Genomic DNA, 57,364 nt, shown 5'->3' with positions numbered 1-57,364 from the left:
GACCGTGACCGATCCGCTCGATTGGGACACGGACGACGGCGGCGCGGCGGACGGGGCCGAGGACAAGGACAAGGACGGCGTCATCGATCCCGGCGAGACGAACCCGACGACGGGCAACGGCGCCGACGATCCGCCGGACAGCGACGGCGACGGGATCTTCGACGCGGACGAGCTCGTGATCGGCACCGATCCGAACGACGCCGACACGGACGACGACGGCGTGCGCGACGGCGACGAGCCGAGCTTCGACGAGGACACGGACGGCGACGGGCTGATCAACGCGCTCGATCCGGACAGCGACAACGACGGGCTCTTCGACGGCACGGAGCTCGGCCTCGATTGCACGGATCCGGCCACGGACGTGACGAAGGACCATTGCGTGGCCGACGCGGACGCGGGGCTCACGACGACGGATCCGCTCGACTGGGACACGGACGACGGCACGGCGAGCGACGGGTCGGAGGACTGGAACCTCGACGGCAAGATCGATCCGGGCGAGACGAACCCGACGGCCGGCAACGGCGCCGACGACGTGGGCGTGATCGACACGGACGGCGACGGGCTCAGCGACGAGGTCGAGGATTTCATCGGCACCGATCCGAACGACGCCGACAGCGACGACGACGGCGTGATCGACGGAGAGGAGCCGAACCCGACCGACGACGCGGACAACGACGGCACGATCAACGCGCTCGATCCGGACAGCGACGGCGACGGGTTGTTCGACGGCACCGAGATGGGCAAGGATTGCAGCGGGCCGGCCACGGATCCCGCGGCGGGCACCTGCGTCGCGGACGCCGACATGGGCGCGACGACGACGTCGCCGCTCGATACGGACACGGACGACGGCGGCGTCTCCGACGGCGACGAGGACACGAACGGCAATGGCGTGGTCGATCCGGGCGAGATCGATCCAAACGACGGCAGCGACGACGCGACGAAGCTCGACACGGACGGCGACGGGCTGACGGACGCGGAGGAGACGCAGATCGGCACGGATCCGCTCGACGCCGACAGCGACGACGACGGCGTGTCGGATGGAGCGGAGCCGGACGTCGGCGTGGACACGGACGGGGACGGGCTCATCAACGGGCTCGACCCGGACAGCGACGGCGACGGGCTCTTCGACGGGACCGAGCTCGGCCTCGATTGCTCGGGCACGGGGACGAACCCCATGGCCGGCAATTGTATCCCCGACGGCGACGAGGGCGCGACGAAGACGGACCCGCTCGATCCGGACACGGACGACGGCGGGGTGAGCGACGGCGACGAGGACACGGACAAGGACGGCGTCGTGGATACGGGCGAGACGAACCCGCTCGATCCAGCGGACGACGTGCCGCCTCCTTGCACGACGGACGAGCAATGCGGCGGCCCGAACAGCGGTCAGATCTGCGTGGAGGGAGGCTGCACGGAGGGCTGCCGCGGCGAGGGTGGTAATGGTTGCCCCACGGACGAGGTGTGCACCTCGAACAGCACGGCGCCGGGCATGTGCGTGTCGCCGGAGGAGGCCATTCGCCTGGCAGGCGGCGGCTGCGCTTGCGCCACCGGGCAAACCGAAGGCGCGCCGGGCGGCGCGGCGCTGGTGATGGTGGCGCTCGGGGCGCTCGTTCTACGGAGGAAGCGGCGGTAACCTCAGACCGGAGCGAGCTCCAGCAGCGAGTGGTAGATCCCGAGCCGCTCGTGGGTCGTCTGGAGCTCGAGCCCCTCTTCGCGGGCGAGCGCGAGGATGTCTTCGGCGCGGTACATGCGGCTGTTGCCGTTGGCGATCGTGGTGAAGTAGGGCGACGTGTTGATGAGGCAATACGCGGCCGCGTCGAAGCGCTGCCGGTCCCAGAACGTATCGAGGATCCAGAGCCGCCCGCCCGGGCGCACGGCGCGGCCGGCGCGGCGCAGGATCGTCCTCACCTCGTCCTCCGAGAAACACACGAGGAACTGGCTCATCCAGACGGCGTCGAAGCCCGAGGGCAGCTCGGCCTGCGGATCGAGCACGTCGACGGGGCAGGGGACGGCGCGGCTGTCGAGCCCTTTTTCGCGCAGGTTCTGCATGGCCATTTCGAGCTGGCCGGGCAGGTCGACCAGCGAGGCGCGCAGCTCGGGCGAGCGGGAGAGGCAAAGCGACGCCCATTTGCCGGTGTTGCAGCCGATGTCGAGCAGGCTCCGCGGCTGCTTTTCGAGCACGATCCGGCTCGCCGCGGGGAAGGCGGCGTCCGAGTAGAAATGGTCGAAGCGCAGCCAGGCGCTCTTCGCGGGCTCGGGCAGGTGGGCGAGCGCCTCGTAGACCGTCTTCCATTCGCCGAAGACGCGTAACCCCGCGGGCTCGCCGAGCCGCAGGGCGTCCTCGAGCTTGTGCATGCCGAGGTAACAGACCTCGTGGATGAACTCCATGTTCACGGCCGTCATCTCGTCGCGGCGGATGAAGGCGCCGAGCGTGGTGATGACGAACCTCCCCTGGTCGTAGGCCACGAGGTCGGCCGAGAGCCCGCATTCGAGCAGGACCGTCGCCGCGTATATCGAGAGCCCCGTCTTCGCGGCGGCCTCGGCTGCCGTGATCCCCTCGGCGCCGCGGTCCTCCGCCGCTTCCAGGAGGCCCGTCGATCGCAGGAGGCGCGTGGCCTGGAAGACGATCGGCGCGAAGGCGATCCGTTGGGCGTCGAAGCGTGTTTCGAGGCCGGGCTTGTCGGTACCGAAGCGTTTTTGTTGCACCATCACCTCCGCGGGGGGATCGACATCATGCCCGGGACGGAGCAAAAGTCCATCGCGGGCGCCGACGTGTGGAGGTGAGGGAGGTTGCTGGGAGGGATCCGCCTTCGCGGCGGATTACAGGCACTTGTTCGAGATGCAGTCCTTGCCGGCGGGGCAGGGCTTGTCGAGGCTGCACTCGGGGTTGACCTCTTCGTTCGTCTTGCAGATGCCCTGATCGCAGGCGACGAAGCGGTTGTCGATGAGCTTGCAGGCGGTGAGGTCGGCGCAGGGGTAATGGCAGTAGCCGTCCGCGCCGCACTGGGCCGCGCCGGGGCAGGGGGCCTGGCCGGGGCCGCAGCCGGGCACGGGGGAAGGGTCGGGGATGCAGCCGCCGGCCGTGCTGTCGCAGATCTCGCCGCTCGGGCACTCGGCGTTCGTCTTGCAGCCGGGTTCGCAGATGCCGTCGACGCAGGCCTCGCCGCTCGCGCAGGGCTTTTGTGGGCAGGCGGTCGCGGGGTCGGCGACGCAGATGCCCTTGTCGCAGATGTAGCCGGATTGGCAGGGGCTGTTCGCGTCGCAGCCGACCTCGCACTGCCCGTTCGCGCAGACCTTGCCGGGGCCGCATTCGAAGGTGTGGTTGCAGCCGACGAGGCAGAGGCCGTCCAGGCAGAGCGTGCCGGAGGGGCAATCCGTGGTGGTGGTGCAGGCGCAGGTGGTCACGTTCGGGTCACACGCGGGATTGCCGCCGCCCTGGCCGCCGCTGCCGCCCTGGCCGCCGCCGCCCTGGCCCACGTTGGGATTGGCGGGGTGACAGCCGTAGGCGTCACAGATCACGCAGTTTTCCCCGTTCGCGTCGCACGTGACGGTGGCGTCGCCGCCGCCGGAGCAACCGGCGTAGCCGCTGCCGGCCGCGGCGAGGGCGAGGAACAGGGCGCTCGGGCCGAGAAGCTTGGCGAAGGATGGACGCAAGAACATGAAACCCTCCAGCGCGGGGACGCGCCGCAACGAGCGCGCGGGCGCCTGCGTATTCGTACCACGCGGGTGCTTAACACGCACCGTGCCACCGTCTCACGTTGCTTGGGGTGCGGCTTCGCGCCCGCGTGTGAACACCGGGCTACGCGCCCTGGTGCGCGAGCGTTCACGTCCCCGAGGAGACAGCAGCCACATCCTGGGGTAGTCCCGAACGTAGCGAAGCGGAGTGAGGGACGTAGGGGGCGGGCCATCGAGCCCGCCCCCTCTACAAAACACCGAATTTTTTGCCGACTTTCTCGAATGCTTCGAGGGCGCGGTCGAGGTGGTGGCGCTCGTGGGTCGCCATGTAGCTCGTGCGGAGCACCTGCTGCTTCGGGGGGACGCCGGGCGTGATGAATGGGTTCACGTAGATCGAGTGCTCGTCGAGCAGCGTCTTCCACATCATCACGGTCCGGAGATCGTCGCGGATGTAAATCGGGATCACCGCGGTCTCGGTCTTTCCGAGCTCGAAGCCCAGGCGGCGCAGCTCGTTGCGCATGTAGGTGAAGTTCTCGCGCAGCTTCTCTTGCCGCTCGGGCTCCTCCTGCATCACGTCGAGCGCCGCCATCGCGGCGGCCACGCTCGGGGGCGCGGCGCTCGCGGCGAACAGGAAGCTGTAGGCGAAGTGCTGGATGTAATCGAGCACCTTCCGCTCGCCGACGAGCCAGCCGCCGATCGACGCGAGGGATTTCGAGAACGTCCCGCCGATGAGGTCCACCTGATCCGCGACGCCGAAATGGGCCGCGGTGCCGCGCCCGCCCGGGCCGATCACGCCGAGCGCGTGGGCGTCGTCGACGAGCAGCCGCGCCTTGTGTTTTTTCACCACCGAGACGATGCCGGGCAGGTTCGCGATTTCGCCCTGCGCGCTGAAGACGCCGTCCGTGATGACGAGCGCGCCTTCGCTCGTGTCGAGCTCGGAGAGGGCCTGGTCGAGGGCGTCGGGGTCGTTGTGCCGGTAGCGCACCATACGCGCGCCGGCGGCCTGTCCGAGGCGGACGCCGTCGTAGATCGATGCGTGGTCGTCCTTGTCGATGACCGCCACGCTCTTCTTGTTGGAGAGCAGCGCGCTGATCGTGGCGATGTTGACCTGGTAGCCCGTCGTGAAGACGAGCCCCGCTTCCTTGCCGTGGTAGGCCGCGAGCTTCTGTTCGAGCTCGTTGTGCAGCCGCATCGACCCGTTCACCAGGCGCGAGCCCGTCATGCTCGTGCCGTACTTGTCGATCGCGTTCTTCGCGGCCTCGCGGACCTTCGGGTGCGTGGTCAGCCCGAGGTAGTTGTTCGAGCCGAGCATGATGACCTTGCGGCCTTCGAGCTGCGCCTCGGGTCCGTTGTTGAAGTCGAGCGGGCGGAAGAACGGGTAGACGCCCATGGCGCGGGCGTTGTCCGCGGTCATGAACTTGTAACACTTCTCGAACACGTCCCGACCGCCGATGCGCGAGAGCGACGTGCGCGAGGCCATCTGCTGGGCGAGTTTTTCCTCCGCCGCGCTCCCGGGGCCCGCGGGCTTCGGCGCTTCGGTGGTCGTGGCCTCGACGCTCGCGGCGCCGTTCGTCGCGGCGCCGTTCGTCGTGGCGTGCGCGGCGGCTCCGTTCGTCGCGGCGCCGTTCGTCGCGACGTGCGCGGCGGGCGCGGGGCTCTTCGGGGCGGCCTTGCTCACGACGTCGTCGCCGCCTTCGAGGGCCGGGTCGATCGTGGGGAGCGCGTGACCGTGCAGGAGGATGCTCCAGGCTTCGGAGGCGCGTTCGGCGGCGGCTTCGAACCGGCCTCGCGCGTCCATGATGCCCGTTGCCACCTGCATCACGCGGTCGTTGCTGATGAGGCGCATCACGGCGCTGGAGGACGAGAGCTTCTTTCCCAGTCGATCGATCACGCTCATGAAAGGATCCTCGGCCCCCGCCGCATGAAGGACCCGGGGATACGGCGCATGAAAGCCCCTGTCAATCGTGGCCCAGGTGCAACCGTTGCAGGGTAGCTTCGATCCGTGTAGAAAAGTTTGCGAGGATCCATGCGCCGAGTCCTGGTCGTCGACGACGAAGAGAACTTGCGGGTCGTCGTTCGTTCGTTTCTGAAGCGAGACGGCTACGAGGTGGAGGTCGCGCCGGGGGTCGAGGAGGCGCTCGCGCTGCTCGAGTCCTTCGGGCCGGACTTCATCCTCACGGACGTGCGGATGCCGCGGCTCGGGGGGCTCGATCTGCTCGCGACCCTGAAGGCCAAGGGGGATCCGGCGACGGTCATCGTGATGAGCGCCTACGGCAACGTCGACCTCGCGCTCGAGGCGATGAAGGCGGGCGCGTACGACTACATCCAGAAGCCCTTCAAGGCCGAGGAGCTCCTGCTCACGCTGCGCAAGGCCGAGGAGCGGGAGGCGCTGCGCCGCGAGAACCGCGCGCTCAAGCAGGAGATCCTCCGCGAGAGCACGTTCGAGGAGATCCTCGCGAAGAGCGCGAGCATGCAGGCGATCTTCAAGACGATCGCCAAGATCGCCGACTACAAGACCACGGTGCTCGTGACCGGCGAGAGCGGCGTGGGCAAGGAGCTCGTGGCGCGGGCCCTCCACAAGCGCAGCGCGCGGCGCGGCGGGCCGTTCGTCGCGGTGAACTGCGGGGCGATCCCCGAGAGCCTGCTCGAGAGTGAGCTCTTCGGGTATCGGCGCGGCGCCTTCACGGACGCGACCACCGACCGCGTCGGGCTCTTCGAACAGGCGAACCACGGCACGCTCCTGCTCGACGAGATCGGCGAGCTGCCGCTCTCCTTGCAGGTGAAGCTGCTCCGCGTGCTCCAGGAGGAGACGATCCGCAGGCTCGGCGACTCGAAGGACATCAAGGTCGACGTCCGGATCATCGCCGCGACGCACCGCGACCTGCACGCCGAGACGCAGGCCGGCAGGTTCCGGGAGGACCTGTTCTACCGGATCAACGTCCTGCCGATCGGCATCCCGCCGCTCCGGGAGCGTCGCGAGGACGTGCCGCTGCTCGTCGAGCACTTCATGAACCGCAACAACGCGCGCTTCGGGACGAACATCCGCCAGCTCTCGCCCGAGGCGCGGCGGCTGCTCCTCGAGTACGCCTGGCCCGGCAACGTGCGCGAGCTCGAGAACACCATCGAGCGGGCCATGGTCCTCGCCGAGAAGGACAGCATCGAGGCGGACGATCTGCCCGAGCGTATCCGCGAGGCGCGGGATCCGATCCAGCTTCACCTGACGAGCGGCGAGCTCTCGATCAAGAAGACCGCGCGCGTCATCGAGGAGATCCTCATCCGCCGGGCGCTCACGAAGACGAAAGGCAACCGCACGCGGGCCGCGGAGGTGCTGGAGATCAGCCACCGCGCCTTGCTCTACAAGATCAAAGACTACCGCATCGACCTCTGATCCCCGGGCGAGGGGGCGAGGGCGCGAAGGAGGCTACGCAGAAAACCCACGATGTGGTTTTGTGCCGTGGGATTGGAAGCGTCAGCGCACCGACACGGCCCCTGACACGTGTCGGAAAATTGGGTAGCTTCTCGAGGGTGACGACCATGAAGGGTCCGCCCGGCGCATCGGGACCGACGCCTCCTTCGCCGGGGCGCGGGTCGTCGCGGCGTGTTTTCTCCGAGCTCCCCGCGAACGCAGAGCCGAAGCCCACGCGGGAATTTGGGGCCTCGCCGACGAACCCGGAAGACAAACCCATCTCGACGCTCGGCGCGAGGCGGCTCCTGTCGCCGCCCCCGCAGCGGATGCCGACGCCGACGCCGCCCCCGCCGGCTCCGACGTTTTCCCGCGGGATCACCCCGCCGCCGCCCTCGGTCACGCCCCGCTCGTGGGCGCCGGCCCCGTCGACGCAGCGGAGGACACCGCTGCCGCCGCCGGTGCAAGCTCCGCGCACGATCTCGACGATCCCGCCGCCGCCGACGTCGCCGCCGCCCTCGTCGCTCGCGCACTCGACGTCGCGACCGCCGGGCGCGCCGCGCTCGGGTGGGCTCGCGTCCGCGGCGCGGGTGGCGATCGATCCGGGGCTCGCCACGCCGGCGGCGCGTGTGCTCGACGAGCTGGTCGCTCTGGAGACCAACGAGCGGCTGCTCATCGTGCACGACCGGCAGAACGACTCGGTGGCGCGCGCCTTCGAGCAGGTGGGGCTCGAGCGGCGGGCGCGCGTGGAGCGGATCGACGCGGAGGCGCTCGCGCCGCGGCCGTGGGGGCGCTTTCCGCCGGAGGTGCTCGCGGCGCTGCCGGGCGCCGACGTGACCTTGTTCGCCGCGACGTACGAGGAGGGCGAGTACGACGCGCGGCACACGTTCGTCACGCTCGCCACGGCGAACCGCGCGCGGCACGTGCACATCGTGGGGACGAGCCGGCGCGCCTTCGTGAACAGCATGCTGGCGAGCTCGACGCGTGTCTTCGACCTGATCGCGGCGCTGCGCGGCGCGATGAGGCCACACGCGAGGCTCCAGGTGCGCTCGCAGGCGGGGACGTCGCTCGAGGTGGAGATGGCGCCGAACCTGCGGTGGTTCGCGAACGGCAGCACGATCCGCTCGGGCCAGTGGCTCAACGTGCCGTACGGCGCGCTCGTCACGTCGCCGGCGCAGGTGACGGGCACGTACGTGGTCGACGCGTCGATGGGCGGCGGCTACGGCTCGCGCCTCGGCTCGCTCTCGAGCCGGCCGATCCGGCTCACGTTCGAGGGCGGGCGGGTGCAACGCGTGGAGTGCCGGGACGCGTCGGTGAAGGCGTACGTCGAGAAGTTCATCGGCGACGCGATGGGCCACGATCGGGTGGGGCTGCTCTCGCTGGGGGCGAACATCGGGATCGCGGCGCCGCTCGGCGAGCTCATCCACGACGAGAACATGCCGGGCGTGCACCTCTCGCTGGGGGAGAACTTCGCGTCGCGGACGGGGGCGCTCTGGACGTCTCACGGCCAGCTCTCGTTCGCGGCGGCCGACACGGACGTCGACCTGGACGGCGAGCCGCTGATTCGCCACGGGCGGTACGTGCGCCTGGTCTAAGCTTGCGCACTTCCCTGACCGCGGCTACCCCGCGGGGCCGTCATCCAATTTGCAACGGGCCGACTCAGCCATGAGGAAAAACTACGTCCTCGACGCCAACGTCCTCCTCCACGACCCGCACGCGATCTTCAAGTTCGAGGACAATGACCTGATCATCCCGATCTACGCGATCGAGGAGATCGATCAGTTCAAGCGGGAAGGCAGCGAGCGCGGGCGCAACGCGCGTACGATCGCGCGGCTGCTCGACGGGCTGCGCAGCCCCTCGAACCAGCTCTCGGTGGGCGTGCCGCTCGAGCGCGGAGGCACGCTGCGGATCGCGATCCCGCAGAGGCGCCCGAACGCGCTCGTGGGGCTCGACTCGAAGTCGCAGGACCTCGCGATCTTGCAGGTCGCGATCGACGTCCGCGACAAGGACAAGGACAAGCCGACGATCTTCGTCACGATGGACACGAACCTGCGCATCCGGGCGGACGCGCTGGGGGTGACGTCGGAGACGTACGAGAGCGAGGCCGCGCCCGATCCCGAGAACGAGCTGTCGGTGCTCGAGGTCGAGGTGCCGGGGTCCGACGTGGACCTGTTTTTCCAGCACGGGTTCGTCGCGGCGCCGCACCGCACGGTGCTCCACCCGAACGTCGGCGTGCTGCTGCGTGACGAGGCGAGCGCGGCGCACACGGCGCTCGGTCGGTTCGACGCTTCGAAGGGGCAGGTCGTCGCGCTTCGCACGCCACGCGACGGGGTGATGGGCGTGCGGCCTCGCAACAAGGAGCAAGCGTACGCGCTGGATTTGCTGCTCGACGACGAGATCCGGCTGGTGACGTTGATCGGCAAGGCGGGCACGGGCAAGACGCTGCTCGCGCTCGCGGCCGGGCTCCGGCGGACGGTGGAGGACGGCGTCTATTCGCGGCTGCTCGTGAGCCGACCGGTGATGCCGCTCGGCAGGGATCTCGGGTTCTTGCCGGGGGACGTCGACGAGAAGCTGAACCCGTGGATGCAGCCGATCTACGACAACCTCGAGTTCCTGTTCTCGAGCGGCGCGGCGCGGGGCAAGGGCACGGAGGCGCGTGGGTTCGTGCAGCTCCTCGAGAGCGGCGTCGTGCAGGTCGAGCCGCTCACGTACATCCGCGGCCGCAGCTTGCCGCATCAATACCTCATCGTGGACGAGGCGCAGAACCTCACGCCGCACGAGGTGAAGACGATCATCACGCGCGCGGGCGAGGGGACGAAGATCATCCTCACGGGTGACCCGCACCAGATCGACAACCCGTACGTGGATCACGCGTCGAACGGGCTCAGCGTGGTGGCGGACCGCTTCAAGCAAGAGGCGATCGCCGGGCACGTCGTGCTGGCGAAGGGCGAGCGCAGCGAGCTCGCGGAGCTCGCGGCGAACTTGCTGTAGGGGCGCGTGTCGCGCGTGGGGGACCTTCGCTCGATGCCATGGCTCACGGACGCGGGGCACGCGCTCGTGCAGGCGGCCTCGCGGGTGCGTCTGATCCTGTGCACGACGCCGACGAACCTGCGGGCGGAGCTCGACCGGCTCGGCCACGTGTGGGCGCGGGGCGCGCACGAGGCGCCGCGGTTCTCGTACGAGCCGGCGCCCGATCACGAGGGCCTCGTGCGCGCGCTCGGCGAGCTCGCGGCGTTCCTCGAGGGCGAGGGGCCGCTCGGCGTCGTGTACGCCGGTCGGGCGCGGGAGATCGCGGCGGAGGCGCTGATCTGCTCGGCGGTCGGGACGAGTGGGCTCTGGGCGGCGGCGCGGCGGAGGTTTGGCCGGCGTGATCCTCACGATGACGCGGCGGATCACCTGGCCGCGCGATGGCTCGAGGCGCCTCCGCGGGGCGGGGCCGAGGACGAGCCGCTCATTCGCAGTGACGACGAGGGGGCGGAGGGGTCGCTCCTCGTGCGGATGCGGGCGGAGATCGGGGCGCGGCGGCTGCCATTTCGGGTCGTGGTGGTGCGGGATCTCTCGTCGCTCGCGGCGACGGGCGAGGGGGTCGTGCAGGTCGCGGCGGGCCGGCTCATGACGCGTGCGGACGTGGAGCGGACGGTGCTGCACGAGATCGAGGGGCACGTCTTGCCGCGGTGCCGGGCGGCGGAGATGGGGCTCGGGATCTTCGTGATCGGCACGCAATCGGGCGCGGATGATCAGGAGGGGCGGGCGCTTCATCTGGAGCGGCGCGCGGGGGCGCTCGTGGGGGGGCGGCGGCGAGAGCTCGCGCTCCGGCATGTGGCGGCGCGGCGAATGGAGGCGGGGGCAGATTTCGTGGAGGCGGCGCGGCTCTTGTTATCCCACGGGGCGAGTATCCCGGACGCGCTTCGGATCACGGCGCGGGTGTATCGCGCGGGTGGGCTCGGGCGCGAGGTGGTGTATTTGCCGGCGCTGCTCCGCGTGGAGGCGGCGCTCGCGGTGGATCCTTCGCTCGACGTGGTGCTCGGCGCGGGGCGGGTGTCGGTGGACGCCGCGGCCGTGCTCCGGCCCTGGGTCGAGCGCGCCGCGACGTGACCTCGGCGCGGCACATCTGCTAGCGTCACGGAGAGGCTTTTCTTTTCGTGAAACGAGGTGAACCGTGTCCTTCCTTCGCCTGCTGGGGCTCGTGGGTTTGTCGGCGTTCTTCGTGGGTTGTGGCGACGACGAGAGCCTGTTTGATTCGGGTTCGACGTTGTGGGGGCGCCGGTTCGGGCGCGGCAGCTCGGTCGAGCCGGTGGGGCTCGCCGGGGTCGAATCGGGCGGCGTGATCGTGGCGGGGCGGTATCACGGGGAGGTCGATCTCGGCGGGGGCGCATTGCCGAGCCCGGGGAACAATTACCAGGCGTACGTCGCGCGGTACGACGGCGAAGGCAGACACGTCTACAGCCGCTCGTTCGGCGCTGAATTCGCCGAGATGTCGAATGACGTCGCGACCTCGCCGGACGGGACGGCGCTCGTGGCGGGGACGTTTGGCTGGGAGATGGAGCTCGACGGCGTGGTGCTCCCGTGGACCGGCAGTGACGATGCATTCGTGGCGAAGCTCGATCCGGCGGGGAAGGTGGTCTGGGCGCGCGCGCTCGGGGGCGCGGGGCGGCAGCGGGGATTCGCGGTCGCGGCGATGCCGGACGGCGGGGCGATCGTCGCGGGGACGACGTCGGGCGCTCTGGATCTCGGCGTCGGCGAGCCGCAAACCGATTCGAAGGGCGCATTCCTCGTGCGCCTCGACGCTTCGGGCGCGCCCGTGTGGTCGCGGCTGCTCTCCAGCAGCGATGGATTCACGGTCGTGAACGACGTGGCGGCGCGGGGCGATACCATCGCCGTGGTCGGGCGATTCGCGTTCGAGCTCGACCTGGGCCTCGACGTCGACCTCGTCGCGGGCGGTTACAATGACGGGTTCGTCGTGACGTACGATCTCGACGGCGCCCCCCTCTGGAGCCGGAAGGTGGGCGAAGCGGGGTACAACGACGTGGTGAGCGCCGTGGCGTTCGCGCCGGATGGCGGGCTCGTGCTGACGGGGAAGGTCGAGGGAGGCGTCGACCTCGGCGGGGGTTTTCACCAGGCGGCGGATGAATACGACGCGAATACGTTTTTGCTGGAGCTCGACGCCGCTGGAAACCATCGGCGGAGCAACGTGTACGGGGGGGAGGGCTATGATATCGGGCAGGGGCTCGCGTTATCGAGCGACGGGGGCGTGATCCTCACGGGGGACATGCTGGGGCGCATGTCGTTCGGGGCAGGCGCGCTCGTGACGCCCGAGGGCGAGAACGGGAAGGACGCGTTCGTCGCGGTGCTCGACGCCGACCGGAACCCGGTGTTCCTGCGGCACATCGGCGGCGTGGACGTGCAATCGGGGCAGCGGGCCGCGGTGGACGGGCAGGGGCGCGTATTCATCGCGGGGTCCGTGATGGGCGCCGTGGACCTCGGGCTCGGGATGACGCCGTCGTCGGGGTATTACGAGACGTTTCTGGTCGCGCTCGGGCCGTGAGACGTTCGCGTTCCTCTATCTGCTACTTCGCGGGCGCTAGGGACACGGCGTCCAGCGCGTCTCGACCGTCCGGCTGTGGAGCGTGACTTTGCCGAGTGGTCCTCCCTGGTTACCCTGAGCCTCACGCCGAACGACGAGGCCAGTCACGCGGCACCGCGCGGGGTACGCGTCGTCCGACTTGCGATGGATCACGTTGACCGCGGTGCTCGCCGCGACGATTTGATGATTCCTGGCTTCGTTCAGCCAGACGCCGGTACGATACGCGATCCGTACAATCTGAGCGCCACGGAAATGCGGTCCAGTTCGTACGAGCTTGTCTATGTCACGCAGGAGCGCGGCGTCTCCATCCGCGGCCTTCTCGGTGTTCGACGCCAGGTCCGCCTTCAGTGCACCTTCGCTCGGGACCTTGATCGTCACCGATCCTTCGGCGAACGTCTCGGTCCGCTTGGCGTTTGCCAGCGTGAGCTTCAGCGTGTTGTCACCCACGTGCAGCATCGGCACGATGCGCGAGTGAAACTCTTGCCAGATCCGCGCCCAGTGTGGAGCGCGGTCTGCCCAGACCCCGGCGTCGTACGTCGACGGTCCGCCGATGTTGACACCCCTCGCCTGCGGACCGAGGGCGCCTTGCACCGGGTACCTCGTGCCGCCGCCGTCGAGGTGAACCTCGCCGAGCGCCCCGAACTTCGCCCCCGCGACGATCTCGGCGCCGGCCCCGAGCGCAGGCTCGCCGTTGACCTCCGCATACAGCACGACGGACTTCGGAGACGGCCCATAAGCATGGATGTACAGCGGATCTCCGAGCGTCCAGACGTCGATCGCGGTCGAGGCATTGCTCGCATCCGCCTTGAACGGTTGATTCCCGAAAACAATCCGGTGCTGATAGGGGGCGGCGACGACCGGTTCTTTCGGTTCTTTCGGAGCAGGCGTGGGCTCCGCGTGCGCAGGAGCTTCGAGCGGCAGCGCCTGCTCGAGCAAGCCACCGCATGCCGATACGGCCACGAAACAACCGGCGAACAGAACTCGCGGCAAGAATTGCAAAAAGGAACTCATCACTGGCACCTCGAACAGCCCATGGACTCTGTGTAGCAGATCAAGATCGCGCCGATCACGACGCGTGATGCTCGAACGAGAAAGGATGGTCACGCGATCAGACCACCCTTCCTCGGAAAACCACGGCTCCGGGCTCACGCCCGCGCGTCGGCCCGAACGTTCTGCCGCCTTCGCCGCAGCAGCACCAGCAAGAGCCCGAGGCCCATCCACGGCGCCCCGGTCGACGAGCCGCGACCGACCACGCACGCGCCACACCCGCTGTCCGTCGAGGGGCTTCCTCCTGCGCTCCCGCCGCTCCCGCCGCTCCCGCCGCTCCCTCCGGTCCCGGTCGCGCTGCTGCCGCCAGCACCGCTTCCTGTCGCGCTGCCGCCGCCGGCGCCGCTCGCGCTGCTGCTGCTGCTGCTGCCACCCCCACCCCCGCTCCCGCTCCCGCTCGCCGCCGCCCCTTCGATCTGGCACACGCCGCCGAAGCACACTCCACCCGTGCAAGGCGTGTTGTCCGGCTTCGGGCTCGGCGCGCACGCGCCATTCGCAGGGTCGCAGATTGCCACGTCGCACTCGCCCACCGGAGCACAGATCACCACGTCACCACCGGTGCAGGTGCCCGACTGGCACGTATCGGCCTGCGTGCACGTATTGTTGTCGTTGCAGGCCGTCCCGTCGGCCACGGGGACGGCGAGGCAAGCCCCCGTCCCCGTGTCGCACGCCAGCACGGAGCTGCATCCCGAAGCGAGGCTGAGTCCGTTTTGCGCCGGCGCAGGTCGATTGGTGGTCGTGCCGTCCCCGAGCTGGCCGTAATCGTTTCGCCCCCAGGCCCAGACCGCGCCGTCCGACTTCAGCGCCACGGTGTTCCCGACCCCCGCCGCCACCGCGGTGACGCCGCTCAGGCCGTTCACCGGGACGGGCGTTGTTCGGGTAATGGTCGTGCCGTCCCCGAGCTGGCCGTAGCTGTTCGCCCCCCAGCCCCAGACCGAGCCGTTCGACGTGAACGCAGCGCTGCGGGAGTCGCCCGCCATCACGGCGGTGATCCCGCTCAAGCCGCTTACTTGCGCGGGCGTGGAGCGGCTGATCTTCGTGCCGTCCCCGAGCTGGCCGGAGGCGTTGTACCCCCAGGCCCACACCGTGCCGTCCGACTTCAGCGCCACGGTGTGATTATCGGCCGCCACAACGGCGGTGACGCCGCTCAAGCCAGTCACGTTCACGGGGGTGACTCGGCTGGTCGTCGTGCCGTCTCCGAGCTGGCCGGAGGCGTTGTACCCCCAGGCCCACACCGTGCCGTCCGACTTCAGCGCCACGGTGTGGCTGTTGCCTGCCGCGACCGCGGTGACGCCGCTCACTCCGCTCATCTCGACGGGCGTGTGCCGCTCGGTGGTCGTGCCGTCCCCGAGCTGGCCGGAGGCGTTGGACCCCCACGCCCAGACCGAGCCGTCCGACTTCAGCGCCACGGTGTGATAGAAACCGGCCGTCACGGCGGTGATCCCGCTCAGCCCGATCACCTGGACTGGCATGTGTCGGTCGGTGCCCGTGCCGTCCCCGAGCTGGCCATGGTTATTGTACCCCCAGGCCCAGACCGAGCCGTCCGACTTCAGCGCCACGGTGTGGTAATAGCCCGCGGTCACGGCGGCGACCCCGCTCAGGCCGGTCACCTCGAAGGGCGTGTGTCGGTCGGTGCCCGTGCCGTCCCCGAGCTGGCCGTAGCTGTTCTGCCCCCAGGCCCAGACCGAGCCGTCCGACTTCAGCGCCACGGTGTGGAAAACGCCCGCGGCGAGGCTCACCGCCGCGCAGCGCGCCGGATTCCCGTTGCAGTCCCCCAGGCTGCCCGCCCCCGCCGTCAACGCCGCCCGCGCCTCGGCCGTCGCTTCCTGCGCCGGGCTCGCGGTCTGCCCGCCCCCGTCTCCGCCCGGCCCCGAAGAATCGACGCCACAGGCGCCCGCCAGCGCCACGAGAAGCCCGAGCCACACGGACCCAGGAAGAGGAAGTCGATGATTCATCACAGCGATTCTTTCCCCGCAAGCGGAGGGCTGCATATACGCAGACGTCCACGCGAAGAGTCGTATCCGCTGGCTCGTCGCGTGAGCAAAATGGAGCGTCGAATCACGCCCAGGTGTTTTCTCTCTGGCAGCGCGCGAGCGACGACGCAATCGCTCGAATCGGACAGCGTCCGGTCAGCGCGCGATCGACGGGTTCGCCCTGCCGCACATCAACCTGCTCTGAGCGTCGAGCCGCGGTATGCTACCGCATCATCGATGGTGCGCCCCAAGGACGCCTGCTCCGAAGAGACCTGGAACCGTATCGTCTCCGCGGCGCGACACGAGCTGGTCGAGACGGACGACGGCGAGGTCGACGTGTCGGTCCGGCAGGTCGCGACGCGCGCGGGCGTGAGCCTGGGCACGATCCACTACTACTTCCCGACCAAGGAGAACCTGCTGGAGGCCTGCCTCGACGTGTACTACACGCGGCTCGGCGCGCTGGCCTTCGAGCTCGCCCCGCTCCTGATGCAAACGGACACACGCGCCGTGATCGAGCAGGTGACGCGGCGGTTCTATTGTTTTGCGGTCGCGGAGCGGCGAAGCCTCAAGCTGCGCGCGAAGCTCAATGCGCAGCTCGGATACCTCGAGCCGCAGCGGGCCAGGCAGGTGCGCGGGCCCATGCTCGACGCATTCGCGTCGCAGATCGGGAGCATGGGCGGCCTCGACGTCGCCGAGGCGCGGCTGACGATCCAGACGATGACCGGCTTGATCATGCACCTCGCGTTGCTCGCGGACGCGGACCTCGAACAGATCGCGGGTGCGGGAGGTGAACCTGGGCGACAGATCGTGGAAGATCACGTCGCCCGGGTCGCTTTGCGGCTGGTGTTCCCGCGTTGAGCCCGAGCGCGTGGGCGCTCAGAAATCCGAGCAGGTGACCGAGGTCTTGCGCGGATCGGTGACGTTGCAGTTCGCGAGCCCGCCGGTCGCTCCGTCACAGATGCCGGCGCTCATCGCGTCCGGCTCGAGACAATCGCACCATTGCTGGCCGCTCGTCGGAGGTGTACACCCGGTGGGAATGGGTCGGCACTCGGTCTGCCGCGGCTCCGCGCCGGCGCGAATCACGCAATAGGTGTCGGGGGCGCAGGTCTGCCGGCCGTCGCAGTCGAACGACGTGGACGTGGTCGCCTCCCATTGATCTTGAATGCAGAGCCTGTCTCCGATGACCGGGCCACCCTCGCCACAGGTCGCCCAGCGGTCGTCGTCGCTCGGGCCGACACACGTCGCCTCGCCGCATGTGAGCTCTCGCGTGTCCTCGCCGATCGTCACGGAGCAGGTACAGTCGCCGGAGCCGCCCGGGTCATTGCCATTCGGATTCGAATCATCCCCACAGGCGGCCAGGCCCGAGGCGAGAGAGAAAAAGACGAGCGATCGAAGCCAGAAGCGCATGATTCCTCCAGGAAGGCCGCGAACCTAGCGCGGCCTACGGCGCGCGCTACACCACGAATCGGACCGCGTCCGAATCCCACGCCGATCCCGTCTCCTTCGCCTGCTCGGGCGTCCGAGGAGGTCTATTCTGGTTCGAGGAGCGGGGCTCGGGCGTCCGAGGAGGCGATCCTGCCATCCGGATCGGGCGCTCGGCTCGCCGATGGAGCGATCTTGGGCACAGTTTCGGCGTTTCGGTGAGCCGAGTTGCCCTTGTTCGTCTTCGGGACGTGTCTTCGGGCGTCTGAAGTGTCGATTTTTGTGCCAAGATCGCCAAATCGGCACGGAGCTTGCCTTGCCGTGTTGGTGAGGGAGGCGTGGCTCAAGGGGTCGGGGCGACCGGGGGCTCGTCGATTTCGTTCGCGCCGGGCTCCTCCGAGACGGGGACGCGGGCGGCGCGCCGCGCGGCATAAGCGGCGTCGCGCGCGAGCACGAATTGACCGATTTCGTCTTTTCGGCCGCTCCGCGCGAGGAGCGATTCGACGAAGAGGGCGTGTGCGGACGCGGCGCGATCGAAGGCGTCACGCGCGGCGCGGAGGCCGAGCATGGCCTGCGTGTCCTCGTCGGCCTCGCGATTGAGCTCCTTGGCGGCGTCCCTGGCGGCGGCGTGGGCAATGGCGAGGCCCTCCGCGAGGCCGAGCTGCGCGAGATCCGGTTCCTTTGCGAGGGCGTCCGCGACGCCGCCGGCGACCTCGACGATGTTGCCCTGGCTCATTCGACCGAGGTCGGACGGCGTGGTGCCGAAGACGCGGTCGAAGAGGCGCTGCCGGCGCTCCCTTTCGCTTGCGGGCAAGGGCATGTCCGGGTCGACGTTGAGCAAAACGTCCTGGACCTTGCCGCGGACGAAAGCATACCGACGAACACAAGCGAGGACGGCCTCTTCGAGCCTGGCGCGCTCGGTATCCGTCTCGGTGCGCTCGCGGCTGACGAGGCCCGTCGCCGATTGAATGCCCACGCGCGCGGAGGCGAGCTCGTCGCGAGATTCGAGGACGGCCGATTGAAAGGTGGGCTTCGGGGTGAGGAGGGCGGGATTGTCGCAGGCGGAGATGTCGTGGCGAGATTCGAGGAGGCGGCGGCGGTCTTCGTCGGTGTACATGGGGCGGAAGGAGAGAGGACGAGGGCAAGGAGTGTCAAGAGGGATGTGGGGGGGCTCGGGTCGTCCGGGCGGAACCTTGAAGGAGGAGGGCGAGCGCTGTGGGAGGCTGCGAGGTCGTGGTAGGATCGGGTCATGTCGACGCTGATGGGCGACACGTCCCCCGAGGCTGACGCGCGCTACCACGAGCTGCTCCGCCGGATGACGCCGGAGCGCCGGCTGGAAGCGGCGATGCGGCTGAGCCAAGCCGTCCGGGAGCTCGCGCTCGTCGGGATCCAAACGCGGCATCCGGATGCGGGCGAGGAGGAGCTACGGGTGCGGTTGACGGTGAGGCTGTACGGTCGCGCCTGCGCGGAGAGGTTGTTCGGCGACGTGCCGGAGGATGCGGTGTGAGGGTATGGCGAGCTCAGGCGACGCGGTGAACGCGCTGGACGTGGCGCTCCGGGTGGCGGCTGCGCTCGAAGCGGTGGGGTGCGAGTACTTTCTCGGAGGCAGCGTCGCGAGCTCCCTCCAGGGCGAGCCACGCGCGACGAACGACATCGATTTCGTCGTCGCGATGATGCCGCATCGGGTGCGCTCTTTCGCGGAGAAGCTGGGGCCGGATTTCGAGGTGGACGAGGACATGCTTCGCGACGCCCTTCGGAGAGGAAGCTGCGCGAACATCTTTTATCTACCGATGGTCACCAAGGTGGATTTGTTTGCCCTCGGGTCGACCCCCTACGACGAAGTCGAATTCAATCGACGCAGGAAGGTGCGAGTGCGCTCGACGGGAGAGGAGCTTTTCGTGAAGGCGGCGGAAGATACGGTGCTGCGGAAGCTGCTCTGGTACCGGGATGGCGGAGAGGTGGCGTCCAAGCAGTGGCGTGATGTCGTCGAGGTCCTCCGCGTGAGCGCCGCCGAGATTGACGAGCAGTACTTGCAGACGTGGGCCGAGAGGCTCGGGATCGACGAGCTTCTGTCTCGGGCACGTGCGGCGGCTGTAGTGAAGCTAGCGTAGCCTGCATTCTGTCGGACAAAGCCTCGACGAACATCAAGGACATGCGGGAGTCATCTGCCGCCGCCTTCGCGGCGTTTCCCCCTGGACAACCGTCCAGCCCATGCATAAAGCCACCCGTCTCATGACCGCCACGACCGACCCCACCACGGTGTCCTCACCCACGCTCACGCTGCCTGCTTTTGACCCCGTCCCGACCCTCTCGGACGAGCTCTCGCTCCCGAGGTCCGGCGTCTCTGCGGTGGTCAAGCTGCTCGCCGAGGGCGCGACGGTGCCGTTCATCGCGCGGTACCGCAAGGAGGCGACGGGCGGGCTCGACGAGGTGCAGATCCGCGCCATCGAGGAGCGCCGCACGTACCTCGTGGAGCTCGACGAGCGGCGACGGCAGGTGCTCGACGAGATCGGCAAGCAGGGAAAGCTCACGGACGAGCTGAAGAAGAAGATCCTCGGCTGCGCCACGAAGGCCGAGCTCGAGGACCTCTACCTGCCGTTCAAGCCGAAGCGCAGGACACGCGCGATCATCGCGAAGGAGCGCGGGCTCGAGCCGCTCGCCGACCGGATCTGGTCGCAAGCGAAGGAAGGCAACCCCGAGGAGGAGGCGAAGGCCTTCGTCGACGCAGCCAAGGAGGTGCCCGACGTCGCGGCGGCGCTCGCAGGCGCGCGCGACATCTGCGCCGAGCGGATCGCCGAGAACGCCGACGTGCGCAAGCTCGTGCGCGAGGCGTACATGCAAGACGGCGTGATCCGCGTGAAGAAAAACGAGGAGCACGAGGGCAAGGCCACGAAGTTCGACACGTACGCGACGTTCGAAGGGCCCGTCGCAGGGATGCCGTCGCATAGGTACCTCGCGATCCGCCGCGGCGAGGCGGAGGGGGTCTTGCGCGCGTCCGTGGATCTCGAGGGCGAGAGGTTGTTCGCGCCGATCGGGAAGATGAGCGGGCTCGATGGAGGCTCGCCGTGGGCCGGCGAGCTCGGCAAGGCGGTGAGCGACGCGTACAAGCGGCTGCTCGCGCCGAGCGTGCAGATCGACGTGCGCGTGGAGCTGAAGCAGCAGTCGGATCGCGCGGCGGTCGAGGTGTTCGCGCAGAACCTCCGGGAGCTCTTGCTCGCGGCGCCCTTCGGGACACACGCGGTGCTCGGGATCGATCCGGGCCAGCGCACGGGCTGCAAGTGCGCGGTCGTCGACGACACGGGCAAGCTGCTCGCGAACGAGACGATCTACCTCGTGCAAGGCGCGGACGCGGAGGAGCGCGGCAAGCGCGCGATCCGCGATCTGTGCCGGAAGTACGGCGTGCGCGCGGTGGCCGTGGGCAACGGGACGCACGGGCGCGAGACCGAGCAGTTCGTGCGCGACGTGCTCGCGGCCGAGGGGCTGAAGGAGATCTTCTGCGTGCCCGTGAGCGAGGCCGGCGCGAGCGTGTACTCGGCGAGCGACGTGGCGCGCGAGGAGTTCCCGGACCTCGACCTGACGGTGCGCGGCGCGATCAGCATCGCGCGTCGCCTGCAGGATCCGCTCGCCGAGCTCGTGAAGGTCGATCCGAAGAGCATCGGCGTGGGGCAGTACCAGCACGACGTCTACCAGTCGCTGCTCGCGCGCAAGCTCGACGAGGTCGTCGAGAGCTGCGTGAACATGGTCGGCGTCGAGCTCAACACGGCGAGCGCGCCCCTGCTCTCGCGCGTGGCGGGCATCGGGCCTTCGCTCGCGAAGAAGATCGTGTCGCACCGCGATCAGAACGGCGCGTTTGGGAGCCGCAAGAAGCTGCTCGACGTGGCGGGCATGGGGCCGAAGACGTTCGAGCAATGCGCGGGCTTCTTGCGCATCCGCGGGGGCGAACACCCGCTCGACGGGAGCGCAGTGCACCCGGAGCGTTACGCGCTCGTCGAGAAGATCGCGGAGGACCTCGGCGTGCCCGTGGCGTCGCTCGTGGGCGACACGAAGCTCCTCGGGCGCATCGACCCGAAGAAGTACATCGGCGGCGACGTCGGCGAGTACACGATGAACGACATCCTGGCGGAGCTGAAGAAGCCGGGGCGCGACCCGCGCGCGAGCTTCGAGCCGCCGAAGTTCCGCGACGACGTGCGGACGATGGAGGACCTCAAGCCGGGGATGGAGCTCGAAGGGGTGGTCACGAACGTGACCGCGTTCGGCGCGTTCGTGGACGTGGGCGTGCACCAGGACGGGCTCGTGCACGTGTCGCAGCTCGCGGACCGGTTCGTGAAGGATCCGAGCGAGGTGGTGAAGGTCGGCGACAAGCTGAAGGTGCGCGTGCTCGAGGTGGACATGGTGCGCAAGCGGATCTCGCTGACGGCGCGGAAGGGCGAGCGCCCGCAGCCGGGCCAGCAGGCGCAAGGCGCGCCGCAAGGTCGCGGCGGGCAAGGTCCGCAGCAAGGTCGCGGCGGTCCGCAAGGCAAGGGCGGTCCCCAGGGCAAACCCCAGCCGCAGGGGAAGTTCACGAACAACCCGTTCGCGACGCTCCTGAAGCGGTAGGTGTCGGCGGCGGCGCGGGGGCGCTCGTCCGTGCTATTTTCGCAGGCATGGGCGACCCCGCGCGAAAGATCCCCACGTTCGAGGAGCTGCTCGCCGAGATCGATCGGCTGCCGGAGTACCTGAGCGGAGAAATCATCGAGCCGGGCGTGATCCGCACGATGTCCCGGCCGGATGCGCCGCATCGGCGCGCGGCGCGCGAGTGCCAGTGGGCGCTCCGCGGCGCGAGCGCGGATGTCACGGGCTCCGGGTGGTGGATCGAGCAGGAGCCCGCAGTTCGCTTCGGGGAGCGGCTCTTCAACCCCGACCTCGCCGGATGGCGCGTGGAGCGCTGCCCCGACCCGCCCCACGGGTACCCCATCACGCTGACACCCGATTGGGTCTGCGAGGTGCTCTCGCCCTCGACCGCGCGCGACGATCGAAAGATCAAGCTGCCGCACTACGCGCGCTCCGGCGTGGAATGGGTCTGGTTGATCGATCCGGAGATCCACCTCGTCGAGGTGTTCCGAGCCGAGCGCCAGCAACTCTGGCTCGTCACGTCCGCAGGGGAGGAGGAGACTCCACGCCTGCCGCCCTTCGACCTCGAGATCAACCTCGTGTCCTTCTGGATCCCGCGTAAGCCCGCCGAGCCCCCTTCTCCCTGATCCCGCCTCTCGGTACGCTGCGCGGTATGTCCGACAAGACGGCCGAAGCCGCGATCGCTGGTCTCTCCCCCGACGCGCGGCGCCTGCTCTGGATCGTCACGCGAGCCCTGCCGCCCGTGCCCGAGGCGCTGGTCGAGAAGGTCTTCGCGGGAGAGTCCGTGGAGGAGGAGAAGCTGCGGCTCGTCGGGCGCATGCTCGACGCATTCGAACGGATGCCGCCCGAGGCGAGGCCGGAGATGCCCGCCATGCCGGACGAGGTGAAGCAGCGGATCGCAGCCCTGAAGGCGGCCGGCGAGCCAGAGCGCCCGGACATCACGGGGCTCGTCGGCGAGCTCGTGGAGGCGCGGCTCGTGAAGCGCGCGCCGCTGAGCGAAGGCGAGGCCATGGGCCTCGAGGCCACGGAGGCAGCAGCGCGCGAGGTGGCAGCGTGGATGGAGGCGCAGCCCGAGCAGCGCAAAGGGCAAGACGAGGCCGCCGTGAAGGTCGCGTTCGGCGAGCGATACGGCGCCGCGTTCGTCGCGGCCGTCGAGGGCAAGGTCCCCGGCGGGACGAAAGAAGCGGGCATCGAGGCCGGGATCTCGGCGACGTCGTATCTCCTCGGGGCAGGCGCGTTCCGGGCGCTCGCGTCGATGCTCGGCGAGGCCGTGCGCGCAGCCAACGACGCGTCGATCGTCGGGCCGGTCGTGGGGGCCGTGGAAGAGAAAGGCGGGCTCGACGCGCTGCTCTCCGCGTTCGAGGCGCAAAACGACGCCCTCGGGCAGGCCGGGACGCTGGCCGCGCTCGCGGGCCATCACAAGGACGCGGGAGACCTCGGGAAGGCCATCACGCTCGAGCTGCGATCCCTCGCGCCGCTCGCGCGGCTCGACAACGTGGTGCCGCGGGCGATCGTGCACCTGCGCCTGGCGGAGCTGCTCGAGGCCGCCGCGCGCACGGAGGAGAGCTCCGCGCACCTCGCGGCGGCGATCCTCTACCGCGCTCTCTCCGGCTTCGATTTCCGGGCGGAGATCCGCGCGCTCATCACGCGGCTCGGCCGGGAGCAGAGCTACACGCTGCCGCCCGTGGCCACGTTGCTCGAGGATCCGTCGTTCGCCGATCTCGCGCGGTTCGTGCAGACGAAAGGCGTGCCCGCCGCGGACGTGCAGGCGGATCTCGATGCGCTCACGGCGCAACTGAAGCAGCACATCGGCGGCTGATCAGCGCAGAGCGGCGCGCGCGACCATCACGCGGAGGAGCGGGCCCGGGTCGTCCTGCCGCATGAGCGCCTCGCCCACGAGGGCCGCGTCGGCGGGGCCCTGCGAGATCCGCGCGACGTCGTCCGCGGACGCGAGCCCGGAGAGGTGGACACGCGCGGCGGCGCGATCGGCCCGCGCGAGCACACGCTCGGCGCGCGCGTGATCCATGGCGAGCGTGTCGAGGTCGCGCGCGTTGACGCCGAGGACACGCGCGCGGGCGCGCTCGGCCGCTTCGAGCTCCTCCTCGGTCGCGACCTCGACGAAGGGCTCGAGCCCGAGCGCCCGCGCGGCGTCGGCGAGGCGCGCGAGCTCGTCCGCGGAGGTGAGACGCGCGATGAGCAGCGCCGCGTCCGCGCCACGCGCCGCGGCCATGGCGAGCTGGATCGGGTCGAGGATGAACTCCTTGCAGAGCAGCTTCGGTCGCGCGGCGCCGAAGGCCTCGTCGAGCGCGTCGCGGCACGCCGCGAGGTCGTCGTACGAGCCGCCGAAGAAGGGGCCGTCGACGAGCACGCTGATCATCGTCGCGCCCGCCTCCGCGTAACGTCGCGCGCGCGCAGGCGGCCGGAGCGACGTCGAGAGCGCGCCGGCCGAAGGCGAGCGGAGCTTGACCTCGGCGAGGAGCCGGAGCGCCCCACCTTCGGGCCTGCGGAGCGCCTCGAAGACGCCGCCGGACGGCGCGCGCGTCGCGCGGGGCGGAGGCGCGGCGTGGAGCGCTGCGATCTCGGCCTTCTTCGAGGCGAGGATCGTGTCGAGCACGCGCGTCCGAGGCGGCTCGTCGCTCATGGCGCTCCCCCTTCTCCTTCTTCCCGCGCACGCGAGGCGGCCTCGCGCAGGGCTTCGAGCCTCTCGATCGCCGCGCCGCTGTCGAGCGCCCCCGCCGCTTCGGCGGCGAGATCCGGCCATTCGCGCGGGTCGTCGAGCTCGCGGAAGACGGCGAGCGCCGCGGCCGCGTTGAGCACGATCGCGCAGCGCGCCGGGTGCGGCTCGCCGCGGAGCACGGAGAGGATCACCTCCGCGTTCTCGGCGGCCGATCCGCCCTGGATCGCGCCCGGGGGCGAGACGGGCAGGCCGAAGCTCTCGGGCCGCACGACGATCTCCCGCAGCGATCCACGCGCGAGCTCCGTGACGCGTGTCGGCCCGAAGGGGCTCACCTCGTCGAGCCCGTCCTCGCCGCGCACGACCCACGCGCGCCTCAGCCCGAGCTCGCAGAGCGTCGCGGCGAAGACCGGGCGGAGCGCGTGATCGTAGGTGCCGAGGAGCTGGTGTGTCGCGCTCGCCGGGTTCGAGAGCGGGCCGAGCGCGTTGAAGATCGTGCGGATCGCGAGCTCGCGCCGCACCGGCGCGCCGTGCCGCATCGCCGGGTGGTGCGCCGGCGCGAACAGGAACGCGAGACGCGCCTCGCGCAGCACCTCGGCCTGACGCTCGGGCGGCACGTCGATCGGCACCCCGAGCGCTTCGAGCACGTCCGCGCTGCCCGATCGGCTCGAGACGCTGCGGTTGCCGTGCTTGGCCACGGGCGCGCCGGCCGCGGCGCAGACGAGCGCCGCCGCCGTCGACACGTTCAGCGTGCCGAGCCCGTCGCCCCCCGTCCCGCACGTGTCGAGGACCGCGGTCAGGCCGTGATCGACGCGCACCATCACCGCGCGCATCGCCTCCGCGGCCGCTGCGATCGTCGAGGCGTCCTCGCCGCGCAGGCGCAGCGCGACCACGAAGCCGGCGACCTGCACCGGCGTCCAGGCGCCCGCGAGGATCGCGTCGAACGAGCGGCGCACGAGCGCGCGCGGCAGGGCTCGTTCGTCCCGCGCGATCTGCTCGAAGACGTGCGGGAACGAGGCTGCCTGCGCGCTCACAGGGCCGCTCCCGCGAGGGCTCCTCCCCTCCGCGTGCGGGCGTGCTCCTTCACGAGATCGAGCCAGTTGTGGAGCAGGTCCATGCCACGCGTGGTGAGGATCGACTCGGGGTGGAACTGCACGCCCTCGATCGGCAGGCGCGCGTGGCGCAGGCCCATGATCTCGCCCTCCGTCGTCCACGCCGAGACCTCGAGCTCGTTCGGCAGCGAGCTCGGCTCCACGATGAGCGAGTGGTACCGCGTCGCCACGAAGGGCCGCGGCAGGCCCGTGAAGATCGTGCGACCGTCGTGCTCGATCGGCGACGTCTTGCCATGCATCACGCGCCCTGCGCGCACGACGTGCCCGCCGAAGACCTGCGCGATGGCCTGATGGCCGAGGCAAACCCCGAGCAGAGGACGCTCGCCGCCGAGGTGCTCGATGATCTTCAGGCTCACGCCCGCCTCGTTCGGCGAGCAGGGCCCGGGTGACACGAGGATGCCGTCCGGGTCGAGGGCGCGCGCGCCGTCCACGTCGATCGCGTCGTTCAGCCGCACGACGCAGTGCGCGCCCAGGATCTCCAGGTATTGAACGAGGTTGTAAGTGAACGAGTCGTAGTTGTCGACGACGAGCAGCCGCATCGATCCCACCTTGCTAGCGATGGACGGTCCGTGCGGCGCGCCGAGGCGCGTGGCGCGCGTCCCCTCCATCCCCCCGATCTCGAAGGTAGCACCCGCGCCACCGTGCGGCTGGCCGCTCGACGCGACTTTTTCCCGGGAAATCCAGGGAAATCGCGCGTTAACCGTTCGATGTTCCGCCCGCGCCTTCCGTGGCCTTCGCGAGGAATTTCTCGAGGCGCAGGCTCACGAGCTCGGGGAACTCGACCGCGGTGTAGTGCGTGCCTCCACGCACGACGTAGAGCTCCGCCCCCGGGATCTGACGCGCCATCTCCTTCGCGAGCGCGGGCGGCGTCATCGCGTCGCGATCGCCCGACACGACGAGCGTGGGCACGTCGATCGCGCCGAGCACGTCCGAGGCGTCGTGATCACCGAGCGCGCGCAGGTTGTGGAAATACGCCTCCATGTCGAGCTTGCTCATGCCCTGGACGAGCTCGTTGAAGACCGCGTCGTCGAGCGACTCGTTCATCACGCCCATGGCCTTCAGCCACGCGAGCGCCTCGGGCACGTCCGCGGCCCTGCGCGTGACCTGCGAGGCGAGCGCGTGCGCGCGGCTCACGAGCTCCACGAGGGAAGGGATCACGGTCTTCATGCCCGGCAGCGGGCTCACCGTGTCGAGCGGCCTGCCGCTCGTGCCGTTCAGGAGCACGATGCAACGCGCGCGGCGCGGCGCCTTCCGGTACGCTTCGAGCACGACCTGCACGCCCATGCTCCAGCCGACGAGCGCCGCGCGCGCCTCGCCCTCGGCGTCCAGGATCGCGAGCAGATCCTCGGCGTGGCGCGTGATGGCGTACGAGGCGGGGGTGTCCTCCTTCGGCCGCGCGGAGGCGAAGAGGCCGCGGTAGTCCCACGTGAGGAAGCGGTAGCGCCCGCGCAGGTGCTCGATCTGCGCGCTCCACGTGATGTGCTGCCCCCCGAGCCCGTTCGCGAGCATCACCACGGGCGCCCCGGGGTACGGAGAACGCGTCGCGTAATACGTGATCCGCGTACCGTCGGGAGCCGTGAGGGCGCGCTTCTCGACGGCGAGGGGAAGACGCGGAGGAAGCATGCGCAGAGCTAGCTACCACCCCGGCCGCGTCGCGTCGTCGAGAAACCAAGGAAACGCGGGGCGGCCGCTTCCAAGGGCGAGGGAGAATTTCGGCGGGCGCAACGTTGACACGACGTACGTCGCGCCGGTAACTTGCCCGCTGGTCGCTACGAGGAGCCGATGGCTGCTGAAGACAAGAGCAAGAAACCCAAGATCGATCTGAAGGCGCGGCTCGGCAAGACGAACATCGGGACGCAGGCCGTGCCGCTGCCCGTTCCTGGTCAGTCGCAGCCGCCGCCTTCTGGTGCGGGGAAGTCTCCGAACATCGCTCCGCCGCCCGGGATCTCGCCCGGCATCCCGGTTCCTCCGTTCGCCCAGCCTGCGAAGGCCGCCGCGGCAGAGCCGCCGCCGAAGCCCACCGCCGTCCAGCAGACCATCAAGGTCGAGGTCGGCGAGGAGATCATCAAGGAGCGCGAGAAGGCGAAGAAGCGCCTCATCGCGGCTGCTGTGGGCACGGCGCTGCTCGGCATCGCGATCGGGTATCCGGTCGGCGGAGCCGCCGCACGCAACGAGCGCGGCAAGGCCGTCGTGGCGAACGCCAAGGCGCTCATGACCGACGTGAAGGCCGCGAACGAGAAGATGAAGGAGCTCGAGACGCTCCTCGGCGAAGCGGCGGAGAAGCTCGGCAAGAAGGAGTATCCCGCGGAGCTCGCCGGCCAGCTCGGCGGCATCAACATCCCGTTCGACGCCACGAAGGTCGACGGCGGGAGCATCTCCGGCCTCAACGCAGGCGCGCTCCGGCAGCTCCTCAACTACACGAAGGGTTGCGAGGAGCTGAACAAGAAGAAGGACAGCTTCAAGAACCTGCTCGAGTTCGCGAAGGCGCCGGTCGAGAAGGGGTGGAAGGAGGAGAAGGAGCCGGTGATGAACTTCTCCGTGCTCTTCCGCTCCGACCAGAAGGGCGTCATCGCGGAGCTCGTGCCGGTCAAGGAGCCCTTCGATCTCGGCAAGGACTGGCCCGCGAACTACGCAGTCCTCAAGCCGGAGCGCACGCCGCAGGGCATGAAGTCGGTCGAGAAGAAGCTCAACCGCTACACGAAGGGTGACCTGCCCGGCAACGGGGATCCCGTGCTCGTCCCCGTCGATCCCATCACGACCTCTGCGTTCACGAGCCAGGAGATCATCCGCAACCTGCGCAAGGCGTTCATCGATCTGCGCACGGAGCTCAAGGGCGACGACTCGAACCCGCAGAACCCGGTCACGGGCCTCATCGAGGTCGGCGACAACCTGATGACCTCGATCCAGAAGGTCACGCAGGGGAGCTGAAATCCTCTCACCCTCGGGTGATGGAAAAAAAACGGGGCTCGCGAAAGCGGGCCCCGTTTCGTTTTGTCCGGCGTGACTCAGGCCTCGACGCTACGAGGCTTGACGATCTCGACCTTTCCGATGTGCTGCTCGTCGCAGTCGCGCACGATGAAGCGCAGGCCGTACTTGCTCACGCTCGCGCCATTCTCGGGCGTCTTGCCGAGGTGCTCCGTCAAGAGTCCCTCGAGCGTGTCCACCTCGGTGTCGCCGTCCGGCAGCAAGTTCGAGCCGAGGAAGGCCGAGAGATCGCGGATCGACACGGCCGCGTCCGCCATCAGCCGACCGTCGCCGAGATCCTGGATCGGCGGCTCCTCCGCCGCGTCGTGCTCGTCGCGGATGTCACCGACGATCTCTTCGAGCACGTCCTCCAGCGTCACGATGCCGCTCACCGCGCCGAACTCGTCCATCACGATCGCCAGGTGTTGCCTGCGGCCGCGCATCTCTCGCAAGAGCGTCGAGAGCGGCTGCGACTCGGCCACGAAGTTCGCCGGGCTGCGGATGATCTCCTTCAGCGACTTGTTCTTCAGCCGGTCCTCTTCGAACGCCTTGAACAGGTCCTTCGCGTAGAGCAGCCCCACCACGTTGTCGAGCTGCTCGCGATAGACCGGGTAACGCGAATGGCCACTCTCCGTGACGAGCGCGAGCGTCTTGTCGAGCGGCGTGTTCACGTCGATCGCCTCCACCTTCGAGCGCGGGATCATCACGTCTCTCGCCGTGCGATCCTGGAACTCGAGCACGTTGCGGATCATCTCCGCCGGCTCGCGGCCGAAGAGGCCGCTGCGCGCGCCTTCCTCGACGAGCAGCTCCACCTCCGCCTCCGTGATGTGCGGATCCGGCGGCTCGCCGTTGTCCTTGCGCGCGATCGCCGCGCCGAGCCAGCCGAGCGGGATCGCGAGCGGCAACATCACGTACTCCAGCGGGCGCAGCCAGCGCGCGGCCAGGGGCGCCGCGTGATCGGCGTGCTTGCGGCCGAGCGTGGTGCTGACCTCGTAGAGCGTGCCCGTGAAGACCACGGTCACGCCGAACGCGAGCAGCGGCGCCGCATGCGGGTAGAGCGGGAGGAAAAACAGGAGGATGAAGACCGCCGACAGGGTCGAGCTGAGGATCCTGCCGAGCAGGTAACGAGACCGGAGCTTGGCGTCGGCGCGGTGGATGCGCTCGAGCGCCGCTTTTTCCGGTCCTTCCGCCTGCTCGATGAGCGCCGCGAGGCGGGTCTGGCTGAGGCTCGTCAAGGCCGTGTCCGCGCCGGCGAACAAGGCCCCCACGATCGCCGACGCGATGGCCCCTGCCAAGAGCGTCAGTGGTACGTCGTTTGGACTCAAAACCGAACTCCTACACGTCGAATCGTAGCGGACCTAGCTTTCGCAGCGCAACCCGCCGCGGTCGCTCGGCAGCTACGAATGGTCAGGGCGGAAAGCGACGCCCAGACACGACGTGCATTTCCGACTCGACCTCGCGGTCCACGGAGACGTCCGTGAAGCCGCGTTGAACCACGTAACCATCATGATCCCATTTCCCCACGGCGACCAGACGGCCCTCCGGGGAAAGCCATGCGCTCGTTCCAGATTCTTCACCTTCGGAAGGTTCGTCCGGACGAGGGGGCGGAGGAGGCTCCGAGAAGTGCGCCGCGCCGAGGCGTTTGCCCTGGGATGCACGAACCACGCCCTCGGCCGTGAGCACGGCGACCGGTAACGCCAGGCGGACGGCCGCGGCGAGAGGCAGGACGGCGGCGCGGAGCTCCTCGGCGGGCGCGCCGAGCGCCTTCGCGGCGTCGAGGCCAAACGGCCCGCTTTGCGTGCGGCGCAGCGCGCCGAGGTGCGCGGGCACCGTGAGGGCGAGGCCGAGATCACGCGCCAGGGAGCGCACGTAGTAACCCTTGCTCACGTCGAGCGAGACGTCGAGGAACACGAGCCTCTCCGGCTCGAGGATCCCCGCGCCGCGAAGCTCGATCGATCGCACCGCGACAGGGCGCGCGGCGAGCTCCACCGCCTCGCCCCGCCGCGCGCGATCGTAACTCTTCGCGCCCTGGACCTTGATCGCCGAGAACGCGGGCGGGGCTTGTTCGGTCCGCGCGCGCTCGAGATCGAGCGCTTGCGTGATCTTCGTCCCCGCTCTTCCCTGCGTGACCTGCGTGATCTCTTCGGTGAGCCACGCGGGCAGCGGCGCCTCGGCCGTGACCTCACCTTCCGCGTCGAGCGTGTTGGTGCCGCGGCCGAGCACCACGCGCGCCTCGTAGGCCTTGTCGTGCGCGGTCAGGTAGGGGCCGAGCTTGGTGGCCTCGCCGAGCAGCATCACGAGCACGCCCGACGCCATCGGATCGAGCGTGCCGGCGTGGCCGATGCGGCGCATGCCGAGGGCGCGCCGGAGCTTGCCGACGACGTCGTGGCTCGTGGGCCCCTTCGGCTTGTCGAGGACGAGGACGCCGGCGACGTCCCCGCGTTCCTTTGGGCTCATGTCAACCCAGCCAGACCGAGCGGCGCTCGGACAGCATCCGGTCGAGCATGCTCTGGATCGAGGCGCGCACGCGCTCGGACAGGCGCCCCACGAGGATCTCATCGTCGGCCGCCTCGGGGCCGTAGTTGCTCCAGGTGAGCGGCTCGCCGAAGCGGATCCGCCACTTCGTCGGCGCGGGCATGAGGCCAAACGGCCCGAGCGCCGGGAACGTCGGCGTGATCGGGAAGTACGGGATGCCCAGCGTCTTCGTCATGTACTCGAAGCGGTAGAGCATCGGGTTCGCCTCCTCGGCGCCGACGATGGCGCAAGGGACGAGCGGCGTGCGCGTGCGCAGGCAGAGGCGGATGAAGCCGCCGCGGCCGAAGCGCTGGAGCTTGTAGCGGTCGCGGTAGAGCTTGCCGATGCCCTTGGCGCCCTCGGGGAAGACCGCGACGAGCGCGCCCTTGTTGAGCAGGCGCTCCGCGTTCTCCTGGCAGGCGCGCACCGCGCCGAGGCGGTTCATGAACGTGCCGACGAAGGGCAGGTAGTAGACGAAGTCCTCGGCGAGCCAGCGCAGCTCGCGGTGGGCCCGGTGCTCGCGGCGGACGGCCGCGCGTAACATCGCGCCGTCGTAGGGCAGGGGGCCGCCCGCGTGGTTGGCCACGACGAGGCAGCGGCCCTCGTTCGGGATGTGATCGGCGCCCTCGACCTCGACGCGGAAATAGCGCTTCGACATGAAGTCGAGCACGGGCAGGAGCTTCGCCTCGAAGGCCGGATCGAGGCCGAACTCGTCGACCTCCTCGGAGCGGCTCCGCAGGCCCGCGCGGCCCCACTGCTTCGCGTAGAACTCGGGCGAGAGCACCTCGCTCGCGGTCGCCGACTCCGGCACCGAGGCCCGCGGCGCAGGCACGTCGCTGCGCTTGCCCTTCGCGGGGACGTCGCTCGGCGGCTTCGGCACGTACGCCGGCTCGTCCGTTCGCTCGACGCCTTGCCCGATCATGAGGTCGAGCCGGGCCTCGAGGTCGCGGATCTGCTGCTCGATGTCCGCGGCGCTCGTCGCGCTCGCCTCCTCGCCGAGGGCCTCACCACGCACGGAGGCCGGGGGGAAGCTCGGGCGGAAGACGGCCTCGGTCGGGCCGATCGGCGCGACGTCGAGCGACTCGTCGGCGTCGAGATCGTAGCCGGGCACGAGCCGCGTCTCGTCGGGCGCGATCTCCGCGGCGGACCCTTCGCCTGCGTCGTCCTCGCCTGCGTCGTCCTCGCCGGCGTCGGCGGCGGCGAACGCCGCGGTCGCGAGGGACTCGTTCGGCGCGGCGTCCGCGCGTGGCTCCCTTGGCTCCTTGTGCTTGCGCTTCTGCTTCTTCGCCATGGAAACACCGCCCGCCTAGGCAGGGCTCTCCTGCAGCAGGTTCGCGTCGCGCAGGCGCTGCGCGGCGAGGTAGTCGAGCAGCGCCTCGCGTGTCGTGTAGGCCGGCCGGAAGCCCATCACGCGCGCCGCCTTGTCGCCGTCGGCGACACACACGTAACGCAGGTAGCGCAAGAAGCTCGGCGGGAAGGCCGAGGCCTGCGTGAGCCAGAGCGCGCCGACGAGCGAGCTCGCGAGCGTGTGCGGCAGCGGCATCGACGAGCGGCCGGCCAGGCGCAGCACCGTCGAGAGCGGCAACACGCCCTCGGAGGTGATGTTGAACGTGCCCGGATGATCCCGATCGAGCGCGAGCTTGAAGGCCGCGAGCGCGTCGACCTCGTGCACGAACTGCAAGAGCGGATCGAAGCCGAGCAGCGTGGGCACGACGCGCATGCCGAGGTACCGCGTGACCCAGTTCTGCACCGTCGGCCCGACGATCGGCGCCGTGCGCAGGACCGTGACGACCGTGCCCTTCGACTTCGCGGCGAAGGCGTTGAGCTCGCGCTCGGCGGCGATCTTGTCCGCGAAATAAGGCTCGTCCAGATCGGCGCGTAACACGTGCCGCTCCGTGAGGAAGTTCGGGTTCGTGGGGTGCGCGCCGTAGAGCATCGTCTGGCTCCACTGCACGAGCTTGCGCAGCCGCACCTGCCGCGCGGCGTTGAGCAGGTGCATCGTGCCCACGGACTCGAGCTCGTGCGCCCAGCCCGTCGCGTGTGTCGGCGACGAGAGGAAGCAGAGGTGCACGAGCGTGTCGACGTCCTCCGACGCGAGGATCTCGGCGACGCGATCCTCCGAGCTCGGGTTCGTGAGGTCCACCTCGAAGTGCCGCGTCTTCGCGCCGGCCGTGTCGGGCGACTTCACGTCGATCGTGACGATCCGCGTCGTCGCTGGATCTTCCTCCAGCAAGCCCACGAGGTTTCGGCCGAGGAAACACGCCGCGCCCGTGAGCGCGACGACGCGCCCCGAGCGGCTCCGCGAGCCCCTCGCCGGCGGGATCACCGGCTCGCGAGGCTCGTTGTTCGTAGTGTCGATCGGATCTGCCATGCAGCGCGGACTCGACACTACCCGCTCGCGGGCCGAGCGCAACTCCCGCGTTTTCAGGGTTCGCCCAGGACTTCCCGGGCCGCCCCGAGGTGACGATCCGCCTGGGCAGGTGTAGAAGGGGCTCCGGGGACGCGATGATCCAGACCTTCCGCGCCAAGAATTTCGGCTGCTTGCTCGACGTCGAGGCGACGCTGACGCCGCTGCATGCCTTCATCGGGCCGAACGACAGCGGGAAGAGCACCATCCTGCATGGGCTTTGGACCCTGGTGCAGTTCGCACGGCGACGTTCATTCCGTGACCACGAGGAGGCGCTTGCCGCGTTTGATGCCTACGCGGCGTCCGACGGCGTGCTCGCGTGCATGGTTGATGCACACGAGTTCCAGGTTCGGGCGCCCTTGCAGCGCACCCCGCATCAGCCGACGCCGGCCCTCGTCGACGAGCTTCACGGCGCACGCCTCGTTCGCCTCGACCCCGACGCGCTCCGCAAGCCGAGTGGTTTGATCCCCGAAACGGGGTCGATCGACTTCCTCGACGACCGTGGTCACGGACTCGCGGGCATCTTCTTCGCCATCCGCAACCGCAACGACGACGCTTTCGCCGCCATCGTCGCCGACGTTCGCAAGCATTTCCCCACCATCAAGAACCTGCGCGTCAAGGCCGTCACCTCCAGCGAGGTCACCCTGGAAGCCGAGCTCATTGGCGGCGCGCGTATCGAAAGCAAACGGTTCAGCGAGGGGCTCCTCTACTACCTCGCGTTTGCGGCCCTCCGTCACCTCGACCCTGTCTCCCTCCTCCTCGTGGAAGAGCCGGAAAACGGCCTTCATCCGGCGCGTATCGCGGAGGTCGTCCGTATCCTCCGCGCCATCGTGGAGGAGTCGGGGACGCAGGTGGTGATGGCGACGCACAGCCCGCTCGTCGTCAACGAGCTCCGTCCCGAGGAGGTCTCCGTCGTGACGCGCACCGCCACGGAGGGGACGCGGGTCAAGCGCATCCAGGACACCCCCGACTTCGAGGAGCGCTTCAAGGTCTACGCCCTCGGCGAGCTCTGGATCGCGTACGCCAACGGGGAGGACGAGGCGCCGCTCCTCCAGGGCACCGAGCCGTGATCCGCGTCATCCTGGCAGGCGAAGGCAAAAACGAGCTCGGAGGATTCGCCGTCGATGTCGTGTTTCGAGGCGACGATCCGGAGCCCGGCGTGGTCGAAGCTTTGCTGCGGCAGGTCTGCCCCGACGGGTGGAAGGTCGTGGACGCGATCCTCTGGAAGAAGACCCCGAAGCTTCAGGTCGGGATCGGCGGCAAAGGCGAGGAGCTCAACGTTCGGCGCGCCTTCCACCACGCGAAGAAACGCGGCTGCGACGTCTTCGTGTTCACGCGGGACCGCGACAAGCCGAAGTTCGCTCACCGCGACGAGGACATCGAGCGCGCGATCGCCGAGCTGTCGGGCGAGGGAGCGGCGATCGTCGGCGGGGTCGCGATCGAGAAGCTGGAGTCGTGGCTCGTCGCCGTCGCTGGGATCCCAGGCTCCGAGGTGATGCGCAGGCCGGAGGAAGAGCTCGCAGCGCGCGGGGTGGGGGAGAAGGATACCGCCGCGATGGTGAGGTTCGTCGAGGAGAGAGGGCTTCGAAGCCTTCCAGCGGATGCTCGTTCGCTGCGACGCTGGCTCGATCGGGCCTCGCGTGCGCTGTTGACGAAGACGGAGACGAAGACCTAGGAAGACCTCACGGCGCCCTGCACGTCGCGCGCACCCACGTCACCTCGTCCCCCGCCTGGATCCACATGTCCACGTCGGCCCCGCGTGTTGCCACGGCGAAGTGCGTCGCGTCTGCCACGGGCATCGGCGTCGAGATCGGCGTGCCCTCGCCGTCGAGGACGACCGCGTACGCCACCTTCCGCGTGACCCCGCAGCCGAGCGGGGCGAGGTAGGCGGCGAGCACGCCGCGCTCGAGCGGACGCAGCGCGCCCGAGATCGGCGGGGCGTGCGCGCGCACCTCGGCCGCCTCCTTGCCGATCCGTTCGAAGCGCAGCTTGCCGCCCTCCTTGGCGCAACCTTCGTCGTCGATGGCGGCCCCGTACACGAGCGCGATCGGCTGCGTGGCCACCACGGTCGCGTCCACGACCCCGAAGGGCGCCGGTACGCGCCCGAGCGAGCGCGCCGCGCCGGCTTTTGCCTCCCAGAAGACGAGCTCTTGCCCTTCGAGCAGCGCCGCGACCACGCCGCCGCCCGCGCTTGCCTCGACCCGCGCGAGCAACGAGGGGCGCGCGTCGCTCTCGTCCGCGTCCGGGACGATCTCGGTCCGCTTCCACGCGGAGGCGGGCTCGTTCGGGGCGCCCACCCAGAGATCGGCGCCCGCGGCCGCGACGTTGCCGAGGCGCGTCGTGAGCAGCGCGCATTGCGTGGCTCTGCACGTGAGATCGACCGCGTCGAACCTGTCGCCCTGGCCGATCGGCGTCGCGTGGTCGCCCTGGTACACGAGGACACGCGTGAGCTTGTCGTCGCCCTGCTCGGCGTAGGCCGCGAGCCACGCGCCGGCGTCGGTGCGCGCGAGGCGCGGCATCGCCTCGGCCTCGAACCAGGGCAGCCGGGTCGCGTCCTTGCTCTCGCCTTCCGGGTCGAGGACGAGGCCCGCGACGCCTTTGAGCTGCGGCGGCGTCTCCGCCTCGTCCGCGTCGGCCACCACGAGCGTGCCCGGCGCGTGTGGCGCGGCGACGAACCGCGTGGAGGGGGCGACCTTCGCGCGGACCAAGGGCGCGCGCGTCTCGCAGCCGGTGGGAAGCGCGATCCCCGGGATCCCCGGCCCGATACGCGCGGGCTTGAACGTCCAGGGCGCGGGTGGCGGCGGCAGCTCGTCCGTGGGGATGGGGATCGGCGCCGGGGCCACGGGGGCCGCGTCGGACGTCGTGACCTGTTCCTTCGGCGTGCAGCGGTCGCAGCCGATCGCGAAGAGCAGGGCGGGCAGGAGGGGGAGGAGACGCGCGCGCACTAAAGCACCCGCCGCAGCACCGGATACGGCTCCAGCCCGCCCACCTCGACGAACCCGTTCCCCTCGAACGCGCCCATCGGCCCGGTCCATAACTCCTCGTCGCTCACCGGCTCCTTCGGCCGGCGCGGCAATGCCTCGAGCACACGCGCGCCGAAGCTGTCCTTCGCGTACGCCACGGCGCCCGCGACGAGCGCCTTCGCCACGCCTTGCTTGCGGAAGCCCGGATGCACGAGCGCGCAGCCGAGCAGGAACACGCCCTCGCGATCCCCCTGAAATGCCGGCAGTTGCTTGTAGAAGCGCCGCTCGTAGGCCTTGCGCATCACGGCCGCGGGCGAGACCTTCAGCCAGCCGACGAGCGTCTGCTCGGAGAGGGCCACGATCCCCTTCGCCTCGTCCTTCCCGGAATCGAGCCCGCCGAAAAACGCGGCGGCGTTCTCCTCGGGCGCATTCGCGCAGCGGTCGAGCCAGTCGTTGTTCGTCCCGTCGAAATGCCAGAACCGGCAAAAACACGTGGACGAGGCCGCCGAGAAGAGCGCGCGTAATCCCGCGGCATGCTCCGGACCGGCCACGGCGGTGACGAAACGAGGATCGTTCATGCTCCCGATACCTTCGGCCGCGATCCGCGGGCCGGCGAGATTCCTTCCCACGCGGCGGCGAGCGCGCAGAGGCGCGCCTCTTCGAGCGGCGGGCCCACGAGCTGCAATCCCACGGGAAGCGATGGGACGCCGTCCGCCGCGGGCGTGGGCGCGCACGGGACGCTCAGCGCGGGCACGCCGGCCAGGCTCGCGGGCAACGTGTAAATGTCGGCGAGGTACATCGCGAGCGGATCGTCGACCCGCTCGCCGAGCGGGAATGCGACCGTCGGCGAGACCGGCGCCGCGAGGACGTCGACCTGCCGGAACACCTCCTCGAAATCGCGCCGGATGAGCGTGCGGACCCGCTGCGCCCGCAGGTAATACGCGTCGTAATACCCCGCCGAGAGCACGTACGTCCCGAGCACGATGCGCCGCGCGACCTCGCGGCCGAAGTTCTGCCCACGCGTCCTTGCATAAAGCGCCGCGAGGTCCTCCGCGCCCTCCGCGCGCGCGCCGAAGCGCACGCCGTCATAACGCGAGAGGTTCGACGAGGCCTCGGCCGTCGCGAGCACGTAATACGTGGCCACGGCATAACGGGTATGCGGCAGACGCACCGGCACGAGCTCGCAGCCGAGCGAGACGAGCCCGGCGAGCGCCTCGCGCACGCTCTTTTCGACGGCTGGTTCAATCCCCTTGGCGAAATACTCCTCCGGCACGCCGATCCGGAGCCCTTTGACGTCGCGCCCGCAGGCGTCCTCGTAGTGCGCGACGGGCGCGCCGAGGCTCGTCTGGTCGTGTGGATCGTGGCCCGCGATGACGCCGAGCAGCCGCGCCGCCGAGCGCACGTCCGCCGCGAACGGCCCGACCTGATCGAGGCTCGACGCGAAGGCGACGAGGCCATACCGCGAGACGCGCCCGTACGTCGGCTTGATCCCCACCGTCCCCGTGAGCGCCGCGGGCTGGCGAATGCTGCCGCCCGTATCCGACCCGAGCGCGCCCGGCGCCAGGCCGGCCGCCACGCAGACCGCGCTCCCGCCCGAGGAGCCGCCCGGGGTGCGCGTCGGATCCCACGGGTTTCGGGCCGGGAAAAACGCGCTGTTTTCGTTCGACGAGCCCATCGCGAACTCGTCCATGTTCGTCTTGCCGACGAGCACCGCGCCGGCCGCGCGCAGGCGCGCGACCACGGTGGCGTCGTACGGCGGGCGAAAGCCGCGCCGCGGATCGGCCGCCGCCTCGCCCTTCGATGCGGGCCGGAGCAGGATACGTGATCCCGCGGTCGTCGGCGCGTCGCGCGTGCAGAGGGCGTCCTTGATGCCGATGGGCACGCCGGCGAGTGGCCCCAGCGCTTCACCGCGGGCGCGTTTCTGGTCTACCGCGCGGGCGGCCTCGAGCGCCTCGTCGGCCTGCACGGTCAAGAAGGCCCCGAGCGCGCCGTCGCGCTTCGTGATGCGATCGAGGCAGGCCGTGGTGACCTCCTCGGCCGAGACCTCGCCGCGTGTGACGAGGCCTGCGAGCTCCGGGATCGAACGATCGAGCACCGTCGGGTCCATGATCAATCCTCTTCCACGAAGCCCGGCACCGCGAACCCCTCCATCGACGTGCGCGGCGCCTCCCGCAGCGCGATCTCGTGCGGCAAGCTCTCGTGTGGCTCGTCCGCGCGGAGCGGCGCTCTCTCGATTTCGACATGAAGCGTCGGCTCGATCCCCGTGACGTCGAGCTCTTCGAGCTGCCGGACGTACGCGAGGATGCGGCCGAGATCGCCGGTGAGGCGCTGGATCTCGGCGTCCGGGAGGTCGAGGTTGGCGAGGCGGGCGAGCGAGCGGACCTCGTCCTCGGCGAGGGTGGCGGGACCTTCGGGCGCGGGGGGCATCGCTGCCGGATGTAGCACGGGGGAGGGGAGGTGGGAGTGGGGGCGAGCGGCCTCTTGCGGCTCTCGGCTTGGCCGGGCATTCTGCACGCCGTGTCGAAGGAGAGCGGGGAGGGGCCGATGGATGAGGAGGAGACGCGCGAGGACACGCCACCTCGGCCGAGCGCCGGCGCTGGGGCTTCTTTCTTGTGGAAGCTCGCGCTGGTCGGCGGCGCGCTTTCGGCGGCTTATGCCTCCTCTCTGTCCGTCTGGACGCATGTCTTCGCCGCCTCGCTCGCCGCGCTCGTGCTCCTCCTCTTCCTGAGCCGCGATCCCGGTCGGCACATCGTGGCCGCCTCCGGCCTGCTCGTGGCGGCCCCTCTCCTCCATTTCGCCGCGAAGCTCGGCATGGACGCGCGTATCACGGCCGATCCGCTCAGTTGTGCTTGTAGCTATTGCATCGACGCGTTTGCCCTCGAGGACTTTTCGTGGCCCTTCCGCCACCCGGATGGATGGTTCGCGGCCCTCGCGCCCTTCGTTTTCCCTCTCGTGGGCGGGATCGGCGTCGCCATTGCGAGTCTGATGCTGCGCGTGCGTCGCGGGTGGGGGGGGCGCGCGCTCCGCGCCGCGAGCCTCGCCTCGCTCCTGCTCGCCGCGGTGGTCCTCCTTCTTGCCTTCGTCCGCGCCCGGCGCCTCCCAACGCTGGAGACCTATCTCTCCTCGCTCCCCGTCGTGGGCGTCTTGCCGCCTGCGACGGGCGAGCCCGCGGAGGTGATCGATCGCGAGGGGAAATGGCCCGCGACGCTACACGTCTACAGGGATCACGTGGATGGGATGGCGATCGAGCGGTCCTGCAATGTCTCCATGCGCCGGTGCGAGGTCTCCATCGGCCCACGGAGCTGCCAGTTTCTCTTCGAGCGGAGCGCCGCTTTGACCGTCCGCCGGGAGTATCGTGGGCGTGCTTTCGTCACACTCGACGATGGCTCTCGTCATTTCGCGTTTTTTGACGGCCAACTCGCCCACCTCAAAGGCAACATGGTCGACGAACACGTGAGCCCCCCGCGCGCCTGGATGATCGCGGGTCTTCTGGGCATGCTGCTCGCCCTGGAGCTCCAGGTCCGCCGCCACCGCGCCGGCAAATACCTCGATTGGCTCCGCGGAGCGAAGACGGCACCACGCCTCGGCATCTACCGCGACGGGCAATCGCCCGATGCCCCCGAGACCACGCCGGGCGCGCCGGACGAGGCGATCGAGCAGGCGCGCCGCGAGGTGATCGCGTACGACGTCCTCTCGGTCGCCGCAGCCTGGGCCGGGGTCGCGCCGCTGCTCCCGATGGCGGCGAAGGTGCTCGGGGTGGGGTGAAACGGCGTCACCGTCCAGGACGAGGTCGATCCACCACGTGGACGAGGTCATCGACCACGTGGACGAGGTCGATCCACCACGTGGACGAGGTCGTCGACCACGCCGACGAGATCGATCCACCACGTGGACGAGGTCGTCGACCACGTGGACGAGATCGTCGACCACGCGGACGAGGTCGATCCACTACGTGGACGAGTTCGTCGACCACGTGGACGAGATCGATCCACCACGTGGACGAGGTCGTCGACCACGCCGACGAGATCGATCCACCACGTGGACGAGGTCGTCGACCACGCCGACGAGATCGATCCACCACGTGGACGAGGTCGTCGACCACGTGGACGAGGTCGTCGACCACGTGGACGAGGTCGTCGACCACGCCCGCGAGGTCCCCCATTCTCACGGCGCCAGCGTCGGCACGCCATTCTCCCACCGCACGCGCGCGAGCGCCGAGCTGAATTCCACGGCCAGCCGCGGGCTCAGCGATTCGTGCGTGAGGTGGCACGAGGTCGTATCCACGCTGATCATGCGCCCGGCGCGCTCCTCGGGCGGCAGGCTCGCCGTCTTCGCGCGCCACGCCTCGAATCCGGCAGGGCTGCCGCAGACGAGGGACGCTTGCTCCGCGCCGAGCACGAGGCGCGCGCCGAGCGCTTCGCGGTCCTGCTCGCACGTGCCGCGCCCGAGCGCCTTCGCCACGACCCGGCAGGCCTTGATCTGCGTGTTCACGACGCAGCCCTCGAGCTCGACGTGTTTCTCGAATTTCACGACCTTGCCCACCACGTCGAGCGGATCGTCGGCCTTCAGCGCCGCGAGCTCGGCGACCTCGCCTTCACGCACGAGGCAACGAACGGAAGGGGCGTCGGGCTTCGTCTCCTTGGGCATCGTGACGACCGTCCCCCCCGCGCCCTTCACGACCTCGCCGAGCTTGCCGCGGACGAGCACGTGTTTGCCCTGGAATCGCGCCCCCGCCTGCGCGGCGTTCGCCTCGTAGGCGTCGAGCAGCTCGACGTGGGAGACCTCGACCTCCGGAGGGCTCGTCCGGACCGAAGGGGCCGGCGGCGGCGCCGCGGCGGAGGCGCTGGCGGAGGCGGCCGCGGCGCCCTCCTCGGAGGTTTTGTTGGAGCGGGAGCAGGAGGCGGCCCCGAGGACCAGGAGGGCGAGGTAGGAAAAGCGTCGAGCCGACATGGCGGGACAGGGTAGGTGGTTCGAGGGCGCGAGACAACTCGCCGTCGCGCCCTCCGCCCACCTCGCCCCGCGGAGCCCCGGGATCAGGGGCCGACGGTGCAGACCACCCTGCAATGCTCCGTCGGGTCGACGATGCAGGCCCCGGGGAGCGTGGTCTCGTCGAAGCCGCAATTGCACGCCCCCGCAACCTTTTCGCAGCCGCAGGCGTACGAGCTGTCGGCGCCGGCGGGAGGATCCTTCTTGGCGCACGAGGTGAGGTCGAAGGTCTTCTCGGCGTTCTGCGACACGCAGAGGAAGACGTTCTCGTTCTCCCCCGGGTCGAGATCCTCCCAGCGGCTCTGGTTCGCATCGGCGAGCGTGGGGAGGTTCTCGGGGTCGTAGCAGTCGAAGTTCTTCCCGGTGATCTCCTCGCCAGTGCAGTTCAGGTTGTTGAAGATCCTGATGAAGAACTTCCACTTCCCGCTCTTCCCCTCGTCCCCGGGCTTGTTCACGTTTTCGGTCGGGCAGAGGTCTTCGAAGTCCTTCGCGCCGTAATCCGCGGGCTCCGGGACGCCGCCCGAATTCGGGGGGAAGTTGAAGCACCCCTTGGCGTAGTTGACGCACGGATACTTTGCATCCGCGTCGCCGTCACGGACCGCGATGACCTCCATCGAGTTGTAGTCGAAGACGCCATTGACGGCCAGGTTGACGCTCGCCACGTCACCCTCCTCCGCCGCATTGCCGCCGTCCTCCAGGTTGTTACAACCGCTCACCGTGACGAGCGCGCCGAACACCATCATGCCGCCGAACGAGATAAGCTTAGTCGTATTCATGGTCGTCTCCCTCTTCTTCACGTGATGATGCATGGGCTCGACATCCGAGGATGCCGAGCGAAACCCTCGCCTGCCTGCGCCGCGCGGACTCCGGCGCACGTCGTGCGCCTTCCGCCGCGATTCCCAGACAAACGCGCGTCCCCTCGGGGCGGGCCGACCAGGGCCATGAGGGGCCCCTGTGTCGTCTGCGCGGTGTTCGCGCTCTCACCCAGCGACGAGACACCGGGAAGCTAGCGTGGAATGTGTGCTCGGCAAGGAGAAATGGGAATCGGTCCAGATACGCGCAATGGACGTACGACCGGGAAGCGTCGGAGGACCGCCGATACCAGAAATGCGCCCAAAACGAGGCTCACGGACACGCGGCGCTCCAGCCATTCCCGCACGTCCGTCCCCGTCAGGCAATTTCACTCTCCCCGCATCGCTTGTGGCCGCGGCGGTTTCGGTTGAGTCGAACCGTACGGGACTGATAGGTTCTCCCGCCTGTCGCTTCGCTGGAGAAGAAGGGAGATTTCCATGAAACGAGTCCATCACCTGGTCGCCCTCGGGGGCCTGTTCTTCGGAGCCGCTTCGCTCGGCGGTGGTTGCGCCGTGGAGGCGCCGGACGACACCCGCGCCGACGTCGACGACGACCTCGTGAACGACGCGATCCCCGCGGACGAGCTCGCGGCGCACCCCGGGCGCGCGTGCGGCGTGAAGAACCTGCCCGCGGACGAGCTCGTGCGCGTCGAAGGGGAGTTCGAGCGAATCAAGGTGGTGCGCCCGCCCTACGCCTTCACGGGCCCCGTCACGATCCCCGTGTACTTCCACGTGATCCGGAAGGGCACGGGCATCTCGAACGGCGACATCCCGCAGAGCCAGATCGACGCGCAGATGACGGTGCTCAACAACGCCTTCGCGAGCGCCGGCTTCAAGTTCGAGCTCGCGGCGGTCGACCGGACGACGAACTCGTCCTGGTACACGATGGCGCCGGACTCGTCGGCCGAGGCGAGCGCCAAGTCCACGCTGCGCAAGGGCGGCTCGAACGCCCTCAACATCTACACGGCGAGCCCCGGCGGCGGCCTGCTCGGCTGGGCGACGTTCCCCTCGTGGTACAGCAGCACGCCCAGCGAAGACGGCGTCGTGCTGCTCTACTCCTCGGTCCCCGGCGGCACCGCGTCGCCCTACAACCAGGGCGACACCGGCACGCACGAGGTCGGCCACTGGCTGGGCCTCTACCACACGTTCCAGGGCGGCTGCGCGGCGCCCGGCGATTCGGTCTCGGATACGCCCGCCGAGGCCTCGGCGGCCAGCGGCTGCCCGACGGGCCGCGATACCTGCTCCGGCGGAGGCGCCGACCCGATCACCAACTTCATGGACTACAGCGATGACGCCTGCATGAACACGTTCTCGCCGGGGCAGATCACCCGCATGCAGAACCAGTGGGACACGTATCGCGCCACGTCCGCGCCGCCGCCGCCGCCGCCGCCGCCGCCCCCGCCGCCGCCGCCGCCCGGCGATTGCGCGCATGACAAGTGCGTGACCGGCACGGCCCTCGACGCGTCGGCGTGTGGCTCCGTCGTCGCGGCCGTCTGCGCCGCCGACCCGTATTGCTGCAGCACGGCGTGGGACAGCCAGTGCGTGAGCGAGGTCTCCAGCATCGGCGGCAGCAACGAGTGCGTGGCCTCCACCTGCGCGCACAGCCCGTGCGTGACCGGCACGAAGCTCACGAAGGGCTGCGATCCGGAGGGCGTCGTGACGGCCGTCTGCAATGCGGATCCTTATTGCTGCAACACCTCGTGGGACAGCGTGTGCGTGAGCGAAGTCACGAGCATCGCCGGCAAGACCTGTCCCTGATTCCGTAGCGCTCGCGGCGGCTCCTCAGGCGACGTGTCGCACGAGGAGCTCGCCCATCTCGTCGATCGTCGCCTCTCCCGCCGCGAGGCCCGCGTCACGCACAGAACGCGGCATCCCATAAACGACACAAGACGACTCCGCCTCGACCAATACCCTCCCGCCGGCCTCGTGAATGGCGCGCGCGCCCGCGAGGCCGTCGTTGCCCATCCCCGTCAGCACCACGCCGAGCACGCCCGCGCCGAACTCTTCGGCCGCGCTCCGGAACAGGAGATCCACCGACGGGCGGTGCAAGGCCTCGACAGGGCCGCCCTCGCGGCGCGCATAAGGCCGCCCGGCCCTGCGCTCGACCCGGATGTGCGTGCCTCCACGCGCGAGGATCACCTGCCCGGGCTCGAGCTCCTGGTCGTCCGCGGCCTCCTTGACCGAGAGCGCGCTCGATTCGTCGATCCTGCGCGCGAGCGCATCGGTGTACCCCGGCGGGATGTGCAGGGCAGCGACGACGGGCACCGGAAAATCGCGCGGCAAGGAGGTGAAGAGGCGCGTGAGCGCTTGCGGGCCGCCCGTGGAGGCCCCGACGACGACGAGGCTCACCCGATGCGAAGGCCGCACCGCCGGCGCTGCGCTCTTTTTCGGCACGGGCGCCCGGCTGCGCCGTTTTTCGGCCGCCGCGACGACGCGGCCCACGAGCTCATTCGAAAGCTCGTACAGCCGATCGGTCGCGAGCGAGGTCGGCTTCCGGACCAGATCGACGGCGCCGCATTCGAGCGCCTTCTGCCCGAGCTCGCTCTGCGCGTCCGAGAAGCTCACGGCCACGACCGCAGGCGCGCCGACCTTCGGGAGCGCTTGCAATACGCCAATGCCGTCGAGGTTCGGCATCACCAGATCGAGCACGACGACGTCGGGGTTGTGCTCGGCGATCTTCTCGAGCGCGTCGAGGCCGTCCCGCGCGATGTCGACGACCCGGAGGCCCGGCTGCTTGTTCAAGACCTCCCGCAAGACCTTGCGCGCGAAGGCCGAGTCGTCGACGACGAGCACCCGGATCGGCTCATCCATGGCGCGCTCAGCCGACCTTTCGATAAAGGAACGCCCCGCCGCGCTCCTCGCACCGGAGCGCTGTCCCGAGCCGGAAGAGCGACTCCGATACCCCCACGAGCAAAATGCCGCTCGGCACGAGGACACGGGTGAGCGTGTCGATCACGCGACGCGCCGTCGCGTCCTGGAAATAAATGAGCACGTTGCGACAGACGATGACGTCGAAGAGCCCGAGCTTCTCGACGGCGTCCGCGTCGAGCAAATTGACGCGCCGGAAATCGACGGCGCTGCGGATCTCGTCGCTCATCACGACGCGCTCGCCCTTCTTTTGCAGGAAGCGGGAGGCCGCGGGCGGGACCTTGACCTGGCTGCGCAGGGAGCGAGCACCATATTCACCCGCGCGCGCCGCCGCGAGCGCACGCGTGCTCACGTCGGTCGCCACGATCTCCACCCGATCGAGCTTTCCGAGCACGGCGAGCAGCATGGCAATGCTGTACGGCTCCTCCCCGGTCGAGCACGCCGCCGACCAGAGCCGAGGCTTGCGCGGGCCGGAGGCCTCGACGAGGGGCGCGAGGACGTCACGCACCAGGACCTCGAGCTGATCGAGCTCGCGGAAGAGGTACGTCTCGCCGACGACGAGGACGTCCGCCAGGGCCTCGAATTCGGCCGGCCCGCCCGGGTCGTAACGGAGAAAATAATAATAATCGAGCAGCGAATCGAAGCCCGCCTCGACGGCCCGGAGCGCGACCTTGTCGCCGAGCAGGTCCTTGTCGAGGGGCCCGTAATGAATGCCGAGCTTCTCCTCGATCAACGCGCCGAGGATGGCGAATACCTGCGGGGAGATCGGCAGGTTGTTCATGCGGCCCATTGCGCCACGACGAGCGAGCACACCCGCCTGACCTCGGGGTCCGGATCCACCAATGCCGCCTGCTCCAGCGTCGCGTGGGCCTGCCGCGTGCCGAGCGCGGCGAGCGTGGTCGCCGCCGCCTTGCGCGCCGCCGGGTTGGGCAGGCCGAGCGCACCGAGCAGCGCCTCGTTCGCGCTCTCGCGCCGCATCCGCGCCAGGGCCGAGGTGAGCTGCGCCGAGAGCTCGTCGTCCGCCGTCGCGAGCGCCTCGAGGATGCCCTCGATCCGGCCAGGCAAGGGCGCGCAGAGGGCGGCAAACGCGCGGCTCGAAGCCGAACCCTCCGCGTAGAGGCCGATGAGCGCACGCGTGGCCTCGACGCCGGGCCGCTGCGCCAGGATGCCCATGGCCGTCGCGGCGACGCTCTCGTCGACGTCCCCCGCCGCCCGCACGAGCGCCGGCAGGACCTCGGGCGAGCTCACGCCCGCGATGGCCGAGGCGGCCACGATCCGCGTCGCGGCGTCGGGCGAAGCGAGCCCCGCGCAGAGGTGCGGGATCGACTCCGGACCCCCCATGAGGCCGAGGCCGATGAGCGCCGCGCGTTGCACGTCCGGATCACGCTCCGCGGCCGCCTTCTGCAGCGCAGCCGCCGCGACCTCGCCCCGCAAGCAGGCGAGCGCCTCGACCGCCCCCACCCGCACGTGCCCCGCCTCGTCGTCGAGCAGCGCGGCGATACGCGGAGCCGCAGCCACGTGCCCGAGCCGCCCGAGCGACTTGGCCGCGAAGTAACGGACCCACGCGTCCGCGTCGTCGAGCGCGGCGACGAGGCACGCGACGACACGGGGCTCGGCGCTCGACTGTCCCAGCGCACGCACGGCCGCGGCGCGCGTCCGCGCGTCGGGCTCCGTCGCCAGCAAGAGCAGCACGTCGAGGGCCGAGGGCGCGTCGAGGTAGGGAAGGCCGGCGATGGCGACGTCGCGGACACGCACGTCCGGATCCTTCAGGGCCTCGAGGAAGACCGGCAGCGCCGCGTCGTAACCAAAATACCCGAGGATCCGCAGCGCCGCCCGACGTACCCCGGGGTGCTCGCTCCGCGCGGCCGAGAGCGCGAGCGCCTCGGTGTCCGTGCTGCCGAGCGACTGGATCGCCGAGCTCGCCGCATGCACGACGCGGCCGTTCGGATCCGCGAGCAGCGGGAAGAGCACGCGCACCGCGGTCGGATCGCCGATACGAGCGAGCGCGTCACAAGCCGCCGCGCGCACCTCGGAGTCCTCGTCGCCGAGGCAGCGGACCACCTCCGCCGTCGCGGCGCTGCTCGTGACGAGCGGCAGGAGCAAGAGCCGCCGGGGCCCGTCGCCGTCCCGCAGCGCGTCGAGCACGCGCGCGTCCGAGCTCTGCCCGAGCTCGAGCAGCGCTCCGGCGGCCGCGCTCGCCACGGCGGAGGGGCCGTCGAGCAGGAGCCGGATGTCCGGGATCGCGGCGTCGCTGCCGAGCGCCGAGAGCACGGCGCAGATCGCGATCTGCTCGGCTTGCCCCGCGCCGCCGAGGCCCTGGACGAACCGACGCACGGCCTGCGGCACGGTCGTCGCGCGGCGCAGCGCCTCGTCGATCGGCGCGACCACGCCGTAGAGCTCGGCGTGCCGCTCCCGCAGCTCCGAGAGCGCGAGGGCCACGGTGCGGACGATCGCGTCGCCGGGCTGCGCGAGCAGGCGGACGAGAGGCGCGACGGCAGCCCGGTTGCCAGTGCGGCCGAGCGCGCGCGCGGCCTCGAGCATGTACCTCGTGTCGAGGAGCAGCTCGGTGAGCGGCTCGACGGCGCGCGGATCGCCGCTGCGACCGAGCACGTCGATGGCCGGGAAGGTGCGGAAGAAGTTGCCACCCCGGACGACCCGCACGAGCGCGTCCACGACCCGCCGGCCCCCGATCCGCCCGAGCGCCTCGATCGCCGCGACGGCCACGTTGTCGTCGTGATGCGAGACGAGCTCGCCGAGCCGGCCGAGCGCCTGCGTGCTCTTGCGGCGCCCGAGGATCTGCGCCGCGTCCGCCTGGATCGCGGGCACATCCACGCCGGCGAGCGCGAGCACCGCGGCGTCGGCGGCGCTGCCTGCGGAGGCCGAGAGCGCGTCGACGGTGGCCGCGATCCGCGCCTCGTTGTCGCGCTCCCGGCGCAGGGCGACGCAGAGCGGACCGACCGCGACGTCCCCCAGCGCGGCGAGCGAAGCGACCACCCTGCGGCGCACGGTCCAGCTCGGATCGGCCAGCATCACGACGAGCGCCGGCACGCCGGCGGCGCCCGTCACCTCGAGCCTGTGGATCTCCTCGATACGTTGCTTCTCGGCTTCCGAGAACGTGAAGCTGCCCCCCGCTGTCTTCATGAGTCCGAAGCCGCTCCTCCGGCTGTCGCGTTGGTTGCCCCTCGCAGCCTGGCGAAGGTCGAGCCCAGGTGCGCCACGGTGTCTGCGTGCTCGGCGCTCGCGCTCCGGAGGCGCGAGACCTGATCGACGACCTGACCCAGGGTGTCACGCGTGGCGAGGGCGTCCCGCGCCTGCACGAGCAGCGCTCCGGCGACGGCGCGCGCCCGCGCCCGCACGTCGACGAACGTCTTCGCGAGCTTCTCGGCGACGCCCACCTGCTCGGCCGACGCGCGGGTGATCGTCTGCATCGCCGACGTCTGTCGCGCCGCGGTCGTGGCCAGCACGGCGACCGTCTCCGCTTGCTCGGCGACCGCGCGCGCGGTCTGCTTCGCGATGCGCCGCACGGACTCGCCTTCCTTCGCGAGGGCCGTGGTCGCCTTGGCCTGCTCGCCCGTCGCGTTCTTCACCGCCGCCGCCAGCGTGGCGACCTGGCGCGAGGCGGTGTCGACCTGCTTGGCCGCGCGTGATCGCTCGGCCACGACGCGCGCGACCTGCGCGGCCTGCTTGCGCGCGTCATCCATCACCCGCGCCACCTCGGCCGCGCCGGCCGCCTGCTCGCCGAGCCCCGTGATCATCCGCTGCGCGGCGCTCGTGACCTCCTGCGCGAGCGCGCCCACCGCGCCGAGCGCCCGCGTCTGCTCGGCCATCGCCGTGCTCGTCTGGTGCGTCAGCGTGCGCATCTGCACCGCCGCCTTGGCGAGCTGCGTCGCGCCCGCGGCTTGCTCCGACATCGCGCGCGAGACCTTCTCGGCGTTCGCCGTGAGCAGCGTGTTGGCGCGGACGACGTCGCGCAGGCTGCGGGCCTGCTCGCTCGTCGCCTCCTTGGTCTGCCGCGCCATGCGACGCATCTCGCTGCTGCCCTGCGCGAGCGACTGGATCGCGCTCGTCTGCTCGGCGGCCCCGCGCGCGATCTGCCTGCCTTCCTCGTTCACGCGCGCGGCGAGCTGGGTCATGGCGGTGACGGCCTGGACCTGCTCGTTGTTCGCCCGCTCGATGTCGCGCACCGAGCGGCCGAGCCCTTCGACCCCGCCGAGGATGGTGCCGAGCGCGCGCTCGGCGTCGGCGGCGAGGCGCGAGGCGTCCTCCGCCGTCTTCACGCCCTCGGCGGAGGCGCTCACGGCCTCGCGCGCGGTGCCCTGCAGGCCCCGGACGATCTTGGCGATGTCCGCGCTCGCCGCGGCCGCGCGATCCGACAGGGCGCGGATCTCCTCCGCGACCACCGCGAAGCCCCGCCCGTGCTCGCCCGCGCGCGCCGCCTCGATGCTGGCGTTGAGCGAAAGGAGGTTCGTGCGATCCGCGATCATGTTGATCGTCTGCACGATGTCGCCGATCTCCTCGGCGCGGCGGCCCATCTCTTTCATCACGCCGGCCGACTCCACCATCGCCTGCCGGATGTCCCCGAGGCCCGCGATCGACTTGCCCACCGTCGCGGCCCCTTCGCGCGCGATCACCACGCTCTGATCGGCGGTCTTGCGGGCGTCGACGACGATCTCGACGATACGGCGCGTCGACCCCTCGACCTGCGCGGACGCGGCGGCGCTGGCCGCGGCGAGCTGGTTGATCTGCTCGGCGCCCTGCGCGACCGACTGCGCCGAGCGCGCGAGCTCCTCCGCGGCCGTGGCGTTCGCCTCGATCGCCGCGGCGTTCCGCTCGGCGGTCACGGCCACCTCTTCCACCGACGCCGCGATGTCGGTCACCCGGCTCGCGCTGCCCGTCGCCGCCTCTTCGAGGCCCTTCGCGCTCTCGGCGACGTTCTTGATCGACCGCGCCATCTGCTCGGCCGTGGCGGAGGTCTCCTCGACGGCGCTCGCCATCTCGCCCGCGTCGCGTGTCACCCGCTCGAGGGCCGAGCCCGTGCTCATCACGGCCCCGGACATGTTCGTGATGCGCTCGCCGACGCCCTTGGCGTCCGAGGCCAGACGTCCGATGCCCTTGGCCATCTGCTCGATGGTCGCCGCGACCTGCTCCATCGAGGCCGCGTTCGTCTCGCCGCGCTCGGCGAGGTCGTTGATGTCCTTCGTGTTCGTGATCGAGGTCGCGAGCAGCTCCTCGCTCGCGGCCGCGAGCTCCTCCGCGTTCGCGCCGACGCCCTTGATGGAGCGGGCGATCTCCTCGGTCGCGGCGGCCGTCGCCTCGGCCGAGGAGGCGATCGCCTCGGTGTCGTTCTTGACGCTGCCGATGCTCGGCGCGAGCTGCTGCAGCCCGCTCGCCGTGGCCTCGAGGCCCTTCAGCACCTCGCCCGCGTCGTCGCAGATGCGCTGCTGCGCGCGCGCGAGCGCCTGCACCGTGGCGCTCGTCGACTCGACCTCGTCCGCGAGCTCGTCCAGGGAGGCGCGTTGCTCCTGGCCCGACGAGGCCCGCCCTTCGCTCTCCGCGGCCAGGCGCGCCGCGGCTTGCTCGATCGCGTCCGCCTGCGTGGCCGTCCGGCGCAATGCGCGCTCCGCCTCCGCTGCCTTCGAGAGCGCCGCGTCGATCTCAGCCATTCCGTTCGTCGACATAAATGCCTTCCTGACCGATGATTTTCGCTAGATGGACGAGCATCACGAGCCGCTTCTCGCCCGGCCTGCGCTCGACGTGGGCCACGCTCTTCACGAAACCCGCGCCGTCGGCCCCCATCCACGCAGGCGGCGCGTGCAGCCCCTCTGGCGGTATTTTCATGATCTCGCGCGCGCTGTCGACGAGCAGCCCCACCGTGCGCTGGCCGCTCTGGACCACGATGACCCGTGAATCCATGGTCGGCTCGATCTTCGGCAATCCGAAGCGCAGCCGCAGGTCGACGACCGGCACGACGCGGCCCCGGATATGAATGAGCCCCGCGACGTAGGGCGCCGTCCCCGGCACCTTCGTCGCGCCGCCGAACGACTCCATTTGTACGACGTCCCCAGCCTGGAGGACGTATTCATTGTCGTCGACCTTGAAGACCACGTAGAGCTCGCTCATACGGCTGCCTCCATCCGGCTCTGGGAGAGGGCCGCGCAGAGCGCCAGGAGGTCGAGCACCAGCGTGGGCCGGCCATCGCCGAGGTCGGTCGAGCCGGAGACGCCCTTCACCTTGACGAGCGGGTCCTCGAGCGGCCGGATGACGACCTCCTGCTGCCCGACCATCCGCTGGATCCCGAACGCCAGCGGCAAACCATTACGCCGCACCAGGAGCGCCTTCGGCGCCTCCCGGGCCGAGAGCGAGAAGTAGGAGGCGAGGTTCACGAGCGGCACGATCTCGCCCCGCCGCTCCATGAACCGCACCTCGCCGAACCGTGTTTGTCGCGATGGACCACGCACGAGCTCACCCGGCGCGACCTCGACGATCTCCTCGATCGCCGCCACGGGCGCCACGAACGTCTGCTCGCCGCAGAGGAAGGAGAATGCGTCGACGATGGTGATCGTGAGGGGGATGAACAACGTGAACGTGGTCCCGACGCCGGGCGTGGTGCGCAGCGAGAGCTCACCGCCGAGCTCGACCACGGCCCGCTTCACGATATCCATCCCGAGCCCGCGTCCGCTCGTCTTCGTCGCCCGATCGAGCGTCGAGAGCCCCGGCTGCGTGATGAGCTCGAGCAGCTCCGCGTCGCTCTCGGGCAAGGGCCGCGAAGCCCGCTGCGCCACCGATGCCCGATCGATGCCGCGCCCGTCGTCGCTGATGCCGAGCTCGAGCTGGTTCGTCGAGCGCTCGAAGCACGTCACCCGCACGACGCCCTCCTCGTTTTTGCCGAGGTGCCGCCGCTCGGACGGGGACTCGATCGCGTGGTCGACCGCGTTGCGGATGAGGTGCACGATCGCCGGGAAGATCCGCTCCGCCACCGCCTTGTCGAGCTCGGCCTTGCCCGCGTCGATCTCCACGCGGACCGGCTTCTTCGTGCCGCGGCTGAGGCCCCGCACGAGGAGCGGCACGCGCTCGAGCAGCTCGGCGACGGGCACCATCCGGGCGCGCATGATCGCGCCGCGCAGATCACGCACCTGCCGGCCGTAGCCTTTCACGATCTCCCCGAGCTCGCTCACGTTCACGCCCTGCGCGGCGAGCGCGTCCACGGCGCGCATCAGGCGAAATCGGGTGATCACGAGCGCCGAGAGCCGCTCCAGCGCGTCGTCGAGCCGCGCCACGTCGACGCGCACGATCCCGCGCTTGCGCGCGTCGGCCTCGACGCCGTCTTCCTCCACGAACGGCGCCTCGCCGGGCGCCTCCGCCCGGCCTTCATGCCGGGTGAGCAAGGCCTGGACGTTCTCGGGCGTGGTGGCGGCCGCCTCGGCCACTTTTTCGTCGGACGCGTCCGTGAGGACGAGCAGCGCGAAGGCGAGCCCCCCGGGCGCCTCTTCCGTCTTCGGAACGGAGAGCGGCAGGACCTTCACGATCTCCGCGAACGTCTGGATGTTCTCGCGGACGCTCGTGATGTTGATTCCGTCGGCCGCGCGGGCCGGCGAAGGCACGAAATCGACCCGCAGCACGCGGCGCCCAGCCTCCGCGCCCTGGATCATCTGGGCCTTTTCGGCCGCCGAGAGCTTGGCGAGCAGCGCGGGATCGAGGTCGAGCTCCACCGCGGTCGGCGCCGGCTCGTTCGTCATCTCCAGGGCCGCGAGCGCGTCGAGGAGCTGCGCGGGCGCGGGCGCGACGGGGCTCTCCGCGGACAGGGCGCGCACCCGCTCGTCAATCGCGCGGAGCCCGGCGAGCAGGGCCTCGACCGCCTCCGCCGACAGCGCCCCGGCCGCTCGATCGGCGTGGCGCAAGACCGTCTCCATGGCGTGGGCGATGTCCACGACGGACTCGACCCCCACCATTGCGGAGAGCCCCTTGATGGTATGGAGCGAGCGAAAGAGCTCGCGCACGGCGCGCGGGTTGTTCTGGCCCTTGTGTAATGAGGTCTCGACGGCGAGCAGGTTCGTCGTCGAGGCGGAGAGGTGCTCCTCGACCTCGACGAGATAACCAGCCAGGAACTCGCTCGCGTCGAACGCGCTCACGGAGCGCCACCCGCTGCGTCCTGGCGGAGCAGGGACCGCACGTTCGCCAGGATTGCATCGGGCGCGAAGGGCTTCGTCATGAACTGCGAAGCGCCGGTCGAGAGGGCGCGTGAGCGGGATCCTTCGTCGCCTCGGGTGGTCACCACGAGGATGGGCAAACGCTGAAGTTTGTCCTGACCACGGATGAACTCGATCACCTCGAATCCGCCGATGTCGGGCATGTTCAGGTCGAGCACGACGAGGTCGAAGGGCTTGAGCGCCAGCTTCTCGATGGCCTCGAGACCACTCGCCGCGTGGGTGAACGTGGAATCGTCCACCACACGAAGACACGCGACGATCATTTCGCGCATCACCTTGCTGTCATCAACGACGAGTATTTCAGTCACGCGTCCCCCGGATGGGCTCCATTAGCCCCCTTCTCCAGGCCCGTCAAGCGCGCTCACGTACGCCGAGCGCCTTGCGTTTTCACTTCGATAAATGCAGGTTTGTAAAGGCTGACGCATTGCAGCGAGCGCACGTCCGCCCTGACCCCCGAATCGGGGGGGGCGTGCATTGACAGCTAGGCGGATGCAGGGTAGCGAACCAAAAGCCATGCCAGTGCAAAACCGCGGAGCCCTGAGGCGGGTCGTCTGGATCGTGGACGATTCGGCGCTCGACGCCGAGCGCGCTCGTCGAGCCCTCGCCGATCATTACACGGTTCAGGTTTTTCCTGACGGCACCGCGGCCCTGGAAGCCCTCGGTAGCAATCAGGCGCCTCCCGACGTGCTCGTGCTCGATTGGGTGATGCCGGGTGTCTCGGGAATCGAAGTTTGTCGCTTTGTTCGTGCGAGCAGTATGCATGCCCGCATGGGCATTCTGCTGCTCACCGCGCGGCAACAGACCGAGCAGGTGGTCGAGGGGCTATCGGCCGGCGCCAACGATTACCTGTCGAAGCCCTATGCGACGAGCGAGCTCGAGGCCCGCGTGGCCGCGCTCGTGCGGACGATAACGTTGCTCGACCGCGCCGAGAAAGCGGAGGCGACCATACGTGATCTTTTGGCGCACGTCCCGGACGCATTGCTCGTGCTGGGCGAGCAGCATCGGATCACGTATGCGAACCCGGAGGCGAAGAAGGCGCTCGGCCGCCCGTCGACGGGGAGCCTGCTCGGCCGGCCGATATGCGAGGTGTTGCCCGAGCTCTCCGCCGAGCTCTTCGCGGTCGCCACGGGCGAGGAGCCGTTCGCGCTGCCCGACATCACCCTCGACGGCGAGGTGTACGCGCCCACGGTCCGCGTCTTCCCCGTCGACCTCGGCCTGGGCTCGACCATCCTCGCCCTGCGCAACGTCACGACCCGGCGGATGGCCGAGGTGCGGCGGCTCGATTTTTATTCCATCATCGCGCACGACCTCCGCTCGCCGCTCAGCGCGATGTTGATGCGCTCCGAGCTCATCCTGATGGGCAAACACGGGCCCCTGCCGCGCGAGGTCATCGTCGATCTGCACAAGATGCAGGGCTCGATCCGGACGCTCGTGGGGATGATCAACGACTTCCTCGATCTCGCGAGCATCGAGGGCGGTCATTACAAGCTGAACAAGGAAGACGTCGACCTCGGGGCGCTCGTCGAGTCCACGGCCGACCTCCTGCGGCCGCTGCTCGTCTCGGGCGAGCTGTCGTTCGAACTGCGCGGCACGATCCGGCAGGCGGCCGTGCTGGCCGACAGGCGAAGGCTCGCGCAGGTCATCGCCAACCTGCTCTCGAACGCCATCAAGTTCACGCCGCGCGGCGGCAAGATCACGGCCGCGCTGGAGGACGCGGAGACGTACATCGAGATGGCGGTGGAGGACACCGGCGGCGGGATCCCGTCGGACCAGATCCCGAAGCTGTTCCAGCGTTACTCGCGCGCAGACAGCCGCATGTCCGGCACGGGCCTCGGGCTGATGATCGTCCGCGAGGTGGTCGAGGCCCACGGCGGCACGGTGGGCGTCGAGAGCACGCCAGGCCGCGGGAGCCGGTTCTGGTTTCGCCTGCCGAAGCCGAGCGGCCGCGGCGGCCACCGATCGGCGCTCGCGTTCCACGCCGGGTGAAGGAGCAGGAGAACGTGGACCGGGGTGGTCCTCGCGCCCGAGGGGGCTCGGAAAGGTTGGCCCCTTCGCCGCGCCGATGATATTGCCGCGCCGATCGGCGCCCGAAAGGCGCCTGGCAGCCTCCCTTTGGCTCGAGCGTAGTTCGCGGCATGGCCACCACCCGTCTCTCCACCTTCGTCCGACAAGGACGCCGCCACGTCGCGCTCACCGTGCTCGGCGCCGCCGCCCTCGCGGCGCTCGCGCCCCGCGGCGTGTCGAACCCCGGCGCCAAGGACAGGTCGAGCGCGCTCGCCTCGGCGCTCGCGTCGCGTGGCCTCGTCGCCACGGCCGACGACGTGGCCTGGGTCGATCCGCCGCGCGGCGTGTGGGGCGCGCTCGGCGCGAAGAGCCGCGCCGTCGTGCGCGCCGCGCCCGGGCAAGGCGAGCCAAACGATCTCTTCCTCGTCCACGCCGAGCTCTCGCCCGAGGGCGTGCTGCTCGACGTCGGCGGCGCGTACAACCTCACCGAGACGAGCGGCGCCGACGAGTCGAGGCCCGCGGTCCGCGGCGAGCGATTGGCCTACGTCTCGAGCCCGCTCATCGCTGGCAGCCATCCCACCGTGCACGTCTTCGATCTCTCGGGGCAGGTCCTCGCGACCGAGGGCTGGACGCGCGTGGAGCGCCTGCAGAACGCGCTGACGAACGCGCAGGAGACGGGTCAGCTCGGCGGCATCGGCAAGCGCGTCTTCACCCTGGGCGAAGGCGACGCGCAGGAAGGCGAGCCGAAGGAGGGCGAGCCGCCGGCGCGTGACGTGCGATGCGCGCTCGAAGAAGGGACACTCGTCGTGCGTGACGGGGGCCGCGAGGCGCGTGTCCCGCTCGACGGAGCCGCGACGTTGCCTGCTTGGCTCTCGCACGAGAGCGGCGAGATCGCGCGGCCCGGCAACGTGGTCACGTGGTCGGTCGATCGCGTGCGTGACGTGATCGGCGACGAGGCGATGCAGACGATCAAGGCCGTCGCGTTCGCGGGGCTCGAGGTCGTCATGCGGCAGAAGGAGAGCATGGGCGGCGAGGAGGCCGCGGCCGACGCGATCGCCGAGGACCTCGGACAAACCACGCTCGCGGCGCCCACGCGCACGATGCCCACCGACCCCGAGATCGGCTGGCCTCCGGAGCCGCTCGAGCCGTGGATCACGCCCGCGCTGCCCGGCGAGGGGCAGTGGAACCCGCAGGACAAGGATCCGTTCATCCGCAGGATCGAGGGCCTGCCGCCCGCGTTCGTGACGACGTACATCCGCCCCGATCGTTCGCGCAAGACGACACGCGTGTTCATCGCCGTCTGGGATCCGCGGCAGGTGGAGCTGCACATGATGGCCGGCACGGTCGAGCCGAAGGGCGCGACGGGCGAGGCGGGTCCGGGCCTCATCCCGCGTGATCCCGCGGTGCTCGAGCGCGTCGTCGCGGCCTCGAACGCGGGCTTCCAGGCGCTGCACGGCGAGTTCGGCATGATGGCCGACGGCGTCGTCTACCTGCCGCCGAAGCCCTACGGCGCGACCGTCGCCGTGCTGCGCGACGGCTCGACGGCGTTCGGGACGTGGCCCGAGGATCAGAGCATCCCGCCGAACGTGCTGTCGTACCGGCAGAACATGACGGTCATGGTGCTCGACCAGAAGTTCAACCCGTACGGGCGCAACTGGTGGGGCGGTACGCCGCCGGGCTGGGCGGACAAGACGCACACCGTGCGCACGGGGATGTGCCTGACGAAGGAGAAGTTCGTCGCGTACTTCTACGGCGCGGATCTCGGTCCCGAGGGGCTCGCGCAGGCGATGATCCAGACGCGTTGCTCGTACGGGCTCGCGCTCGACATGAACGCGGGCCACAGCGGGCTCGAGTTCTACAAGGTCGCGCCCGAAGGCGAGATGGACGCGCTCGGCAGGCCCTTGCAATACGACTGGGAGTCGGAGGGCACGGTGTCGGGCATCGACGGCTGGAAGTTCCGCGGCCGGCGCTTCATCCGCGGCATGGGCCTCATGAACTTCCCGCGCTACATCAAGCGCGAGGCGCGCGACTTCTTCTACATGACGCTGCGCCACGTGCTGCCCGGTCAGGGCCTTTCGCCCGTCGCGCAGCCGCCCGCC

Annotated in this window: 48 protein-coding genes (2 of these 48 only partly in view); 19 read left to right on the top strand and 29 right to left on the bottom strand. The window is 70.0% G+C overall.

Features of this window, described 5'->3' with window-relative positions:
• Positions 1 to 1,633, top strand: the end of a protein-coding gene (locus GF068_RS07875; protein WP_153818703.1) for an MYXO-CTERM sorting domain-containing protein. It extends 3,125 nt beyond the left edge of the window; only the last 1,633 of its 4,758 coding nucleotides appear in the window; the start codon falls outside the window, past its left edge; it ends in the stop codon at positions 1,631 to 1,633.
• Between the two features lie 2 nt (positions 1,634 to 1,635).
• Here GF068_RS07875 and GF068_RS07870 read toward each other — a convergent pair whose 3' ends face one another.
• The 3 genes from GF068_RS07870 to GF068_RS07860 form a co-directional block, all read right to left on the bottom strand.
• On the bottom strand, positions 1,636 to 2,709 hold the full coding sequence (locus GF068_RS07870) for a class I SAM-dependent methyltransferase (protein ID WP_153818702.1): 1,074 nt from the start codon (positions 2,707 to 2,709) through the stop codon (positions 1,636 to 1,638).
• A 111-nt stretch (positions 2,710 to 2,820) separates the two neighbouring features.
• A complete protein-coding gene (locus GF068_RS07865) occupies positions 2,821 to 3,741 on the bottom strand; it encodes a hypothetical protein (protein ID WP_338046279.1) in 921 nt (306 codons plus the stop codon).
• A 181-nt stretch (positions 3,742 to 3,922) separates the two neighbouring features.
• On the bottom strand, positions 3,923 to 5,572 hold the full coding sequence (locus GF068_RS07860) for an aminotransferase class I/II-fold pyridoxal phosphate-dependent enzyme (protein WP_240806732.1): 1,650 nt from the start codon (positions 5,570 to 5,572) through the stop codon (positions 3,923 to 3,925).
• 129 nt (positions 5,573 to 5,701) lie between these two features.
• On the opposite strand from GF068_RS07860, the gene GF068_RS07855 reads away from it, so the two are divergent.
• The 5 genes from GF068_RS07855 (at position 5,702) to GF068_RS07835 (ending at position 12,623) form a co-directional block, all read left to right on the top strand.
• Positions 5,702 to 7,063 (top strand): sigma-54-dependent transcriptional regulator, encoded by a 1,362-nt coding sequence (locus tag GF068_RS07855; protein ID WP_153818701.1) that lies wholly within the window; start codon positions 5,702 to 5,704, stop codon positions 7,061 to 7,063.
• 146 nt (positions 7,064 to 7,209) lie between these two features.
• Positions 7,210 to 8,673 (top strand): aminopeptidase, encoded by a 1,464-nt coding sequence (locus GF068_RS07850; RefSeq protein ID WP_153818700.1) that lies wholly within the window; start codon positions 7,210 to 7,212, stop codon positions 8,671 to 8,673.
• 70 nt (positions 8,674 to 8,743) lie between these two features.
• A complete protein-coding gene (locus GF068_RS07845; RefSeq protein ID WP_153818699.1) occupies positions 8,744 to 10,069 on the top strand; it encodes a PhoH family protein in 1,326 nt (441 codons plus the stop codon).
• 33 nt (positions 10,070 to 10,102) lie between these two features.
• Positions 10,103 to 11,173 (top strand): tyrosine/phenylalanine carboxypeptidase domain-containing protein, encoded by a 1,071-nt coding sequence (locus GF068_RS07840; protein ID WP_153818698.1) that lies wholly within the window; start codon positions 10,103 to 10,105, stop codon positions 11,171 to 11,173.
• A 64-nt stretch (positions 11,174 to 11,237) separates the two neighbouring features.
• Positions 11,238 to 12,623 (top strand): WD40 repeat domain-containing protein, encoded by a 1,386-nt coding sequence (locus tag GF068_RS07835; RefSeq protein WP_153818697.1) that lies wholly within the window; start codon positions 11,238 to 11,240, stop codon positions 12,621 to 12,623.
• 36 nt (positions 12,624 to 12,659) lie between these two features.
• Here GF068_RS07835 and GF068_RS07830 read toward each other — a convergent pair whose 3' ends face one another.
• A complete protein-coding gene (locus tag GF068_RS07830) occupies positions 12,660 to 13,766 on the bottom strand; it encodes a hypothetical protein (protein ID WP_153818696.1) in 1,107 nt (368 codons plus the stop codon).
• 41 nt (positions 13,767 to 13,807) lie between these two features.
• Entirely contained in the window at positions 13,808 to 15,664 is a 1,857-nt protein-coding gene (locus GF068_RS44175; protein WP_206079415.1) for an RCC1 domain-containing protein, read from the bottom strand.
• A 255-nt stretch (positions 15,665 to 15,919) separates the two neighbouring features.
• On the opposite strand from GF068_RS44175, the gene GF068_RS07820 reads away from it, so the two are divergent.
• Positions 15,920 to 16,540 carry a TetR/AcrR family transcriptional regulator gene (locus GF068_RS07820; RefSeq protein WP_170319351.1) on the top strand — a complete coding sequence of 207 codons (621 nt, stop codon included), beginning with the start codon at positions 15,920 to 15,922 and terminating at the stop codon, positions 16,538 to 16,540.
• 18 nt (positions 16,541 to 16,558) lie between these two features.
• Here GF068_RS07820 and GF068_RS07815 read toward each other — a convergent pair whose 3' ends face one another.
• Both GF068_RS07815 and GF068_RS07810 read right to left on the bottom strand, forming a co-directional pair.
• The gene (locus GF068_RS07815) at positions 16,559 to 17,089 is read right to left on the bottom strand and encodes a hypothetical protein (protein WP_153818694.1); all 531 of its coding nucleotides are present in this window, start codon (positions 17,087 to 17,089) and stop codon (positions 16,559 to 16,561) included.
• 358 nt (positions 17,090 to 17,447) lie between these two features.
• Positions 17,448 to 18,221: a hypothetical protein gene (locus GF068_RS07810; RefSeq protein WP_153818693.1), complete on the bottom strand. Its 774-nt coding sequence runs from the start codon at positions 18,219 to 18,221 to the stop codon at positions 17,448 to 17,450.
• 132 nt (positions 18,222 to 18,353) lie between these two features.
• On the opposite strand from GF068_RS07810, the gene GF068_RS07805 reads away from it, so the two are divergent.
• From GF068_RS07805 to GF068_RS07785, 5 genes are all read left to right on the top strand, one after another.
• Positions 18,354 to 18,611, top strand: a complete 258-nt coding sequence (locus GF068_RS07805; protein WP_240806731.1) for a hypothetical protein — start codon at positions 18,354 to 18,356, stop codon at positions 18,609 to 18,611.
• Positions 18,612 to 18,636: 25 nt separating this feature from the next.
• The gene (locus GF068_RS44910; protein WP_240806730.1) at positions 18,637 to 19,215 is read left to right on the top strand and encodes a hypothetical protein; all 579 of its coding nucleotides are present in this window, start codon (positions 18,637 to 18,639) and stop codon (positions 19,213 to 19,215) included.
• Between the two features lie 121 nt (positions 19,216 to 19,336).
• The gene (locus GF068_RS07795; RefSeq protein WP_153818692.1) at positions 19,337 to 21,700 is read left to right on the top strand and encodes a Tex family protein; all 2,364 of its coding nucleotides are present in this window, start codon (positions 19,337 to 19,339) and stop codon (positions 21,698 to 21,700) included.
• Positions 21,701 to 21,747: 47 nt separating this feature from the next.
• Positions 21,748 to 22,341 carry a Uma2 family endonuclease gene (locus tag GF068_RS07790; RefSeq protein WP_153818691.1) on the top strand — a complete coding sequence of 198 codons (594 nt, stop codon included), beginning with the start codon at positions 21,748 to 21,750 and terminating at the stop codon, positions 22,339 to 22,341.
• 26 nt (positions 22,342 to 22,367) lie between these two features.
• Complete coding sequence (locus GF068_RS07785; RefSeq protein ID WP_153818690.1) at positions 22,368 to 23,534, top strand: hypothetical protein; 1,167 nt, start codon at positions 22,368 to 22,370, stop codon at positions 23,532 to 23,534.
• On the opposite strand, the gene GF068_RS07780 is transcribed toward GF068_RS07785, so the two are convergent.
• From GF068_RS07780 to GF068_RS07765, 4 genes are all read right to left on the bottom strand, one after another.
• Positions 23,535 to 24,356 carry an indole-3-glycerol-phosphate synthase TrpC gene (locus GF068_RS07780; RefSeq protein WP_153818689.1) on the bottom strand — a complete coding sequence of 274 codons (822 nt, stop codon included), beginning with the start codon at positions 24,354 to 24,356 and terminating at the stop codon, positions 23,535 to 23,537.
• Positions 24,353 to 25,423: an anthranilate phosphoribosyltransferase gene (trpD, locus tag GF068_RS07775; RefSeq protein ID WP_170319350.1), complete on the bottom strand. Its 1,071-nt coding sequence runs from the start codon at positions 25,421 to 25,423 to the stop codon at positions 24,353 to 24,355. Before trpD ends, GF068_RS07780 begins: the two co-directional genes overlap by 4 nt.
• The gene (locus GF068_RS07770) at positions 25,420 to 26,040 is read right to left on the bottom strand and encodes an anthranilate synthase component II (RefSeq protein ID WP_153818687.1); all 621 of its coding nucleotides are present in this window, start codon (positions 26,038 to 26,040) and stop codon (positions 25,420 to 25,422) included. The genes trpD and GF068_RS07770 overlap by 4 nt, the downstream gene beginning before the upstream one ends.
• 157 nt (positions 26,041 to 26,197) lie before the next feature.
• Positions 26,198 to 27,124, bottom strand: coding sequence for an alpha/beta fold hydrolase (locus GF068_RS07765; protein WP_153818686.1), 927 nt, complete (start codon positions 27,122 to 27,124; stop codon positions 26,198 to 26,200).
• Between the two features lie 159 nt (positions 27,125 to 27,283).
• Here GF068_RS07765 and GF068_RS07760 point away from each other — a divergent pair, with 159 nt between their 5' ends.
• On the top strand, positions 27,284 to 28,429 hold the full coding sequence (locus GF068_RS07760) for a formin (RefSeq protein ID WP_153818685.1): 1,146 nt from the start codon (positions 27,284 to 27,286) through the stop codon (positions 28,427 to 28,429).
• A gap of 77 nt (positions 28,430 to 28,506) precedes the next feature.
• On the opposite strand, the gene GF068_RS07755 is transcribed toward GF068_RS07760, so the two are convergent.
• From GF068_RS07755 to GF068_RS07740, 4 genes are all read right to left on the bottom strand, one after another.
• The gene (locus tag GF068_RS07755) at positions 28,507 to 29,760 is read right to left on the bottom strand and encodes a hemolysin family protein (RefSeq protein WP_240806729.1); all 1,254 of its coding nucleotides are present in this window, start codon (positions 29,758 to 29,760) and stop codon (positions 28,507 to 28,509) included.
• 112 nt (positions 29,761 to 29,872) lie between these two features.
• A complete protein-coding gene (gene truB / locus GF068_RS07750) occupies positions 29,873 to 30,922 on the bottom strand; it encodes a tRNA pseudouridine(55) synthase TruB (protein ID WP_153818683.1) in 1,050 nt (349 codons plus the stop codon).
• A gap of 1 nt (position 30,923) precedes the next feature.
• Positions 30,924 to 32,270 (bottom strand): lysophospholipid acyltransferase family protein, encoded by a 1,347-nt coding sequence (locus GF068_RS07745; protein WP_206079414.1) that lies wholly within the window; start codon positions 32,268 to 32,270, stop codon positions 30,924 to 30,926.
• Between the two features lie 15 nt (positions 32,271 to 32,285).
• Positions 32,286 to 33,350: an NAD-dependent epimerase/dehydratase family protein gene (locus GF068_RS07740; RefSeq protein ID WP_153818682.1), complete on the bottom strand. Its 1,065-nt coding sequence runs from the start codon at positions 33,348 to 33,350 to the stop codon at positions 32,286 to 32,288.
• Between the two features lie 134 nt (positions 33,351 to 33,484).
• Here GF068_RS07740 and GF068_RS07735 point away from each other — a divergent pair, with 134 nt between their 5' ends.
• Both GF068_RS07735 and GF068_RS07730 read left to right on the top strand, forming a co-directional pair.
• Positions 33,485 to 34,456, top strand: coding sequence for an AAA family ATPase (locus GF068_RS07735; RefSeq protein WP_153818681.1), 972 nt, complete (start codon positions 33,485 to 33,487; stop codon positions 34,454 to 34,456).
• Positions 34,453 to 35,061, top strand: coding sequence for a hypothetical protein (locus GF068_RS07730; RefSeq protein WP_153818680.1), 609 nt, complete (start codon positions 34,453 to 34,455; stop codon positions 35,059 to 35,061). Before GF068_RS07735 ends, GF068_RS07730 begins: the two co-directional genes overlap by 4 nt.
• Positions 35,062 to 35,068: 7 nt before the next feature.
• Here the strand turns inward: GF068_RS07730 and GF068_RS07725 are convergent, their stop codons facing one another.
• The 4 genes from GF068_RS07725 to gatC are packed head-to-tail and all read right to left on the bottom strand — an operon-like array spanning position 35,069 to position 38,776.
• The gene (locus tag GF068_RS07725; RefSeq protein WP_153818679.1) at positions 35,069 to 36,331 is read right to left on the bottom strand and encodes a hypothetical protein; all 1,263 of its coding nucleotides are present in this window, start codon (positions 36,329 to 36,331) and stop codon (positions 35,069 to 35,071) included.
• Positions 36,331 to 36,927 (bottom strand): GNAT family N-acetyltransferase, encoded by a 597-nt coding sequence (locus tag GF068_RS07720; protein WP_153818678.1) that lies wholly within the window; start codon positions 36,925 to 36,927, stop codon positions 36,331 to 36,333. The genes GF068_RS07725 and GF068_RS07720 overlap by 1 nt, the downstream gene beginning before the upstream one ends.
• Complete coding sequence (gene gatA, locus GF068_RS07715; protein ID WP_153818677.1) at positions 36,924 to 38,456, bottom strand: Asp-tRNA(Asn)/Glu-tRNA(Gln) amidotransferase subunit GatA; 1,533 nt, start codon at positions 38,454 to 38,456, stop codon at positions 36,924 to 36,926. The genes GF068_RS07720 and gatA overlap by 4 nt, the downstream gene beginning before the upstream one ends.
• 2 nt (positions 38,457 to 38,458) lie before the next feature.
• Positions 38,459 to 38,776: an Asp-tRNA(Asn)/Glu-tRNA(Gln) amidotransferase subunit GatC gene (gene gatC, locus GF068_RS07710; RefSeq protein WP_153818676.1), complete on the bottom strand. Its 318-nt coding sequence runs from the start codon at positions 38,774 to 38,776 to the stop codon at positions 38,459 to 38,461.
• Positions 38,777 to 38,812: 36 nt separating this feature from the next.
• Here gatC and GF068_RS07705 point away from each other — a divergent pair, with 36 nt between their 5' ends.
• Positions 38,813 to 40,114, top strand: a complete 1,302-nt coding sequence (locus GF068_RS07705; RefSeq protein WP_153818675.1) for a hypothetical protein — start codon at positions 38,813 to 38,815, stop codon at positions 40,112 to 40,114.
• A gap of 7 nt (positions 40,115 to 40,121) precedes the next feature.
• Here the strand turns inward: GF068_RS07705 and GF068_RS07700 are convergent, their stop codons facing one another.
• From GF068_RS07700 to GF068_RS07690, 3 genes are all read right to left on the bottom strand, one after another.
• Positions 40,122 to 40,517, bottom strand: coding sequence for a hypothetical protein (locus GF068_RS07700; RefSeq protein WP_153818674.1), 396 nt, complete (start codon positions 40,515 to 40,517; stop codon positions 40,122 to 40,124).
• Entirely contained in the window at positions 40,514 to 41,299 is a 786-nt protein-coding gene (locus tag GF068_RS07695) for an OB-fold protein (RefSeq protein WP_153818673.1), read from the bottom strand. The genes GF068_RS07700 and GF068_RS07695 overlap by 4 nt, the downstream gene beginning before the upstream one ends.
• A gap of 83 nt (positions 41,300 to 41,382) precedes the next feature.
• A complete protein-coding gene (locus tag GF068_RS07690; RefSeq protein ID WP_153818672.1) occupies positions 41,383 to 42,111 on the bottom strand; it encodes a hypothetical protein in 729 nt (242 codons plus the stop codon).
• 513 nt (positions 42,112 to 42,624) lie between these two features.
• On the opposite strand from GF068_RS07690, the gene GF068_RS46150 reads away from it, so the two are divergent.
• Positions 42,625 to 43,944 (top strand): zinc metalloprotease, encoded by a 1,320-nt coding sequence (locus GF068_RS46150; protein ID WP_153818671.1) that lies wholly within the window; start codon positions 42,625 to 42,627, stop codon positions 43,942 to 43,944.
• 24 nt (positions 43,945 to 43,968) lie between these two features.
• Here GF068_RS46150 and cheB read toward each other — a convergent pair whose 3' ends face one another.
• From cheB to GF068_RS07650, 7 genes are read right to left on the bottom strand one after another with little or no spacing between them, the layout of a single operon-like run.
• Entirely contained in the window at positions 43,969 to 44,997 is a 1,029-nt protein-coding gene (cheB, locus tag GF068_RS07680; RefSeq protein ID WP_153818670.1) for a chemotaxis-specific protein-glutamate methyltransferase CheB, read from the bottom strand.
• A 7-nt stretch (positions 44,998 to 45,004) separates the two neighbouring features.
• Complete coding sequence (locus GF068_RS07675) at positions 45,005 to 45,835, bottom strand: CheR family methyltransferase (RefSeq protein WP_153818669.1); 831 nt, start codon at positions 45,833 to 45,835, stop codon at positions 45,005 to 45,007.
• Positions 45,832 to 48,195, bottom strand: coding sequence for a HEAT repeat domain-containing protein (locus GF068_RS07670; RefSeq protein WP_153818668.1), 2,364 nt, complete (start codon positions 48,193 to 48,195; stop codon positions 45,832 to 45,834). Before GF068_RS07670 ends, GF068_RS07675 begins: the two co-directional genes overlap by 4 nt.
• Entirely contained in the window at positions 48,192 to 50,717 is a 2,526-nt protein-coding gene (locus GF068_RS07665) for a methyl-accepting chemotaxis protein (RefSeq protein ID WP_240806728.1), read from the bottom strand. Before GF068_RS07665 ends, GF068_RS07670 begins: the two co-directional genes overlap by 4 nt.
• Positions 50,710 to 51,174, bottom strand: a complete 465-nt coding sequence (locus GF068_RS07660) for a chemotaxis protein CheW (protein ID WP_153818666.1) — start codon at positions 51,172 to 51,174, stop codon at positions 50,710 to 50,712. Before GF068_RS07660 ends, GF068_RS07665 begins: the two co-directional genes overlap by 8 nt.
• Positions 51,171 to 53,183 carry a chemotaxis protein CheA gene (locus GF068_RS07655; protein WP_338046275.1) on the bottom strand — a complete coding sequence of 671 codons (2,013 nt, stop codon included), beginning with the start codon at positions 53,181 to 53,183 and terminating at the stop codon, positions 51,171 to 51,173. The genes GF068_RS07660 and GF068_RS07655 overlap by 4 nt, the downstream gene beginning before the upstream one ends.
• A complete protein-coding gene (locus GF068_RS07650) occupies positions 53,180 to 53,569 on the bottom strand; it encodes a response regulator (RefSeq protein ID WP_338046274.1) in 390 nt (129 codons plus the stop codon). The genes GF068_RS07655 and GF068_RS07650 overlap by 4 nt, the downstream gene beginning before the upstream one ends.
• Before the next feature lie 181 nt (positions 53,570 to 53,750).
• Between GF068_RS07650 and GF068_RS07645 the strand changes: the two genes are divergently transcribed.
• Positions 53,751 to 55,247, top strand: a complete 1,497-nt coding sequence (locus GF068_RS07645; protein ID WP_153818664.1) for an ATP-binding protein — start codon at positions 53,751 to 53,753, stop codon at positions 55,245 to 55,247.
• 149 nt (positions 55,248 to 55,396) lie between these two features.
• Positions 55,397 to 57,364 carry the 5' portion of a hypothetical protein gene (locus tag GF068_RS07640; RefSeq protein ID WP_153818663.1) on the top strand. It continues 699 nt past the right edge of the window, so 1,968 of the gene's 2,667 nt are visible here — the first part of the coding sequence; the start codon lies at positions 55,397 to 55,399; its stop codon lies beyond the right edge, outside the window.

This window comes from Polyangium spumosum (assembly GCF_009649845.1).
GTDB lineage: Bacteria > Myxococcota_A > Polyangia > Polyangiales > Polyangiaceae > Polyangium > Polyangium spumosum.
This window is presented reverse-complemented; position numbering and strand designations above follow the sequence as displayed.

Excerpts from the sequence above, each read along its gene's own strand:
- GF068_RS07870 (WP_153818702.1), bottom strand. The coding sequence starts at position 2,709 with ATGGTGCAACAAAAACGCTTCGGTACCGACAAGCCCGGCCTCGAAACA.
- GF068_RS07860 (WP_240806732.1), bottom strand. The coding sequence starts at position 5,572 with ATGAGCGTGATCGATCGACTGGGAAAGAAGCTCTCGTCCTCCAGCGCC.
- GF068_RS07855 (WP_153818701.1), top strand. The coding sequence starts at position 5,702 with ATGCGCCGAGTCCTGGTCGTCGACGACGAAGAGAACTTGCGGGTCGTC.
- GF068_RS07850 (WP_153818700.1), top strand. The coding sequence starts at position 7,210 with ATGAAGGGTCCGCCCGGCGCATCGGGACCGACGCCTCCTTCGCCGGGG.
- GF068_RS07845 (WP_153818699.1), top strand. The coding sequence starts at position 8,744 with ATGAGGAAAAACTACGTCCTCGACGCCAACGTCCTCCTCCACGACCCG.
- GF068_RS07840 (WP_153818698.1), top strand. The coding sequence starts at position 10,103 with ATGCCATGGCTCACGGACGCGGGGCACGCGCTCGTGCAGGCGGCCTCG.
- GF068_RS44175 (WP_206079415.1), bottom strand. The coding sequence starts at position 15,664 with ATGAATCATCGACTTCCTCTTCCTGGGTCCGTGTGGCTCGGGCTTCTC.
- GF068_RS07820 (WP_170319351.1), top strand. The coding sequence starts at position 15,920 with ATGGTGCGCCCCAAGGACGCCTGCTCCGAAGAGACCTGGAACCGTATC.
- GF068_RS07815 (WP_153818694.1), bottom strand. The coding sequence starts at position 17,089 with ATGCGCTTCTGGCTTCGATCGCTCGTCTTTTTCTCTCTCGCCTCGGGC.
- GF068_RS07810 (WP_153818693.1), bottom strand. The coding sequence starts at position 18,221 with ATGTACACCGACGAAGACCGCCGCCGCCTCCTCGAATCTCGCCACGAC.
- GF068_RS07805 (WP_240806731.1), top strand. The coding sequence starts at position 18,354 with ATGTCGACGCTGATGGGCGACACGTCCCCCGAGGCTGACGCGCGCTAC.
- GF068_RS07795 (WP_153818692.1), top strand. The coding sequence starts at position 19,337 with ATGACCGCCACGACCGACCCCACCACGGTGTCCTCACCCACGCTCACG.
- GF068_RS07790 (WP_153818691.1), top strand. The coding sequence starts at position 21,748 with ATGGGCGACCCCGCGCGAAAGATCCCCACGTTCGAGGAGCTGCTCGCC.
- GF068_RS07785 (WP_153818690.1), top strand. The coding sequence starts at position 22,368 with ATGTCCGACAAGACGGCCGAAGCCGCGATCGCTGGTCTCTCCCCCGAC.
- GF068_RS07780 (WP_153818689.1), bottom strand. The coding sequence starts at position 24,356 with ATGAGCGACGAGCCGCCTCGGACGCGCGTGCTCGACACGATCCTCGCC.
- GF068_RS07770 (WP_153818687.1), bottom strand. The coding sequence starts at position 26,040 with ATGCGGCTGCTCGTCGTCGACAACTACGACTCGTTCACTTACAACCTC.
- GF068_RS07765 (WP_153818686.1), bottom strand. The coding sequence starts at position 27,124 with ATGCTTCCTCCGCGTCTTCCCCTCGCCGTCGAGAAGCGCGCCCTCACG.
- GF068_RS07760 (WP_153818685.1), top strand. The coding sequence starts at position 27,284 with ATGGCTGCTGAAGACAAGAGCAAGAAACCCAAGATCGATCTGAAGGCG.
- truB (WP_153818683.1), bottom strand. The coding sequence starts at position 30,922 with ATGAGCCCAAAGGAACGCGGGGACGTCGCCGGCGTCCTCGTCCTCGAC.
- GF068_RS07745 (WP_206079414.1), bottom strand. The coding sequence starts at position 32,270 with ATGGCGAAGAAGCAGAAGCGCAAGCACAAGGAGCCAAGGGAGCCACGC.
- GF068_RS07740 (WP_153818682.1), bottom strand. The coding sequence starts at position 33,350 with ATGGCAGATCCGATCGACACTACGAACAACGAGCCTCGCGAGCCGGTG.
- GF068_RS07735 (WP_153818681.1), top strand. The coding sequence starts at position 33,485 with ATGATCCAGACCTTCCGCGCCAAGAATTTCGGCTGCTTGCTCGACGTC.
- GF068_RS07720 (WP_153818678.1), bottom strand. The coding sequence starts at position 36,927 with ATGAACGATCCTCGTTTCGTCACCGCCGTGGCCGGTCCGGAGCATGCC.
- gatA (WP_153818677.1), bottom strand. The coding sequence starts at position 38,456 with ATGGACCCGACGGTGCTCGATCGTTCGATCCCGGAGCTCGCAGGCCTC.
- gatC (WP_153818676.1), bottom strand. The coding sequence starts at position 38,776 with ATGCCCCCCGCGCCCGAAGGTCCCGCCACCCTCGCCGAGGACGAGGTC.
- GF068_RS07695 (WP_153818673.1), bottom strand. The coding sequence starts at position 41,299 with ATGTCGGCTCGACGCTTTTCCTACCTCGCCCTCCTGGTCCTCGGGGCC.
- GF068_RS07690 (WP_153818672.1), bottom strand. The coding sequence starts at position 42,111 with ATGAATACGACTAAGCTTATCTCGTTCGGCGGCATGATGGTGTTCGGC.
- GF068_RS46150 (WP_153818671.1), top strand. The coding sequence starts at position 42,625 with ATGAAACGAGTCCATCACCTGGTCGCCCTCGGGGGCCTGTTCTTCGGA.
- cheB (WP_153818670.1), bottom strand. The coding sequence starts at position 44,997 with ATGGATGAGCCGATCCGGGTGCTCGTCGTCGACGACTCGGCCTTCGCG.
- GF068_RS07675 (WP_153818669.1), bottom strand. The coding sequence starts at position 45,835 with ATGAACAACCTGCCGATCTCCCCGCAGGTATTCGCCATCCTCGGCGCG.
- GF068_RS07670 (WP_153818668.1), bottom strand. The coding sequence starts at position 48,195 with ATGAAGACAGCGGGGGGCAGCTTCACGTTCTCGGAAGCCGAGAAGCAA.
- GF068_RS07665 (WP_240806728.1), bottom strand. The coding sequence starts at position 50,717 with ATGGCTGAGATCGACGCGGCGCTCTCGAAGGCAGCGGAGGCGGAGCGC.
- GF068_RS07660 (WP_153818666.1), bottom strand. The coding sequence starts at position 51,174 with ATGAGCGAGCTCTACGTGGTCTTCAAGGTCGACGACAATGAATACGTC.
- GF068_RS07645 (WP_153818664.1), top strand. The coding sequence starts at position 53,751 with ATGCAGGGTAGCGAACCAAAAGCCATGCCAGTGCAAAACCGCGGAGCC.